The following is a 57,671-nucleotide window of genomic DNA, read 5'->3' as shown; positions in this document are numbered from 1 at the left end:
TCAAGGTTGTCGCTGATCTTGTAATCAATATTAGCCCGAATACTTAGTCTCTCAAATGAATTACCATCGATATAGGATTCATTTTTACCATACGAACCACCTACATAAGCGGTCAAATCTTTAAAACCAAAGTTGGCTGACAAGTTGTATGTCTGCTTAAAACCTCTTCTTGTCAATAAATCCCACCAGTCGGTATCTATTTGCTGATCGCGCAGCATATTTAAAGTAGCCAGGCGCTCTTCTGAAGAACTGCCTGCTGTTGTGTAACCCGGTACCCATACAGCTCCGGTGTTGCCGTCCAGTTCCCAGGCTTCCTGTCTTAGCTCAAGCCACTCTGAAGCACTTAAAAGCTTAGGTTTAGCCACAGCCTCAGACACACCTACTGTAGAAGAAAAATTAAAGGAAGGCTTTCCTGCCTTTCCTCTTTTTGTAGTAATAAGAATTACACCATTCGCCCCTCTGGATCCATAGATACCGGCAGCAGCAGCGTCTTTTAATATTTCAATAGATTCAATGTCGTTAGGGTTGATCGCGGCTAAAGGATTATTATTGAAAGCGCCATTTTGCCAGTTAGCTTCGGCCAGGAAATTGTCAGCAGTAATAGGAATACCATCTACAACATATAGCGGATCACCGTTGGCTGAAACAGAAGATATACCCCTGATCCTGATCACGGACCCCGAGCCTGCCATACCACTACTCTGGATCACCTGAACACCCGCTGCCTGACCTTGCAGGGCTGCCTCGAAACTGGGTACCTGAAGTTGCTGAAGCTTTTGTCCATCCACTTTGGAAATAGAACCGGTGATTTCTCTTTTTAACTGAGTACCGTAACCTACCACAACAACTTCGGCAAGTTGTGTAATATCAGCCTCCATTTGAATGTCTACAACTGAGCGGCCACCTACCGGTACCTCTTCTGTTAAATATCCCACATAGGAATACAAAAGTGTGGCACCCGATCCCACCCTGATCGAATAGTTACCATCCACATCGGTAACCGTACCATTGGTCGTACCCTTTTCGATGATATTAACACCGGGTAGTCCCAATTTATCCGCTGCATCCGTAACCTTACCTGACACAGTAATTTGCTGTGCCCAGGCTGCCGAGGTTAGGCAGAGGATCATAAAAGACAATAGTAGTTTGTGTTTCATAAGCCAATTATTAAAATATGATTATTTAAAGATTTCAGCATTTATTAACAATTATCAGCAAATGGCAATGAATGTAACTGGAAACGTTTGCAGCGTACTTTTCACTACGATTTTTTGACAAATCCTTAATCCTCGCTTAACCAATCTTGGAAAAATATTTATGGGGTCAAATTAAAAAATCGACTTTTTTCGGCTTTTTTTGATGATACCGTCACCGCAAACGTTTGCGTAAATTGACTCAAATTTTTTGATGTAATTTCTTGCTTATTTTAGGTCTTGTAAGGAACCATAAAAACATTTCATTTGTACTTTTTATAGAAATTCGATCTCTAATTGAAAAATAATTTCTAAATTGTAACCGAGTTTTAACATCAAATGGCTAAGGGCTTCACTTATGAAAAACAACCACGTTACCATTAAACATCTTGCCCGGGAACTCGGGATCAGTTCTTCAACAGTATCGCGTGCATTGAAAGATCATCCGAATGTGAGCCCGGAAACCAAGAAAGCCGTTACAGATCTGGCGGAAAAACTAAATTATCTACCCAACTCCATTGCGCTCAGCCTGAGAAGAAGTAAATCCAATACTATAGGTGTTATTATTCCTGAGATCGTGCATTTTTTCTTCTCTACAGTCATTAGTGGTATAGAAGACATTGCATATAATGCAGGGTATAGCGTAATTGTTGCGCAATCCAACGAATCGTATGAACGTGAAGTGATGGACACCCGCGCCCTTGCTAACCATCGGGTAGATGGCATTCTTATATCTATGTCACGTGAAACCACCGACTACGAGCATTTCGAGAGTATCCATAGACGGGGTATGCCAATGGTGTTCTTCGATAGGGTCTGTGATACGATCAACTGCAGCAAGGTAATAGTTGATGATTTTGACGGGGCTTTCCAGGTTACCCGCCACCTTATACAACAGGGCTATAAAAGGATCGCCTACCTGGCTGGCCCGGAAAACCTTATAATCAGCAAACAGCGTATGGATGGTTACTGCATGGCCCTTGAGCAATACAACCGGGCTTTTGACGAATCTCTGATAGTGAGAGGCCGCGCTGCTGATAGCGAAGAAACAGCTAAGGAGCTCACAGCCAAGCTACTGAATTCTCCCAACCCGCCAGATGCTATGTTTGCCATTAACGACAGGGCTGCACTAGGCGCCATGAAAGCTGCCAAAGAAAAAGGGCTAAAAATACCTCAGGACTTTGCTATAGCAGGTTTTAGCAACTGGGAATTTACATCAATGACTGATCCTGCTATCACTACAGTCGATCAACCGGGCTTTAAAATGGGCCAGGAAGCAGCCAAACTACTGATCCGGGAAATAGAGGCTGAAGAAGACGAAACTATCATTCCCGAAACCAGGATCTTGAAGACTGACCTTATTGTCAGGGGTTCTTCTTTAGTGAACGGACATCTTTAAATCGTTAATGGTTAATGGTTAATCGTTAATGGTTAATGGTTAATGGTTAATCGTTAATGGTTAATGGTTAATGGTTAATGGTTAATCGTTAGTTGGTTGAGTTTGATGTTTCCTGTTTCCAGTTTGATGTTTGATGTTTGATGTTTGATGTTTCCTGTTTCCTGTTTGATGTTTGTTCGTTAATAGTTATTGGTTAATGGTTATTGGTTGTGACAGTTAACAAACTTGAAACTATGAACTGTGAACTATGAACTGAAAACTAAGAACTGTGAACTAAGAACTAAGAACTGTGAACTGTGAACTGTGAACTGTGAACGATAAACGGTAAACTAAAAAAAGACCCTGAGGAAGCCCCCAGAGCCTTTTTACCATGAAAAACCCCGATTAATTATCTTTATATTATTCTCCTTCCGCGGGAGAGTATAGTCTGTGGTTACATTTTTCCCTGATAATATCGTATGCCTTTATATCACCCAGCTCTCCGGCTTTGCTCAGATCAAGGCATCCTTCCTGAAGCTGCCCAAATTCCAATCTTAAAATTCCCCTCAGGTAGTAAGCATCAACGTTTTTGGGCTTTAGTTCCAATATTTTCGAGCAGTCATTGATAGCATCCTGATATGCTTCGAGTTGCTGCTTTGCCTGTCCTCTTTTATAGTAGGCATCCAGGTTATTGGCATCCAGAGCAATAGTAGATGTAAAATCTGCAATCGCACCGTAATAATCCTGGAGTCTGTATTTGATATTTCCTCTGGCAAAAAATGCCTCTGCATATTTACCATTCTTCTCAATGGCTGTATTAAAGTCTTTCATTGCTCCATGAATATCTTCAAACGCCTCCTTGATCTTACCCCTCATGTAATACGCCTGATGATGATTAGGATCAACTTCTATAGCCTTGTTATAATTAATAACCGCCTGCATATATTCCCGCTCCTCGTACAGTTTTTTACCCTTTTCGGTAAACTCAGTAGCGGTTTGCGAGAATAAGCTGGTGGACAGACCTATAATACTCGCAAGGATCAAATACTTTTTCATTTCTAACTTTCTGGTGGATTCTCTTAAAGGAGGTCCCAAAAAGAATGCTAAAAAAGTGAATTGGATATAAATCAGTGAAATTGATCAAATATCGCAGGTGCCGCCTCCATTGCCTTCTTAAATTGTGCCGGATCTATTCCCAAACTGGGAGTTTTTTTCTCTAAATAAGACACGATAGTTTCGGTAGCAATGTTGCCTACCAGATCATCTTTAGCCATGGGACAACCACCATAGCCATTGATGGCTCCGTCAAAACGCCTGCAACCGGCCTCGTATGCGGCTTCTACTTTTGACAAAGCAGTCGAAGGATGGGAATGCAGGTGAGCACCAAATTCTACCTGTGGATATTGGCCTATCAGGTTGGTATATAGCATAGTAATATTGTCCTTATCAGAAACTCCTATGGTATCTGCCAATGAGATAATAGTGATACCCATGGTGACCAGGATATCTGTAAACTTAGCTACAACCTCAGCATCATAAGGGTCTCCGTACGGATTTCCGAAGCCCATTGAAATGTACGAAACGAGTGTTTTTTCGTGTTTGACGCACAATGCTTGCAAGTCATTCAGGGTGTTCAGTGCTTCTATGATCGACTTATTGGTATTGCGCTGCTGAAATGTTTCGGAGATAGAGAAAGGAAAGCCAAGATAGGTGATCTCTTCGAACCGCACAGCATCTTCGGCGCCTCTTAAATTGGCAACAATAGCGAGAAGTTTTGAATTACTTTTGTCCAGGTCCAACTGTTTCAGCACTTCAGCAGTATCCTTCATTTGAGGTATAGCCTTTGGAGAAACAAAGCTACCAAAATCAATAGTATCAAAGCCCACCTGGAGAAGTTGATTGATATAGCCGGCCTTTAATGATGTAGGGATAAAATCTTTGATGCCTTGCATGGCATCTCTGGGGCATTCAATTATTTTCATGGTCAGTTTTTAGTTCGCAGTTCACCGTTCACAGTTCACAGTTCTTAGTTCTCAGTTTTCAGTTTTCAGTTTTCAGTTTTCAGTTCTCAGTTCACAGTTTTCAGTTCTCAGTTCTCAGTTCTTAGTTCTTAGTTTTCAGTTCTTAGTTTTCAGTTCTTAGTTCTCAGTTTTTTCATTTTTAGTTACTTCGGCATCCTAACTGTCTGAGATTTAAAGCTATCGCTGCCGAGGCAACTCAAAAATACATGATGCGCTTATAAAAGAAAAAATGTTTATATTAGTCGGCTAAATTGTCAATTTATCTTTAATTGCTGTTGTAGTTGGCCCTGTTTTTTTAGTTTGTAGTTTAAACATGTTAATATCAACCTATGCCACTTACAGCTTTAACGGGTTCTCTCGGGGTAAAGCGTGCAGCGCATTTGCTTAGAAGAGCCACCTTTGGAGCGTCCAAAGAGCAAATAGATGAATTCGCAAGCCTTACAGCATCCCAGGCCGTTGCACAATTATTTGCCACTGACCTGCCCGATCCTCCATTACCTGTTGATACAGCCACCAACCAGGAATGGGTTATTTCCGGTGCAATAGAGGATGTCAACAGCGGAGACGATGAACTCCAGGAATATTTCAAAAGATGGTTTATTGGCCAGATGGTCGCCACTGGTGTGGCGGCAGATTTGAAGCTGTCGTATTCTTTAAGGGAAAAAATCACCTTTTTCTTACATACTCATTTTACCACCATGCAGGAAAAAGTGAACGACAGCCGGGCGCTTTACTTTCAAAATGCACTTTTCCGGATGTTTGCCTTCGATAAAGAAGACACAGAAGCAGATATAGAAAATGAAGATACGGGAATTGTCGAGACAGTGACCGTACCGCTTAATTTCAAAGAGTTGACTAAAAAACTCTGTGTGGACAATGCCATGCTGGTCTTCCTGGATGGAAGGCAAAATGTCAAGGGAAGTCCCAATGAAAACTATGCCAGGGAAATGTTTGAGCTCTATACCATTGGTCGTGGTCTTGAAGGCTCCCTCCCTCCTGCTACTGGTCAGGGCGACTACTTTAACTTTACAGAAAAAGATGTACGCGCTGCCGCTAATGTATTGACTGGCTTCGATTATGACAACACCTATACTAATATCGACCCATATACCGGACTGCCAAGGGGCCGTATCAAAGGGGGAAATATCGCTTCTTCTCATGAAAATAATTCCAATCTGAAAAAATTTAGCCATAGGTTTGACGAGGTCACTATAGATGCCGACCCCGCATTGCTCATGGGTGGTCAGCCAACAGAAGAGAGTGTGCTGGATGAGATCAGTCAATTGGTCGAAATGATCTATTCAAAAGAGGAAACAGCACGTCATATATGCCGTAAGCTATACCGCTTTTTCGTTTACTACGAAATCACAGAGGAGCTGGATAATACTATTATTGACGACATGGCAGCAACTTTTACGGCCAATAATTATAAGATACAGCCGGTGCTGGAAGAGCTGTTCCGGAGTGAGCATTTTTACGAGGCCTTATCGGGAGTTGATGACGACAAATTCGGTGGTATTATCAAATCACCCCTGGATCTTATATTGGGGACATTGCAGTTTTTGGAGATTGATCTGCCTGATTATGAAACTAACCTGGAAGACTTCTATATGATCACCGGCAACCTGCTGACTCAAATGGCACGACAGGGGTTAAACTTCTATGAGCCTTTTGAAGTAGCGGGTTATGTCGCCTATCATCAATACCCTGTTTATAACAGGAACTGGATCTCTACCAACTACCTGACACAGCGCTATAATTTCATGCGCGAGCTTTTCAGTCTCACGGAAGGATATCCTTATATCAACCTGCTGTCGTATGTGCGGGCAAATTTCGATGGCTCCGCTCCCGATGGCAAACAGTTGATCATAGCGTTAGCTCCCTACCTCTATCCTTTTGCTGATAACCTGGACTTTGAAGCAGATGGCGGTGACCTTACCAAAGAAAGGATCCGGTATTTTCTGCAGGCATTTCTTCAGTTTACCAGCTATGATGATAGTGCAGACGTAGATAGTACAAATGCTGCCTGGGCAAGCCTTTACTCTACTCCTGCCTCTTACCTGGAGGCCGGGGAATATTTGCGAAGGTTATTCAATGCCATGATGCAATCACCTGAATATCAATTATTTTAACGAGCATCAACTATGAAGAGAAGAAACTTCCTGAAAAAGATACCGATGCTCGCAGGAGCATCTTTTGCCCTGAACAATATCCCTGTCAGGGTGATGTCGCAGCATAGCCATTTTTTAAGGCTTGCAGAACAAAGTGATAATGACCGGGTTATGGTGATTATTCAGCTCCATGGTGGTAATGATGGGCTCAATGCAGTCATCCCTGTAGAGCAGTATGATCTTTACTACAGCCGAAGGGCCAACATTGCTATCCCCGCTAAAAATAGTGTACGCAGATACATACCTCTGGACTCTACCCTTCCCGGTCCTGATCAGGTGGGCTTACACCCGGATATGATCGGGGCAAAGGATCTTTACGATCGCGGAAGGCTTGCTATTGTGCAGGGGGTATCTTACCCCAACAACAATGGCTCGCACTTCCGTGGTCGTGACATCTGGTATATGGGCGGTGGCTTTGATGATTACTATTCTTCAGGCTGGGTGGGGCGGTATCTGCAAAACCATTATTTGCCACAAGTTTACCCCAATGATTTTCCTAATGATGATATGCTGGATCCGCTAGCCATCGAAATCGGCAGTGATGTATCGCTCTTATTCCACCAACACGGAAACATTCCAACTTCCATATCTCTTCCGGGAAGTCCGGAGGGTTTTGCTAACCTTGTAGAAAGTCTTGAAGGTTTCCATGATAAGCAGGTAGATCCAAGAGGCAAACCGCCGGAATCGCTCAATGACTCACCATATGGCAAGGAACTCAACTGGATATTGGGACTAGAGGAAAAATCTGAAGACTATGCAGCTCGCCTGTGGGATGTTTACAGGAATTCTGCAGCAACCTCGGTAGCTTATCCTGAGATATACCCGTTCAATGCACCTTCCGGCAGTCTTTCGAACAGGCTGACACCACAGTTGCAACTCGTTGCACGGCTGATATCCGGAGGTGCAAAAACAAAAGTATACCTCGTACGCATCGGTGGGTTCGATACCCATGCCGATCAGGTGGAGAGCTACAACTCTACCATGGGTATGCATGCCGCATTGATGTATCATCTCACTTCAGCTATGAATGCTTTCCAGGCTGATCTGAAAGCCCGGGGTATTGAAGATAGAGTTGTTTCGGTGACCACCTCTGAATTTGGCCGAAGAATAGATTCGAACGGCAGCTTTGGCACCGACCATGGCACCGGAGGGCCGTTATTTATATTCGGAAAATATGTGAACCCCGGTGTAATTGGCACTAACCATGATCTTTCTACAGGCAGTGGCAACATCGCCATGCAGTACGATTACCGTCAGATATTCGCCAACCTGCTGAAGGACTGGATGAAAGTAGATGAGCAGGTGGTAAACAATGACATCTTTTTTGGCAATTTTATAAATGGAGCGAAGGAAGATGGAAGTGGAAGCTACGAGCCCTTGCCTTTGATCACGGATTCGGTCACCGGAACGGAAAGCTTCTTCAGAGACAGGTTCAGGTTGGAAAATGCCTACCCCAACCCGGCAAAAGGGCATACAAACATGTCGTTTTATATCAATACTGAGAATCATGTCAGCCTTAAATTGATGGATCAGAAAGGGAGTACTGTAAGGTGGATACTGAGAGAAAAAAGACATCCTGGCGAACACCGTATAAAAGTCGACCTTTCAGGGCTAAAAGCAGGCATCTACTTTTACCAGATAGAAGCCGGATTATTAAAAGACACCAAAAAATTGATTATTACAGACTAAAAACAAGAAAGACTAAGCCAACTCCGATAGTAAATGGCAGTTGGCAAAAGGCAATGAATAAATTAAACGAGTCTGAGTATTTAGTTGCAATTCCTGAAAAGAATAGGAAGAACAACACAGAGCGTACCCGAGTCTCAATACTCATATCTCATATCTCAATACTAAACATATATGCATGAAAAACCTGGTTGCACTAAGCCTGAGTGGCTTACTAGTACTTACCCTGGCTGTAAACAGCTCTTATGGTCAGAGGAAGAAGAATCGCGACAAAATCTACCCGGCCTATAGTTCAAGCAAACCTAAACGGGAAGATCAATTCCTGCAAACCCAGTGGTGGCTGGGTTTCAGGGCCGGGCTCAATCTTACAGAAGTGGAGCCCACTAAAAGATATTCCGGTTTCAGTCCTATCAACTATGAACCGAAACTCAACGAGAAGTCGTATAGCGGGTTTGAACTACCGGGCGGGCATGCTGGTTTGGAGATCACATTTTATCATAAAGGCTTTTCTTTCAGCGTACAGCCCAACTACAGGCGTCAGCGGTTTTCTTATTCTAACACCTTCGAATGGCGTGACAGTGAAAACCAGGACAACAGACTGGAATTGAAGTATGAACAGGATCACCAACTGGATTACATAGAAATACCCCTGTTTATAAAATACGATATTTTGAAGGGAACCGCAAGGCCGTTCGTTCAAGTAGGCGCTTACTATGCTACACTTGTTAGTGCCAACAAAGCCGTAGAGATAACCGGCACCGACTATGCTTCAGGAAATGCCGGTCCCTTTAAAACGGAGAAAGCCATTATTGGTGCCAAAGACCTGTTCATCAAGTCATCCGTAGGCATAGCAGGCGGACTGGGCGTTAGCTATGATTTCTGGAACGTGCGGTTGGTGTTCGATGCTACATACCGGTATGGTCTCAACAACATCTCCAATGCTAAGAACAGGTATTCAGAAAACCAACTGACCGGAATTGGTGATGCGCTGGATGATCTGGAGATGAGGAACATCTCCTTTAACCTGGGTTTTTTATTCCCGCTGAGGTTTATCAGCAAAAATTATAATGCAACAAATTAATAACAACATAAAATATAGTCGGCAGTAGGCAAAAGCAGAAGGCAAAAATGAGAATCGTGAATATAGTCGAGGGTCAGTAATATACTTCCGACTTCGGACTTCCGACTTCCGTCTATCTCAATACCAATATCTCAATACTAAAAATATACAAATGAAATCTACCCTGATCTATATCCTCACCATCGCAGCATTTATCGGCCTGTGGTCGTGCGATATTTCTGATAATGAAATAGCTCCCGGAGAATCTTTTCTGAAGATCTATGATAACAATGGATTCCAGGCTTCCTTCATTCCGTTAGATGTCAAACAGACTACGGATGGCGGGTATATCATTCTCGGAGGCACCCGGCTCAATGATTCGGACTTTATAGGCGTGTACCTGATGAAAGTGGATGAGGAAGGTAATTTCGTCTCAGAGCAAAATCTCTCTTCTCAGTTTGTTCACCCTATTTACAACCTCATGGAAATTGACAACAGTTTTTACTTTATGGCTATGGATGGAGTAACGCTTCAGGCTTATATATTCTCCATCAGCCAGGCAGGTGAGCTGGGTGACCCTGTTCCGGTTTCGGGCTTACAGTATCCACTTTATGCCTCCGTAGACGCGGGTGGCAGTAATATCCTGTTGTTGAGCTATAACAATGGAGACAAAACCAGCGTGTTATCTGTGGTGACACCTACCGGCCAGACAGCGGCCGGCAAAGCCTTTCCCATTGGCGCGGGTAGTGATGTTGAAGCACCTATCATCGAGCATTTTACCCGTACTGGAAAACAATTGCCCTTTATCACCGGCAGAACCGATAACGGGCTTTATTATTTCAATGGCTTCTATAATTATACCCTCTCATTGATTTTCACCAACTTATCTGACGATGAACCAATTGGTGTTACGCAAGGTCAGCAGCACTATGGTGGCATAAGCGCCTTATCACCAATAGGCAATAACAATTTTGCCATTGCGAGATTTAATTTTGGAGATAACTACCTCAACCCCAGAGCACAGCTTTCGGTGACGAGTACCACCTCCACCGTTGATCTGGATGGAAATCCCTTTCCTGAGTTAGTAGAAGATGCCCCGGTTATTGTAAAACAAGTAGATATCAATGGTACACAAGTATCTCTTTACGCCAGTAATACAAAAAATGGTCAGATATCTCTATTTGCCTTTTCCAGTAGTTCAGGTGAGTTGCTGGGAACCAAGTATTTAGGGTTTTCGAACCCTTTTGAGCTAGCCGGATTTACATCCACTGAAGATGAAGGCCTGGCTGTTGCCGGCACCACTTACGTAGCCGGACGTTTTGGGCGCATCTGCTTGATTAAGCTTTCTAAAGAAGAGCTGTCGGAATTGGTGAAATAGTGTTTACAGTTCACAGTTCACAGTTCTTAGTTTACAGTTCACAGTTCACAGTTCTTAGTTCACAGTTCACAGTTCACAGTTTTTAGTTCACAGTTTTTTATTCGTGCCACCACTATCTCCTCAACGGTAAAGTGGTGGCACGAGTAAACTCAGATCCAAAGACCGAAGAATACCTTTTGGTACAAATAACTGAGAACAGTAAACAGTGAACTGATTACTATTTCTGTATGTTTATTCCCCTGTAAAATCCGGATCTTAATTCGTTGAAGGGCATCACAACTCGCAGGGTTTTATCTTCATACGTTGCCGTAATACTTCTAAAATCAATATCAGGAGACAAAGGGTACGTGGCTACAACGTGAGGCACCATCACTACGGCATCCGAACGCTCACCGAACATCAGATTGTGGTATACAAACAAGCTTTTGTCGATAATATCTACCTTCAAAGTATCTGCATCTACACCGGGTATCTGTACATTCAGTACATAGCTGTTATTTGTTTTCCGTAGTTTGGTACGAGGTTGGCTGGTTCCGCCATTCAATGTATTCATAATATCTGCGGTTTTCAGCACCTGTCTCACCCACTTTATATCATGATCATATTTCATAAACTTCCTCCGTTTTTGTAGTAAGTGCAATCATTATACCATACTCCGGGGGCGACCAATTCAAGTCAAAATGGCATTCCTACGAGATGAAATAGACATATTGACAGGTAAAATAATACCCACTTAGCTTCTAAACAGTAACCACATGACAATATCCGGGTCATACTTTTCAAAGTGTTCATACAAGCATTAAATAAGGTTTACTATTAGAATAATTCCTTGGCTATCCTGTAAACAGAATCGGATTTACCCATGGAATAATAATGTAACACAGGCACCCCAAACTCCACCAGTTCCTTCGATTGCTTAATGCTCCAATCAATGCCTACCTGCTTTACCTGCTTGTCATCCTTACACTTTTCGATAGCATCAGACAATTCCTCGGGCAGATCGATGTAGAAGATCCTGGGGAGTACATTCATCTGCCGTTTGCTGGTGATAGGTTTTAACCCTGGAATGATAGGCACGTTGATGTCCATTTCACGGCATTTCTTTACAAAATCAAAGAATTTTTGATTATCGAAGAACATTTGGGTGACGATATATTCCGCGCCCATATCTACCTTCATTTTGAGGTATTTCATATCCAATTTCAGGTTTGGAGCAGCGAAGTGTTTCTCAGGGTATCCTGCCACACCAATACAAAAGTCTGTAGGGTTGGCGTTGAGCAGGTCTTCATCCAGGTACTTACCCTGATTCATCCCAACTACTTGCCCTAGCAATTCAGAGGCGTACCTGTGGCCACCCACTTCGGGCACAAAAACCGATTCTGTTTTTATAGCGTCTCCCTGCAGTAGCAGCACGTTGTCTATTCCAAGAAAGTTAAGGTCTATCAAAGCATTTTCTGTCTCTTCCTTATTAAAACCACCGCAGATAATGTGTGGAACCGTATCTACATTATACTTATTTTTAATGGCAGCACATATACCTACAGTACCCGGGCGTTTGCGTATCGATCGCTTTTCAAGGAGGCCATTTTCCCTTTTTTTATAAACAAACTCCTCTCTGTGATAGGTGACGTCAATGAATGGAGGTTTAAATTCCATGAGAGGGTCTATATGGTTGTAGAGGTTTTCTATATTTTCACCCTTCAGCGGAGGCAATATTTCAAATGAAAAGAGGGTGCTTTTAGCATTATTGATGTGTTCTGTGATCTTCATATTTACACGCGTATCGAAATTTCTTTTTCTTTTATTCTGATTTAATAAGCCAGGTTAGGGCCGAGCCACCGCTCTACATCTTCCACCTTCATATTCTTCCTGACGGCATAATCTTCCACCTGATCCTTTTCTATTTTGCCTAATCCAAAATACTTTGCCTGAGGATGTGAGAAATAAAATCCGCTAACCGCTGCTGCCGGATACATAGCGTAAGAATCCGTCAAAGATATACCGGTGTTTTTTTCTACTTCCAACAGATTGAATAGCAGCGGTTTTTCCGTGTGGTCAGGGCAGGCAGGATACCCTGGCGCCGGTCTGATGCCCTGGTATTTTTCTTTTATCAATTCTTCATTAGTCAGTGTTTCGTCACCCGCATACCCCCACAGTTCCGTCCTTATCTTCTCATGCATCAGTTCGGCAAAGGCTTCAGCCAACCGATCCGCCAGCGCTTTGGCCATAATTTCATTATAATCATCGTGCGCTGCTTTAAACTTTTCCACTATTGCTTCTAATCCAATCCCTGCTGTTACGGCAAATCCACCCATAAAATCAGTTTTTCCGGTGCTTTCGGGTGCTACAAAGTCCGCCAAACTGATATTAGGTATTCCTGTTCCCTTTTTTCCCTGCTGTCTTAAAAAATGAAAGGTTTCAATGGGCGTATCACTGTTATAAATACACACGTCATCACCTATCGATGCCGCCTTGTAAATGCCAATTACCCCGTTGGCCTGAAGCAGCTTTTTACTCACTATTTCATCCAGTAGTTTATTGGCATCATCATACACTCTTCTGGCCTCCTTCCCTATTACCTTATCCTCAAAGATCCTTGGATACTTACCTTTCAGCATCCATGTCTGAAAAAAAGGCGTCCAGTCTATGTAGTTTCTGATCTCTGCCAGCGGATAGTCATTGTACACCTTGTTACCTAGCACTTTAGGCTTAGGTGGTTGGTATCCGGCCCAGTCGATCCCCACTTTATTCTGACGAGCCTGATCAAGGCTGATGTAGTTCTTTTCCGTTTTCCGCGAGGCATGCCCTTCCCTTAGCTCGCTATACTCCTCCTTGATCTTTTTATGAAATGCTTCTTTAGTTTTTTTGCTGATCAATTCTCCTACTACCGGCACACTTCTGGACGCATCTAGCACATGTACCACTGCACCACTATAATTCGGGTCTATTTTCACTGCGGTGTGTATTCTGGAGGTAGTGGCTCCGCCAATCAAAAGCGGTAATGTGAAGTTCTGCTTTTCCATTTCAACTGCAACATGCACCATCTCATCCAGTGACGGTGTGATGAGCCCGCTAAGACCTATGGCTGCCACGTTTTCCTTTCTGGCCGTTTCCAGTATCTTCTCTGCAGGCACCATTACCCCCAGGTCTACAATATCATAATTATTACAGGCCAGCACCACACCCACAATATTCTTTCCTATATCATGCACATCTCCTTTTACAGTCGCCAGTAGTATTTTTGCTGCCGATTCTGTGGATTTGTTTTTTCTCTTCTCCTCCTCCATAAAAGGTTCCAGGTATGCCACAGCTTTCTTCATTACCCTGGCACTTTTCACAACCTGTGGTAAAAACATCTTTCCAGCCCCAAAAAGATCACCCACTATATTCATACCATCCATCAACGGACCCTCTATTACCAGAAGCGGCTGCCCGTATTTCTGACGGGCTTCCTCAGTATCTTCGTCTATAAACTCAATGATACCCTTCACTAATGCATGAGAAAGCCTCTCCTCTACAGATCCCTTTCTCCAGGCATCATCCTTTTCCTTCTTTTTGGCATTCCCTTTTACCGTTTCCGCGAATTCCAGCAGTCTTTCGGTAGCATCTGGCCTGCGGTCGAGCAACACATCTTCCACATATTCCAAAAGGTCTTTAGGTATTTCATCGTATACTTCCAGCATGGTAGGGTTTACTATTCCCATATCCATACCATGTTGAATAGCATGGTATAAAAAGGCAGAATGCATAGCCTCTCTCACAACATTGTTTCCCCTAAATGAAAAAGATACGTTGCTTACACCACCACTCACATGCACTCCTGTTAGATTTTCCCTTATCCACCTGGTGGCCTGAAAGAAGTCCAATGCATTTTTTCTATGTTCCTCCATACCGGTGGCCACCGGAAATATATTCGGATCAAAAATGATATCCTCAGGTGGAAATTTCACCTGGTTGACGAGTATGTCATATGAACGCTTACATATCTCTATTCTTCGCTCATAGTTGTCGGCTTGCCCCTGCTCATCAAAAGCCATTACCACCACAGCAGCACCATACTGTTTGATACGTTTCGCATGCTTAACAAAAGCCTCCTCACCCTCCTTTAGACTTATGGAATTTACAACTCCTTTCCCCTGAATACACCTGAGCCCTGCTTCTATGATATGCCATTTAGATGAGTCGATCATTACCGGCACCCTGGCTATTTCGGGCTCTGAAGCTATCAGGTTCAGGAATTTCACCATGGCCTCTTCACCATCAAGCATACCTTCATCCATATTGATATCAATGATCTGCGCTCCACCTTCTACCTGCTCTCTGGCCACTTCCAGGGCTTCCTCGTATTTATCCTCTTGAATCAACCTTAGAAATTTCTTTGACCCGGTGACATTAGTGCGTTCTCCTATATTTACAAAATTAGATTCGGGAGTAATAACCAATGGCTCAAGGCCACTTAACCTCAGATATGTTGAATTCTTACCTCTGCTACTCATTAATTTTTAACTAGTTATAAAACAAAAAAGCCCCTCCGACAAGTCGGAGGGGCTTATATACATTATATTGTCAAAGCTTGGATCCAACTTATCTGCCTCCGGTCTTCCGGAGATGGAATTAGCACCTTTTCCTCTATGGGATGGTTGCTAAGGCATCAAAGGGCCATTTCCCTCAGCCTTTCTTGATAAGATTTATTAGCTATAAAACGCTAAACTTACACAAATGTATGATATTTTTTTTAACAACAAATTTATTAACCAATTTAGCAATAACATTTTACTGATACACCCATGCTTACCAACACACAACTTATCACAAAGTTTTATACGGCTTTTGAAAATAAAGACGCTGAAGAAATGGTCTCCTGCTACCATGACCAGGTTGTTTTTGAAGATCCTGTTTTCAGGCAGTTGAAGGGTGATGAAGCCAAAGACATGTGGCGGATGCTGCTATCCAGAGCAGCAGACCTTCAGGTCAACTTCAGAAATGTAGATGCTGATGAATTGAAAGGATCAGCAAATTGGGAAGCGGTGTACACCTTTACGAAAACAAATCGACAGGTTCACAACCGGATAACGGCACAATTCGAATTCAAAGAAGGTAAGATCATCCGGCATACCGATCATTTCAATTTCTGGAGGTGGAGCGCTATGGCATTAGGTCCTGTAGGCATGCTTCTGGGCTTCACCCCTATGCTCAGGAACAAGGTGACCAAACAGTCGTTGCATCTGCTCCATAAATTCAGGGCTCAAAAAACATGATTTAAATCACCGTGGGCGCTTTCCTTCTCCTGATCCAATATTTAAAAACTTTCCTATATTCGCACGGTAGCTCACACGTATAGCCGTCAGTGTAATATTTAATGACGTGCAAGGCCTGTGACGCTATCCATTGACAAAAGAAAGATGTATGCGCCTTTGGAAGAAACTCACACATAGCGAAATTAAAGCCAGAGTGTTTGGTGCTCTTGAGCAAAATGTAAATTACTATAATGCCAATATCCTGGGGATACCCGCTTCACACCTTGACAACAAAGTCTTTTATCAGGATGCCCCTTTCTTAAGCAATGCTCCGTTTCTGTCCACTCTGATCCATAATCCCAACCATATCGGCTGTCATACCCTTGGAAAATCGGAGCATTTTTTTAAAGGTACACAGGAAATAGAAAAGGAGCTCATCCGCATCTGCTCTGAGGAAATATTGCGTGGCAGGGAAAATGCCTTTGACGGTTATGTGGCTTCGGGTGGTACTGAAGCAAACATGCAGGCAATATGGATCTACCGAAACTATTTTAAAGAAGAACACCAGGCCGCACAGGAAGAGATGTGTATCATCTGCTCTGAAGACAGCCACTACTCCTCCAGCAAGGCCGCCAATGTGCTTCACCTGGACATTGCTTATATTGATGTTGATACGGATAATCGCCTCATCAAAAAACAGCATCTGGAAGACACTATCCGGCAGCAACAACAAAAAGGAAAGAAGTATTTTATAGTAATAGCCAACATGATGACCACCATGTTTGGCTCTGTTGATCCTGTTGATCTTTATGTCGAGGCGCTGGAGGCGGCAGGTAGTAAATATAAAATACACGTTGACGGAGCTTTTGGCGGATTTTTCTTTCCTTTTTCTACCGAAGAAAATAAGCTGGATTTTTCCAACTCCAAAATAACCTCTGTTACCCTCGATGCTCACAAAATGCTCCAGGCGCCCTATGGAACGGGTATCTTCCTGATCAGAAAAAATTTCATAGGGTATGCCAATACCAAGGAAGCCAGCTATGTAGAAGGGGAAGATTATACACTGATCGGCAGTAGAAGCGGAGCCAATGCGATTGCCGTATGGATGATACTAATGACCAATGGCCCTTATGGCTGGCGCGAAAAGATATTGGTTTTGCTCAACAGAACTGATTGGCTGTGCGCACAGTTACAGCAGAAAAACATTGAATATTACCGGCAGGCAGGATCAAATATAGTAACTATCAAAAGCCATTGCATAAGCCCGGACATAGCTACGAAATATGGGCTGGTTCCCGACAATCATCAAAACCCAAGGTGGCACAAAATAGTTGTGATGGAACATGTTACGATAGAGAAGCTGGAGCCGTTGGTTGAAGAACTCTAAACCTTACTTAATAATCAACAATGCGTATAATTGACCTTTCCAAAACTATTGAATACAACCGTAACGACCCATGGTTTATGCGGATCAAGGTAAAACACAAACCCCACAAGAAGGCTTACTGGTTAATTCGATTGTTTCTTGGACTTCCAAAGAAGTTATTTCCTAACCATTTCTATGGTTGGGCGGACGACACCATTAAACACATGGGCGTACACTCCAGCACGCATATTGACGCACCCTGGCACTACAGTCCCACTTGCAATGGTGAAAAAGCCAAGACTATTGATGAAGTACCTCTGGACTGGTGTTACGGGCCGGGTGTGGTCATCAATATGACCCACAAAGAGGATAATGAGCCTATAACTGTAGGGGACCTACAGACACAGATCAAAAAGGATGGGCTTACCATTACCCAGGGTACCATCGTGTTGATCCGCACAGACAGGGACAAATTTATGGGCACCAAAGATTTTCCGAACAAAGGCACAGGTATGAGTGCAGAAGCTACGGAATGGCTAATAGATCAAGGGGTAAAAGTAATGGGTATCGATCAGTGGGGTTGGGACCTGCCACTGAAACACATGGTGGAAAGAGCAAAGAAGGAAAATAACAAAGGGCTCTTCTGGGAAGGTCACCTGGTTGGCGCCAACAAGGAGTATTGCCACATGGAGCAGCTCACCAACTTGAGCGCCTTGCCTGCTCAGGGTTTCAACGTAGCTGTATTTCCATTAAAGATCAAAGGAGCATCCGCTGCCCCCGCTCGAGTGGTGGCTATGCTGGACAGTTAGGCCAGGTTTGAGCTTAAAGCCATGAGCTGGTACGTTGGCGTGGGTCGTAATTGTTCCTGCTAACTACCACCTCCGCCATTTGGACACACCGTCTTCGCTTAGCGCTCTGCTCTCTGCTGTCCACCTCCGCCCTTCGGACAGCTCCGCCAGCGGAGGACAGTGCTAATCAAATACACGAGCAAATTAAATTAGCAGCGAAGGATCCCGGGTGGAGAGTAGCCTGCGTCTATTAAAACCGTACCACTAATCACCTACATATTCACTTCGGACTTCCGAATTCCATCCCCTTCACCGACTCAGCTTCACTCCAATGACCAGGATATCATCCGTCTGCTCATGACCATTGGACCATTCAGCAAAAGTGCGTTCAAGAGTTTTACGCTGCTCAGAGGTCCTTCTATGATGATTATCGAATAGCACATCCCTAAACCGGTGACTCATAAAACGTTTGAAGTCAGCCCCTCCATACTGATCGCGAAAGCCATCGGTGTAAAGGTAGAAATCTGAGATACTGGCAAGATCGAAACTATGGTTTTGAAATTGGTGGTCATCTTTTCTTAATACACCGCCAATTGAAACCCTGTCAGCCTCTATTTTATGCAGGTTACCGTTTTCCACCAGCAGCAAAGGGTGCTTTGCTCCGGCATATTCCAGGATATTATGCTTACGATCTATAACACATATAGATATATCCATACCATCCCTATTGTCTGTCTGCTGTTGTCGCAGTGCATAGGTGATCCTTTCCTGGAGATAATCCAGGATGAGGGCAGGTCGGGAAATATGGTTCAACTCGATAGCCTCCAGCAAGAGGTTATACCCTATCATACTCATAAAAGCTCCAGGCACACCATGTCCCGTACAGTCTACAGCCGCTATAAAAACCTTGCCTTTTACCTTTGTCACAAAATAAAAATCACCACTTACCAGGTCCCGGGGCTTAAAAAATACAAAATGATCCGGCAGCACTCTTCGCATTTCCTCTTTTAGCGGCAGTATCGACTGTTGAATAGTTTGCGCATATTTGGTTTGCTCATTGATCAACTTCAACGAATCCTGTAGCTCCCTGTTCAGCTTGAGCAGTTGGTTGTGCTGAAGGGTGATCTGCCGGTTTTTCTGCTGAATACTCCACTGATACTTTTCATTTTCATCTTTAAAAATAGAAGATATTACTGCCAACATAGTGATAGTGATCAAGATGTTGATCACGTGTGCCAGTTTAAGGCTTTGAGTTTGATAAAAAGGCTCGTGGTCATAGTTGTATACCTCCACCGCTATGATACACAAACCTCCCAAAGCTATGAGCGTATATATCTTAAATTTATCTTCAAAGAAAAGAACTGTGAGCCCTGCACAAGCAAAAATAATTAGTTGAGACCCCCGCTCACTCCCCCAATATGCCGTGAGTGCGCTTAGATATATATAGGGTATCAGAATACATAAAACCCGGGCTGCTTTATATTTTCTGAACCTGTTAAGAAATATCGGAATTGGGAATAATAAGGCTCCTGCCATTTGCACCGACCATTCTTCAGGCACCCGCATGATCATACTTTTGATGATGAGCAGGACAAATAAGAGTTCTCCGGTAAGTAGAATTCCATTGATCAAGCGCACTTTCCGCACTTCGGCAGGCGCCAGGCGATCGTCAACCCCAACATTGATCAGGTATTCCTTTAAAGCCCCTATTTTGGTCGTTAACTTCATGTTAATTTAAAAAACTCTGAAAGTAGTGTTAGAAAACACTATTTCCAAATAAAATACAATTTCATTAGCCCAAATAAATCAATTTATCCAAAAACATGCACCTACACATAAAAAAATTCAACATTTTGCACGATCTTCAGCAAAAAAAGTATGATAGTAGCATCGTCAGACCAGCTTAAATACCCCATTGGTAAATATCAGCCATCAACAACTATTACAAAGGACATGATCGGGAGGTGGATTGATGAAATTGAAAGATTGCCTGCAAAGTTGCGCTCCCTTGTTTCTAACCTCAGTCAAGACCAACTGGATACTCCATACCGCCCTGACGGCTGGACAATCAGGCAGGTTATCCATCATATCCCTGACAGCCATGTCAACGGTTATATCCGTTTCAAATGGGCGCTTACCGAAGATACCCCCATAATAAAACCATACGAGGAACAACTATGGGCAGAACTGTTCGACTCCACATCTGCTCCCATAGCCATCTCATTATCCATTCTGGAAGCACTGCATGCCAAATGGGTATATCTACTGAAAGGGCTTCCCATTGAAGACCTGGAAAGAACCTTTATACATCCGGCTACTAACACTGAAGCTCCGTTAAAAGCCATTATAGAATTGTATGCCTGGCATGGGCAACATCACTATATGCACATTAAAAACCTGCTGGTTAGCAAAAACTGGTAAGATCGCGCTATTCGAAAACGATTGCGGAGATAATTACTTTGTAACCTTATCAATTTTCACCCCTAATGGACTATCTTAGGTAAGAAAAACAAAGTGAAATGAAGTTCCTGCTCCTGCTTATTCTATTTACAACCTCACTGGCATTTGCACAAAAGCAAAATGACCAATTGCTCAAAGTAAAAAAAGCTGATCAACCCCTGAAGATAGACGGTATTGCCAATGATCCATGCTGGCTAACTGCAGAATGGCACCCTCTTGACCAGTTATGGCTCGGCCGGCCCTATTCGGAAGAAGATTTTTCAGGCAGGTTCAAATTAGCATGGACCCACACACATTTGCTGCTATTGGTAGAGATCCAGGATGATAAACTTTTCGATCAGCATGAAGATCCTCTTAAACTTTGGTGGGATGATGATTGTGTGGAAGTTTTTGTAGATGAGGATAATTCAGGCGGTGAGCATCAGTACAACCACAATGCCTTTGCTTATCACATTGCTCTGGACTACAATGTTGTTGATATGGGGCCTGACAAAAAGGGGCATCTATATAATGATCATATCGATGTGAAAAGGTCCACAGAGGGTAGCACAACAGTTTGGGAAATGGCCATAACGCTTTACGCTGATACCTATAAGGAAGAGAGCAAGACGAATAAGCCTGTAGCGCTTTTCAGTGGCAAAAAGATAGGTTTTGCACTTGCCTATTGCGACAATGATGGGAGCAAAGAAAGAGAAAACTTTATTGGTTCCGTATTTGTGCCGGGGGAGGATAAAAATAAAGGATGGATAGATGCCAATGTGTTTGGCACGATAGAACTCGTAGAGTAAGTATGGAATTAATTGAGGTAATCGGTCTTACAGCCGGATCTTTAACTACCATTTCATTTCTCCCGCAGGTGATAAAGACCTGGAAAACCCGTTCGGCCAAAGATCTTTCCTTAAGCATGTTTATGATCTTCTGGTTTGGTGTTTTACTCTGGCTTATCTATGGTATTTTAATTAAAAATATTCCAATTGTTGTTGCCAATACACTTACGTTAAGCCTGGCGTCAGTAATACTCTATTTCAAATTTAGTTTCAAAGAATAGAATGATCACCGGCTGATGTTTATACTTCTATTCATTTCCACGAATACCGGCTGCCATTCTTTTCTCTTTTATATAGTAGAAAAACAAGCTTGCTAAGGCTATCATCAGACCAAGAAACTCTCTACTCTCTTCAATGTAGGGCTTTTTAGCCTTCATTTCCTGAGTTATTTCACCCACGGTTCCATATCGTAGCCAGTCTATTACTCCTGGAATATAAAAACAGCTAAATATTGCCAGCACTATTATCGAAAACAGAATAGTTTTTACCGGATATATTTTCATCAGGTATAATATCGGTATTAGCGCTACATAGCCATACACGATCATCCACAGCAGCGGGTCAGGGTCGTTGTATTGCAATGCGGCAAAAGCTATAAATAAGACCGCAAGTACTACACTAATAATTTTCATGCGTATATTTTTAGTATGGAGATAATAGTATTGAGTATTGAGATAGACGGAAGCCGGAAGTATATCACTGCCCCTCGACTGCTACTCTTCGACCAGCTCTGATAGTTGGTATCCTTATAGATTGTTTCATAACGGTATATTTAGAACTCTACTCTGTATACTAAAATAGGAATAATTCCCAGTTGCTTTTTCATTACCACCTTCCCTTTCCTGAAATCATAGTATTCATACCCATCATTTTCTATTGAGACCATGTTTTGTATATCTATTGCGAATATCCGGGTATAGGCAGGCTTCTCCTTCCTGAGACTTAAGCGAAAGTCTACCCGGAAGTAATCTCCCAACGCCTTTGAAAATGCTATGCTTTCTTCATAAACGGTACGCCCGGCAGCCTCAGACAATTGTCCGGAGACAGGGGTATATTTTAACCCACCGGCATAAAAAACACGCGTATTAACTCCTGTAATACGAACTGCCTGATCCTTTTCTTTTATGAATTCCTTTCCGGCAGTAATGCTCAGGCTATAGTTATTATTGAAACGCGAATCCCTTTTAATGCCGTCGCTACCGGCATACGTAGATTCAAACAGTGAAGCGCTCGCTATGTAGTATAGCCCATTACTCATCGGCATTTCATAGGATAAGTTGACCCCATAGACCTCTCCGGTACCATCACTCTTTAAGGGCTCTGTCACATATTCATTTAAGCGGTTGATAGCTGAAAAAGAACTGCTGACTACACTCACCGGCACATCGTATAGTTTTTCGTAAAACAACCTGGAGCTAAGCATTGCGTTTGCAAATATGCGGTTATATCCCAGGCTCACATGGCGCAGTTTACTCATTTCCAGTCGTTTATTGTTATCTGATAAATATACCTCTGATGATTGCTTCTGGGCCTGATGCTCGTAACCAAGACTGAGCAGATTTTTTGCATCAACATTATATTTGACGCGGACTGAAGGTAATAATGCAAAGGTATCATTGAAAGAATAGTGCATGTATCTGGCGCCTCCTTCAAAGTTCCATCTGTTACCCAACCAGGCGCTCACCTCCATGTAAGGCTGCCACAACAGGCCACTTCCCGAGCCGCTGAGTAATTCACCACGACCTGTGTGCCATTCTGCCGCTACGAGCTCATCGTTAGTATAGTTGATCATAACACCGGTGATCAATTGTGTAGAAGCAGTTATTCGTCCATGATATACAATTCTTCCTGATATCATTTTCATTTCGGACCTATAATTCTCTGCCGCAGTTAATATTCCCGATCTACTCATTCGGGCCGATTTTCTGGCAGATTCACTTATGGAAACAACCGCACCTATCATCAATGACGACCAGCTATTCAAAGGCAATACCTCATTGACTCCGAAAGCGGCTGATCGCAGTGAAAAATCAACTTGTGTACTGTCCTTATCGTACTCCCAGTCCTTCGGATCGTTCACCCCACCAAAATCATTGTTTGAATCTCCTCCATAGGTGAAAAATGACAGCCTGCCACCACCTTTTTGGTCAAAGGTCAGGTAAAATGAAAGGTCTTGAAAATTAATTTCTTCACCTCCGAAATCGACTCCCAGTTTGCTCAACAGACCCACTGTAGAGTATCTGTAATTCATTAAAAAGGAGGATCTGTCTCGTTTTATTGGACCTTCCGCAGCAAAGTCAAGCCCAATAAGACTCGCCTGAGCTACATAATGCCGCTCTTGTTTATTTCCAGGGCGAAAATTCATGTCCATCACTCCGGACAGAACGTTGCCATACGAAGTGCCAAAAGGCGCTGTAATAAAACTGGTACGACCAAGCATTTGAGTACTGAGTAAATTAACACCACCACCATTTTGAGTTGGGCGGTCGCTTAAAGTACCAGCATTAGACAAGTGATTGGGGCTAAGGACATCCATCCCCTCTACCCGCCATAAAAGCGCATTAGGCGACTTTCCATTTACTATAATGTTATTATTCTGGTCATTTTGGGGTACTACTCCAGGAAAACTGAGCATTACCCTGGCCGGATCGAAATAATTGGCTGCAAACCTGCGGGCTTGCTCTATAGTTATGCTCCGTTTACCTACTTGATCCGCATGAGTGACAAATGGCTTGCTTGTTATTGTTATTTCCTCCAGCTCATTGTAAGAGATGGGTAATGTAATTTCCAACTCAAGAGGCCTGCCTGCTTCTACAATAATGTCCTCATGGTGGGTTCGGTATCCTATATGTCTAAAGCTGATGACATAGCGTCCTACCGGCACCTGCTGCAGGATAAATTCCCCGTTGCCATCTGTGCTGGTGCCCTTTGCAGGGTCCGTATTTTGCAGATATACCTCAACACCTTCAATGGGAGTCTTTGAAACCTGATCGTAAACATAGCCACGGATCACCTGCTCAGGCTTTTGAGCATGACTATAGCCAACCAGCGAAAGGGCCGAAATGACCATCGGCAGGATATATCTCATAAAACCGCTTTTCCCGTTAGGATAAAAGTTTGTTCACATTTTTATAGCTGGTCGAGATGGTTTCATATGCATCTCCTTTGATTTGATCCTGCTCTACGAAAAAGTGTTTTAATCCTGAGTCTTCCTTATGATCAAATATTCGTTGGAAATCTATAGTACCCGTACCCACCGCAGCAAACTCACCAGCCTGGTCCATATCTTTCACATGCCATAGCGGATAACGTCCGGGGCTCTCCTTAAACAGTTCCACAGGGTCTACATTTGCTTTGGCCGTCCAATATAGATCCAGCTCCATTTTAACCAGATCCGGGTCTGTTTCTTGTAGCAGGAGGTCATAGGGCACTGCTCCTTCAATGGTCTCAAACTCAAAGGCATGGTTATGATAGCAAAATTGAACACCCCTGCTTTTGCATGCTTCTGCACTTTTATTAATAAGCGCTATCAGCGTTTTATAGTCGTCCAGAGTTTCTCTTTCGTTATCAAAAAGGTATGCTAAAACCATATATTCCTGGCCTACCTCGGCAGCATCGTCAACTGCCTGCTCCCAGCCGTTGATCAATGTGCCTTGCTGATCCGGAGCGTGGTTGCCGGTGAGGTAATGTCCGCTTGGCGTTTTCAGGCCATTTTCATTCAACATTTTTTTAAACTCCTTTGCTGAAAACCCATAGTATTGTCCATTGTAGCCTGCTGATTCTACCTCTTTATATCCTATGGAAGCTACTTTTTCTATGGTATTTGAAGGATCTTTTGCCATTTGGTCTCTAAGGGTATAAAGTTGAATACCAGTTGCCATTTTTGCTGATGCTGCCATGCATGATGGCATTAGCATGAGCCCTGCCCCTAAAACAGAACTGTATTTGATAAAATCTCTTCGTGTGTGTACCTTTTTCATGCGTGTGTATTTTAGTAGTGCTAGTATTGAGTAATGAGATAGTTCGAAGTCAGTGTATCACTGAGACCCTCGACTATAATTCCCGAATCTTAATATTTCTGAACCATACCTTATCCCCATGATCCTGCAGGGCGATATGTCCTTTTTTGGCCTGACCAAAACCGGGCATATCTTTAAACTTACTGTTCCTGATCATGTCTTGCCACTCCGGGGTATGCATCTGAAATTCTACTACCTTATACCCATTCTGCCAGTGCTCCACGTGTCCGCCTTTTGAAACTATTCTGATGCGATTCCACTCTCCACCGGGCTTAACGGTCACGAACTTTGTTTCGATCATATCGTAAAGATCGCCTGCCCTGTGTTTTTCTATTCTTCCATCAGGATGCTTTACATTATCTAGTATTTGCATTTCCGGGCCAGTTTGCCATACATAGTCATATTCATCGTTTTCAACTACGTTGTAGATGACGCCACTATTACCTCCCTCCTCAACTTTCCACTCCAAGGTAAGTTCATAATCTTCGTACTCCTGATCGGTGATGATATCACCGCCACCAACTACCTGCCATCCATCTTTTCTCGAATTGTCAAGATATAAAGTGCCGTTAGCCACCTTCCAGGCGCTCCCAACCTTATCCTCTTTAAACTTACGCCAACCGGCAGTTGTCTGACCATCAAAAAGCAGCTTCCATCCTTCCTTCTTCTCCTGCACGGTTAGCTGATTATGCACTACCGGCTGCGTGGGATTTACAAACCCCGGATCATTGGCAGGGATAGCATTCATCGTATACCAACCTTCCGTGGTCCATAAAGATTGACCTTCACTGCTCACAAATGGGTTGACAACCCTGAAGTGGACGACATGATCAGGTTTCATACCTTCCAGTTCAAGGAATATTTGCTTTCTGTCATCAGACATATTCAAAGATTTGATCCTAAGCTCCTTAAGGTCCAGCTTAGGACCACCGTAATCCTCCGTTGGCTTGTAATACCACTGCTTCACGAGATAATCATTGATATTTTGTCCCTGATTCAGTGCGATTGGCTGGGTAAACTCCACTTCTATTCCATTAGACTTCGCCCTTATGGCGAGTGGTTCAAACACTGAATTTCCATTGTAATGTAGTCTTTGCAGCCCATACCATAGCTTATCGTTATGCTGCCAGTTGCCCGGATTGCCAATACCTCCAACATAAAGATCTCCATCAGGTCCCCAGGTGATTCTATTTACGCCGGCTTCAAGGCCCTGAATAAATCTGAATACAGCTCCCTGGTATTTGCCATCCACTTTTTCAACGAATACCCTTTTGATGCCTCCATGAGTGACCTCCCCGTGTATCATTTGGTCCTGGTACGGACCTACGTTCAGGTATGATGGGGTACTCGGAGAGTTGCCGATCTCATCCTGGGGAAGCCATACTACCGGCTTTGTCTCCTTCATATCAGCCGTACCTTCAAAGTCTACCGCTCTGGAACCGAACCAGGCGCCCTCCTGCACATGGACGATCTTGCTGGATGGCAACCAATCACCCTGATTATCCGCTACAAATATTTCACTGTCCGCACCTATTCCAATGCCGTTAGGGGTGCGTAAACCATGAGCAACAAACTCAACAGAACCATCTTCTTTTGATATTTTTGCTACCTTTCCCCGATCTGGTATTTGCGGCTGAGCGCTGGCTCCACCAGGCATGATAGCAATGGCCAGTGTAGCATAGAAATGACCATCTTTAAATGCCAGTCCAAAGGCAAATTCATGAAAGTTGGCTGACACCCGCCATGCATCACTCACCGTGCGGTATTCATCTATTATCTCGTCTCCATTGTGGTCAATAAGCCGGGTCAGCTCATGCTTCTGAAGTACATATATATCGTCATCAACTACTTTTAATCCAAGAGGTTCAGCAAGTCCTGAAGCAATTCGTTTGACTTTCATTTTTGAAGGATCTCCTGTGTTTACACCCTCAACAATGTAGACGGGGCCAACGGAATCCCACGTACACACCACCATTCTGCCATCTGACAGAAAATCCATCCCCCCAACTTTAGGTTCGAAGTCATCAGGCCGCGCCTGGAACAGGTCGAAAGCCGGATGTACTGAAGTGAGTGGTCGCTGATCTCCCGGTATGCTTTTCATCAACCTTTCAGGAGCAATATACGGCACCACTTCCTTAAACATCGTTTTTCTGTGTTTTAAAGCCGAAGAAGGCACTACCGAGAACTTGTTGTCTCCATATTTAGCCCACTGGAACGACAATGCTGCGCCTCCCAATCCCTGATAAAATTCTATCTTTATTTTATTCAGTCCTTTTTGCAGATATACTTCGCCATCCCTGGCTTCGGGGCCATGAAAACCGAAATTATCAATCACCAGCTTATCTTCGATATAAAGCCGCGAGCCATCATCCGACACCAGCCTGAATACATAGTTGGATGTTTCCGGTGCGTCAACAAATCCATTGAATTCGATGTAAATATTATCTCTTACCCTTCCGATATGGCTCGCTTCATCAAAGTGCAGCACCGGAACGGCTCCAGACATGATCGGAGCAGTAACAGAGGTCAGGTCCTTGAAAGAAAGGTTATAATCATTCCAAAGGTAAGCATTGGCAGCGAGGCCATCGTATAAAGTTTCATCTCCTTCTTTGAGGTTTTGGTTGTTGTCGGTGAGTTGCAGTTGCACAGGAGCTACTCCAAGCATCAGGTCTTCCCCTTCTCCTTTCGCCTCACCGCTCTCAGGCTCCTCACCGTCAAGTGAGAGAATATACGCAACCATCTGTTTGGCATCATCCTCCTGCAGATCGGGGTGAGCAGTCATGGGTACTTCTCCCCAATTACCTGTACCGCCAGCTATTATCTTCTGAGCCAGGTCATTAGTAACAGCCTCACTGTTAGGATACCTCCTGGCGATTTCGACATATGCCGGACCTACCGTTTTCTTGGTTTCATTGTGGCATGTTTTACAGTCACTGTTTTCTATGAGTTTTTTACCTTCCGGCTGGTCGGCCCCGGCCGCTTTCACATCCTCCACGGTATGCCTGGCGCCTTCCCTGTCAAAACCCGGATGGAAATATACCTTCAGTTCCGTTTGGCCATCAGAATTCAGCACCATCAGCCCCTCCACAGTATGAGTGGTGCCACTGGTATACATTTCTTTGCTCTGGTTGGTAACTTTAAATTCTCCGTCAGTTTCATAATCTCTTTCGCTTTTCATAGAGGTAAGCGCTGTATGAAAACCAACTTTTACACCTTCAGGTACATCTGAAACAATAAATGATCGGGATAAACCATTTTTACCCTTCTGCGAGACGTATTCCGGCTTTTCCTGTACTCTGATCCTGTTCCCCTGATCATCCTTCAGTTCATAATTGAGGTAAACCTGGCCTTCTTTAAATTGATATCCTTTGAAAAGGACCTCGGGTATGATTTCTTCTCCTCCTTTGACGAACACCCAGGCAGGTTGATCCATCTTTTTTGTGTAGTAGGCATAACCCTTGCTGGTAGGCTGAGGTCCGTGCTTTGTGGTGTAGACTGCTCCATCAAAATTTACCCCTCCTTTCCACGCTTTATATAATCCTCCATGCTGAGCATCATAAGCCACATACATTTCGTCATGCAGGGCGACTGTTATTATCCTTGACTGCTCATCGAGAACCGAGCGAAATACCCATGGGTCTCTCGGGCGTTCGCGAATGTTCTCCTCCTTGCTACAAGAAAAAAGAACAAACAGTGCGATAAAAGCTAAAAGTGTGTGTTTCATATTTATTGGTTAAGAAGACCTATCCCAAATGATAAGCGAGAGACAGATCAGGATTTGGTGTCCGGACAAATAGGTCAGCTCAGTCCAAGTATCCTTCTATTCAGTTGGTCGTTAGACTCTCCTCCTGCAAAATCATCAAAGGCTTTTTTGGTGACCTCAATTATATGGCTTTGGATAAACGGGGCCCCTTCTCTTGCTCCCTGCTCCGGTGATTTGATACAGCACTCCCACTCCATCACAGCCCATCCATCATAGCCATACTGCGATAATTTGCTAAAGATGCCTGTAAAATCGACCTGGCCATCACCTAAAGATCGGAACCTGCCCGGCCTGTCTGCCCAAGACTGATATCCTCCGTAAACACCACTGCGTCCTGTGGGATTGTATTCTGCATCTTTAACATGGAACATCCTGATGTATTCATGATAAATATCTATGAATTCCAGGTAATCCATCTGCTGTAGAATAAAATGGCTCGGGTCAAATAAAAGCTTTGCCCTATTATGATTTGCCGTTGCCTCAAGAAACCTTTCAAAGGTGACCCCATCATGAATGTCTTCCCCGGCATGCACTTCATAACACAGATCAACACCACATTCCTCAAATACATCCAGAATAGGCATCCAGCGTCTGGCCAATTCCTTGAAAGCTTCTTCCACCAGTCCGGCCGGTCTCTGCGGCCAGGGATAAACAAATGGCCATGCGAGCGCTCCCGGGAAAGTAGCGTGTACCTTTAAACCAAGATTCTGACTGGCTTTTGCAGCCATTTTTATCTGATCAACGGCCCATTTCTGTCGCTCAGCCGGATGACCATGCAACTCTTTAGGCGCGAAGGTGTCAAACATAGTATCAAAAGAAGGGTGTACAGCCACCAACTGCCCCTGCAGGTGAGTTGAAAGCTCCGTTACTGACATACCATGTTGCTCTACCGTACCCTTGATCTCATCAGTATATGTTTTGCTTTCAGCGGCTTTTTTCAGGTCGAAGCACCGTTTATCCCATGTGGGGATCTGAACACCCTTATAGCCCAATTGCGAGGCCCACTTACAAATATTATCAAGTGTGTTAAAAGGTGGTTGATCATCTAAAAATTGAGCCAGAAATACCGCCGGTCCTTTGATAGTCTTCATGTGTATTTTTTAGTATTGAGATATTAAGTATTGAGTATTGAGTAGAAAAGCCTGAAGATCGAAGTCGGAAGTCCGAAGTTATATTACTTCACAAGCCTTGACCTTAACGCTTTCTTAAAGCCACTTAGAGTTTTCTTAGAGACACTACCTATCAGTCTTTGTAATCTCCATCGATTAGCTGATTAATTGTTTAGCAGCTTAAAGCTTGTGGCTTCCTTGCCTACTGCTTTTGTCAACTGCCGATTATTCATTATTCTTCTACTCAATACACAATTTATTAAAAATTTAAACTTCATTAACTGATCCAACTGTCCAATGAATTATATTTCTACCCATTGGTTGCCTTTTTCTGAAGATTCGACTACTTTATCGATAAACTTCATTCCCATCACACCATCGTCCACCCCCGGGTAATCATAGATATTATAGTCTATCGTTTTGCTATCCATTTTAGCCCTGATGTCGAAAGCAAAGTTTCTGTAGATATTAGCAAAAGCCTCCAGATAGCCCTCCGGATGCCCCGAGGGTAGTCTGGCATTCATCCGGGCGGCTTCCGAGAGATAGGCATTATTGACACCTGCTCGCAAAATATCTTTGGGTTTATCCACCCACTTCACCTGCAGGCTATTGGGGTCTGTATGATTCCATTCCAGTCCGCCTTTTTCTCCATAAATGCGGAGTTTGAGGTTATTTTCCTCACCGGCCGCCACCTGGGTTGCGATAAGCACACCTGAAGCACCGTTACCAAACCTGAGGAATACAGCGCCATCATCATCCAAAGCACGACCATCTACTACTTTATTCAGGTCTGCGCATATTTTATTGATATTCGCTCCGGCAACATACTCAGCCAGGTGAGCCGCATGAGTACCTATGTCACCCATACAACCACTCTTCCCCGAGCGGGAGGGGTCTGTACGCCAGGCGGCCTGCTTTTGTCCCTCTGCTTCAATATTTTCGGAAAGCCAGCCTTGAGGATATTCCACATATATTTTTCTTATAGCTCCGAGTTTTCCTTCTTTCACCCATTGACGCGCTTCCTTGATCATGGGATAGCCGCTGTAGGTATGTGTCAAACCAAACAACAGGCCGGTTTTCCCTACCAACTGCTTTAGCTCAATCGCTTCCGAAAGAGAAAAACACATGGGTTTATCGGCTATTACATGAAATCCATGTTCCAATGCCATCTTTGCCGGACCAAAATGCAGATGATTTGGTGTGACAATTGAAATAAAATCCATCCTCTCGCCTGCTGGCAGTTGGCCTTCTTTGGTGATCATTTCTTCCCAGCTACTATACACTCTGTCAGACTGTAGATATAGCGCTTCACCGGTTTTTTTTGATTTTTCGGGGTCGCTGCTAAAGGCGCCGCATACCAATTCTATTTCCTGATCCAGGGCCGCGGCCTTGCGGTGAACAGCGCCTATAAAGGCATCTATCCCACCACCTACCATTCCCATTTTTAGTCTTCTCTGGCTAGTCATATTATCTTAAAAAACAATAAAAAAATTCCCGTTCTGAAACATATATTTCAGATTCACATGGAGGTGAATATAAAGATAATGATCGACTTAAAAAATGTAATTTCTGATGCAAACGTTTGCGGTCAATGTTGAATTTGCACATTTTAAAATTAAAGGTTAATATACCTCATCAAAACCTGATGACTCACGGAATATCCTGCAAAAACTGCTGACTTTTTTCACTGGTTGAGAGCTGCTTATAGGTTTAAAAATCGACCAGGGGTATTTACGGGAGGTCAATAAAAACAAAATGCTCATGAACAAAATGATACTTCCGCGCCTCAGCGCGATGATGTTTTTACAGTTTTTCGTTTGGGGTGCCTGGTACGTTACGATTGGCAACTACATGGCCGCTCATGGAATGGCTGACCTCACCCACTGGCCATATACTGTTAACCCCATAGCAGCTATTATTGCACCTTTCTTCCTGGGCATGATAGCTGATCGTTATTTCGCCACTGAAAAAGTATTGGGCACGCTCCATATCTTAGGAGGTTTGGTGATGTTCTTTGCTCCGCAGGTAACGGAAAATCCAACGCTTTTCATTAGCATGCTGCTTTTGTATAACCTGTGTTATATGCCTACACTAGGGCTGTCCAATTCGCTGGCGTTCCATAATATTACTGATCAGGAAAGACAATTTCCTGTGGTGCGTGTTTTTGGTACACTGGGTTGGATAATTGCCGGCCTGTTTATAAGTTATGTATTGGTCAATTTCGTATCTGAAGGATTGCCCGATACTACATCATTACCACTTTACACTACCGCCTTTTCCAGTATTTTGCTGGGACTTTACAGTTTCTCTTTACCGCATACACCACCTCCTGCTGCAGGAGAAAAGACTTCAGTAAGGAGTATATTAGGAATTGATGCTTTCAATCAGTTGAAAAGCAAACCCTTCATTATCTTCATTATCAGCTCATTTTTAATCAGCATTCCATTGGCAGCTTACTACAATTTTGCTCCCATATTTGTTAACTATGCTGGTTTTGAGAGACCTGCAGCCACTATGTCTTTGGGGCAGGCATCAGAAGTAATTTTCATGTTGCTGATGCCGCTATTATTTGTACGCCTGGGGGTTAAAAAGATGTTGCTCTTCGGAATGGGCGCCTGGGTGCTGCGCTATGTATTGTTTGCAATGGCCGCTCCCGAAAGTATTTTCTGGATGATCGTTACCGGAGTGGTGCTTCACGGCATCTGCTACGACTTCTTCTTTGTCACAGGACAGGTATATGTCGATAAGAAATCGACTGCCAAGATCCGTGGGCAGGCGCAGGGATTCCTGGTATTTATTACCTATGGCGTGGGTATGCTTATTGGCGCCCAGATAGCCGGGGTAGTATATAATAGCTTTCTGGCCGATGCAGAGGCGCTGACACCTGAAAAATGGCATAACTTCTGGCTGATCCCTGGTGTATTTGCAGGATTGGTCATGTTGTTCTTTGGCTTATTATTTAAAGACAAAGTGCAGACGAAGGATGTGGAACAGGATGATCTTGGATCCAACGTGGAAGTGAAGTAGCCGTACGAAAATATTTGATCTAAAGCCTCAGATTGTGTAAGATTCCGGGGGTTTTTTCTGATGAGAAAAGTAGATGGCAGTCGGCAGAAGCAATTGGCAAACATGGACAGGTGAAAGGCATGAAGGATAAATAGAGATTGCTACATGTGATTTTTTATAGCTCAGGTTCTTACTTTTTGTCTCTTAAGAAACAATTTCTATTTATAAATAGCACCATTAAAAGAACAGAAGTCTCAAGGGACTAAGCGTGTTTCTTGTCAGAAGGGCGTGCAGGCCTGCCAAAATACCGGGTCAGCGTCTGGCCAAATGCGGTTGAAGGATTATTTTGGCGAGCCTTTTGCCTTCTTTTTGACGACTGAAAAAGAGGGAGCCCGCCCGGCTCTAGGGCACGGGAAAGCTATAGAAAAACGCAACACTCAGGGATTATTTGTTGAAAATTAGCTATGAGCTACCGTCTGTTTTCCCCATATAGAGACTTGCATTTTCACAATGCTAATACTTGAAATAAAAAGTAAGCAAGCCCCAAAGGGATTCCCAAGGGAAAATTTAAGGCTGTGATCAAAAGACGCCTTTTGGTCTAAAACAATTATCAAGAATGCCTTATACCCTTGTCTTGATAAAAAACAAAAGAGGCTGCATCAAGTTTTAACTTTGACACAGCCTCTTCTTTAAATTACTACCTTTTTCAGGCATTTACATATTCTGTAACATCATGAGCAAACAACATGATCCTTGATATCGATCCGTCTCTGCTCCTGATTGGCGCATAGTTCTCTTTCATGAATTTAGTCTGTCCGGCTTTAGTAATTCGCTTATATTCATTTTGCTTCATAACACCCGAAGACAGGTCTCTCCAGAATTGCTTATACTCTTCGGAGGCTTTGTCTTCTTTGGTTACGAATATACGATGATGCTCGCCCAGGAGTTCCTCTTTGGTATATCCGAACATATCCAGGAAGTTCCGGTTTACATTCACTATCTTACCATCTGGGTCGAATTCCACTGTTGCCACAGACTGATTAATGGCTTCCATGGCATTTTCTGCTTCAGCCTGCCCGCGCTGCATCTCTTCCTGAGTAGCCTGAAGCTCTTCCATGTTCTGCCTCATCTCTTCTTCCTGAGACCTCATCTGTTCGGTCATCTCCTGCGACTCCTCGAGCAGTTTTTGTGTTTTAGCATTGATCTTCACTGAAGAAACGGTAGAGGCGATGCTTTCCGCCATTTTTTCTACAAACTCTACCTCATGCTCTGCAAATGGCTTGAAAGAAGCGATTTCCACTACTCCGTAGATCTCCTCATTGACCTTCAAAGGCACTATGAGGATACTCTTAGGGTTTGAATCACCAAGTCCTGATGTGATCCTTATGTAGTTATCAGGTACTTCTGTAAGATAAATGGTGTCCATTTCCTGCCATACCTGTCCTGCAAGTCCCTCACCTCTAAACACCTGCTGATTGATATACTTTTTCTTATCCCAGGCGTAGCAGGCGGTAAGGGTCATAAAAGGTTCATCGCCCTCGTTCTCTTCAATGATATACAGCCCTCCCTGGTTGGCTCCCATGTATTTTACCAGGTTGCGAATGATATCATCGCTAAGTTTCTCGATATTGTCGTTGTTCTTACGCAGGATGTCTCCAAATTTTGCCAAGCCTTCTGTTGACCAGTTTCTTTTCTTATCTTCTTCTGCAACACGTGCCAGGTTGCTTCTCATTTCAAGCAATGCATTACCCAGCACATCATGATCACTCAGTGGCTTAAACTCTGAATCATACTTACCTTTACCAATATTCTCCGCAAAGAATGTAGTTGATCTGAGGCCATGAATAAGGCTATCCATGGCTGCTGCCATTTCGCCAATTTCATCGTTGTTAAATTTACGACCGCTATCATCCACCAGCTCTCCTTTACCAAGTTTGACGACAACATCTTTTATGTAATTGATAGGTCGTGTGATAGATCGCGCCATAAAGAAAGCACTCAGCAATCCTAGAATAACGATGATCACACCCAGCACAATGGTAATATTCCTAAGTTGATCCGCTGCTGTTTTCAGGTCTGCATCCGACTCCTCGGTGATCATCTGCTGTACTTCCGCCACCTTGGTAAGGTTTTCTATTACCGATGCTGTCAGCGGGATCACCTGACTTTCAATGGCATCTTCAGCAAGCAGTTTTGTGAGGGGATCCTCATAATTTTCAAAAGTGACCAGTTGGGTCATAACTACTTCCTGCTCCACTTTCATCAGCTTTTCGAATTCGGCAAAGGCAGAATCCATCAGCACCTTTTGGCTGTCTACTTCCCAGGACTTCATTAAATTAGTGACTCGCTCTTTCAATTCCGGGTACTCAAATTCATGAAGATCCTTCAGCGCCTCTTTATCATCAGTATTACTTTGCAGGTATACCCAGTTGGTAACGAGCATTTTTGATCGCGTAACCAGGAGTATAAAATCATTGATAGCCTCTTTTGAAGGCCTGATGATCTCAGATGACCGGTTAACTACCTGATCGATTAGGTTACCGTTATAAAAAATAATAGAGGCATTAACAATAAAGAGAATAATAAGGATGAGAAAACCACCAAAAATCTTATTCCCTATCTTAAACTTCATTTTTCGCATATAGCTGAATCTGTGGGTTAAATACTATTTAATTTTTCAAATAATTATTGCTAATCTCGACAGTTCCGTAGATACTTTCAGATCCGCTCTTTCCATGGCCGATTTGTTGAGCTCAAAGGCTAACTTGCCCCCCCGGATAACAAAATTGATATTGCTACCTTCAAGACCCAGGCCTTCTTCTTCTGTGATTACCAGCGTATTGGCTGCTCCTACTTTATCCAGTAAAGGTTTCAGTTGGCTGCCAGCTTCTTTGGCTACAAACACAATTTCGCTGTTACTAACCTGGTCAATATTGCCAAATTTTCTGATCACAATGGTGCGATTACCCGCTTTCTTGACCTCTGCCATCTTTTCTAGGTGCGGAATAACCGGGGAATCGCCTAAAACGCCAATTACAAAATCATCTGAAGTATCCCCACCGGGCCACTGCACATACCTTATGAAACTATATATGTATACAGAATGTAGCTGATAATTTTGCGCATAAGTAGCTGATCCTAAAATAACTATAGCAAGAACAAAAAATAGCTTTCTCATGAGCCGAAAGGATTAAAGCACAACTTCCTAACTTGTAAAATAAACTTCATTTTATTTTAATTTCAAAAAATAACTCCAAAATAGCAATTTTCTAAAGTAAATACATCAAGACGTAGGGTCAAAGTAAAAATGTTTTTTTGTCATTGATCAGACAATACAGTTGAGATTTTATTAAAAACTGAAACTTTAATATAGCAAATCAGTTTGTAATAATTGTTAGTAATGGTCATTGTTATGAAATTTTTCAACTTTACATCCTTTACACTGGCGCTTGCTTTTATTTTGGGCATGACATCGTGCATCAACGGGCAAGAGATAAGCAAAAAAGAACATAAAAATATGAAAGGTAAAATAGTAAAGTCAGAAAGTGAGTGGAAAGAGGAACTCACTCCTGAAGAGTATCACATACTGAGAGAAAAGGGAACTGAAAGGGCATTTACCGGCAAGTATTGGGATAACCATGATGAGGGCGTTTACTATTGTGCAGCATGCCATCAGAAGCTGTTTCTTTCTAAAACAAAATTCGAATCGGGTAGCGGCTGGCCAAGTTTCTATGAACCGATAGACGATGACAATGTAGAGGTAAAAAAAGACACCAGCTATGGAATGGTCCGCGAGGAAGTAGTCTGCTCCAAATGCGGTGGTCACTTAGGGCATGTTTTTCCTGATGGCCCGGAACCAACAGGATTAAGGTATTGTATTAACTCTGCTTCACTGAACTTTGAAAAAAAATAAGGGCTGATCATTCGCCTCTGTCTGAACCTTTAACATCAGGGATAACCCATAGATGGCTATACCAATGCCACTCACCAGCCAGGGAGGGCGCCGTGAGGGTATAAAGCGTTCTTCTGTGCTTCAGCAGGTCTGTGGCCCTTAGTTTAACTGTTAACGGATCACTACTCAGCACCTCCACAGAGCATTTCCCATACTGCACAAAACACTGAAGCTGTCCGGCTCTTATGCTGTCATTTTTGAAAGTCACTTCAAGAACAGGTGGATTTTGATCACCCAATAAAACAGCCTCCGGTTTCACCGAGAACACCTTCAGTGGCTTCATCTTTACTTTCTCAGCAAATCCTGCGGCATAGGAATCTGACATTGGGAACCGGGGAATAGCAAATTGATCTCCACCGGTGAACATCACCCCACTATTTTGAGCCACGGCAGCATCAAATCCTAATTCGGAAAGTATACCTTTCATTTCAGGATCATATTCACCATATGGGTATGCAAATATCCGGGGTGCCAACCCCAGATGCTCTTTCATCAGGTCTTGGGCTCTAACCACATCCTCTCTAAATATTCGCCCTCTCTCCTGTTCAGGATAATTCAGAAAATAAGCATGAGAATGGCTGTGATTGCCGATCTCGATCCCCTCACCTTGCAGTTCTTTCAATTCCTTCCAGTTAAGGTAGTCATAGGAGCCAACTGTTTCGGTATTGATAAAAAGGGTGGCTGGCATCTTAAACTCCTGTAATAGTGGCATAGCTCCACTTTGAAAGCTTTTGTAGCCATCATCAATAGTGATTACCGCCACTTTCTTTTTATTCTCGCCCCGTTTCAGATAAGCAAGTGCATCTGACAGAGTCATCACCGAATAATTATTAGACTGCAAAAACTCCAGGTGCTTACGGAACTCTGCTATGCCGATATTTGTGGAGGGAAACCGGTCGTCACCAAAGCGGTGGTATACAAAGAGCACTACTGACCTGTCTCCCAAAAGCTCCTCTTCCATCCGGTTAGTTGTACATGATAAAGAGGAGAAACAAAAAAACAGGGCTATTGCCAAGGCTATCCCTAAGTATACTTTAAAAAGTGATTTTATCATTTTCTCTGTAATAAGAGGGGTCTAATTTTAAAGAGTCGTATTGTGTCAGGTTATTTTTCTTCATCACCTGGCTCAGATCAGCCACGTATTTATACTTCCGTTCAGAATATCTATTAAGGAAATAGATCAATTTATAAGGATCTTCCAGTGTCTGGCGCTGGCTTCTGAACTTAGCATAGGCATTTACTCTGGCCAGGGTTTTAAAGTAATCTTCTATGGAGGCATTAATATCAGGATACTTCCTTACATAAATATCGCCACTTTCTCTCCCCTGCCCAGCTTTGATCCGGCTTTCAGCTTCATTATAAGACCAAATGCCGAATAAGTTGTTGGCCTCTTTAAAAAACCTGGAGCTGCCCCACCCGCTCTCAATAGCCGCCTGAGCCAGTACTATACTGGTCGGGTGTGTGGCCATACGTTGATATAGGTCTTTGGCATTACCGGCATTATATTCCTTTATTTTTTCATTCAAAAATATGCTGTCACCTGCATCCAGGTGTTCCTCATTTTCAATCCTCCAGATAAGGTGCCCTACTCTTGACCGATCCACAGCTATATTATGCTTCACCAGCAAAATGGCCGGTACCATCATCTGAATAAACTTTTTCTTTTTCCTGCTGACCGTCAGTGATCCAAAATCAAAAGCATTGGAGTAAACAATAGGCCTTACCCATTTACCCTGAACAGACACAATATCATTGGCTGATCGAATAACGATGAGGGCCGGCTTTAAAACCGGATCATCACAGCTTACGGTAAGCCCCACCAGCGCTACCACAATAATGCTCCTAAGCTTCCTGCCTGCTCTGCCAAGTACTCTGCTACAATCCATTACTTGAAGATAATGTCTATCACGCATTAATTGTTCTATATTTCTAAAAACATGAGATATGCTCTATATTCGCACTCATAACAAAAATATAAACCGTTGAAGTTCGATATTATTGTAATAGGCGCTGGCATAGTAGGACTAGCCACGGCATTGAAAATCAAGGCCAAAAATCCCGCCCTTAAGTTGCTGCTTATTGATAAAGAAAATAAGCTGGCAGCCCACCAAACCGGTCATAACAGTGGCGTGATTCACTCGGGTTTATATTATAAGCCGGGCAGCTTAAAAGCGACCAACTGTATCAATGGTTACCATCAACTGGTATCATTCTGTGACAAGCATGAGATCCCTTATGAACTATGTGGAAAAATTGTGGTAGCCACCTCTAAAGAGGAAATACCCCTCATGCACAACCTTTATAAACGTGGCCAGGAGAACGGGCTGGAAAACCTTATCTTGCTCAACCAGGAGCAACTAAAAGTATATGAGCCGCATGTGAATGGACTGGAGGGCATTTTCGTCCCTCAGACAGGTATTGTAGATTATAAGCAGGTGGCGGCCAGGTATGCCGAACTTATACAGGAAAAAGAGGGCGCCATACATCTTGGCGAAAAGGTAACAGAGATTAACACCGGAAACCATGAATGCAGCGTAGTAACCAACAAAAGTAGTTATAGCTGCAAACTGGTAGTAAACTGCTCCGGACTCTATTCCGATAAGGTTGCTCAGTTTACTCACCAAAAGCTAAATGTGAAGATCATACCATTCAGGGGAGAGTACTATAAGCTGACTCCTGAAAAAGAATACCTCGTTAAAAATCTCATCTACCCGGTTCCTGATCCGAATTTTCCCTTTCTGGGTGTACACTTCACCCGTATGATCGGAGGTGGCATAGAGGCCGGGCCCAATGCAGTGCTGGCCTTCAGAAGAGAAGGCTATACCAAAAGAGATATCCATTTGGCTGAATTGGGCGAATCGCTTGCCTGGCCTGGTTTTCAGAAGGTAGCTATGAAATATTGGAAAACGGGTATGGGTGAAATGTATCGCTCTTTTTCCAAAGCCGCTTTCACTAAAGCGCTGCAAAAACTTATGCCTGAAATACGAGAGCAGGATCTTTCGCCAGGTGGTGCCGGTGTCAGAGCACAGGCTTGTGATCGAAACGGTGGCCTTATCGATGATTTCCTCATTTTGGAAAATGAGTACGCTGTGAATGTTTGTAATGCTCCGTCACCCGCGGCAACATCATCTCTTTCCATTGGCGACACCGTTTCTGATCTGGCGTTGAAAAGGTTTTGACAAAAACCACAAAAATTGCCGTTGTAAGTTGTTTTTAGCTAATTTTATCCACTTGAGATATTTAAGATCAATATATTGAATCGATAAAAACAAAGCATGCTCACTACAAACGAACTTGCAAGGTATCAAAGACATCTGACCCTACCTGGATTTGGAAAAGCAGGACAGGAAAAGCTCAAGTCAGCACAAGTATTGGTGGTGGGTTCGGGTGGACTGGGTAGCCCTGTACTGTTATATTTGGCTGCTGCCGGTGTAGGCACTATCGGCATAGTGGATTTTGACCAGGTAGACGAAACAAACCTTCAGAGACAGGTTTTATTCCGGCAGCAGGATATTGGAATATCAAAAGCTATTCTGGCCCGGCAGCGCATCAAGGAGTTGAATCCTTATATTAATGTTGAAGTATACGAGGAGCGTCTTACCTCGGAAAATGCGCTTGAAATTATTGAACACTATGACCTGGTGATCGATGGTACAGACAATTTTCCCACCCGCTATCTTATTAATGATGCCTGCGTGATATCGGATAAGCCATACATTTATGGCTCCATTTTCAGGTTTGAAGGCCAGGTGGCGGTTTTCAATTATAAAGGTGGCGCCACCTACCGGGATCTTTATCCGGAGCCTCCGGAGCCAGACTCAGTACCAAATTGTGCCGAAGGTGGAGTAATTGGAGTACTCCCCGGAATTATCGGTTGTATGCAAGCTAATGAGGCAATAAAAGTACTGACTGAAACAGGGCAACCGCTGGCCGGTAGGCTGTTGATATTTGATGCACTTGTCATGGAAACCCGGACTATAAGTATACCAAAAAATAAAAATCTACCTAAAATTGATAAACTCATCGACTATGAAGAGTTTTGTTCAGGACCTCAAACAACTATAAAAATGAAAGAAATAACCGTACAAGAGCTAAAGGCAATGCAGGATTCAGGTGAAAACTTCCAACTGCTGGATGTGCGTGAGCCTCATGAATATGATATTGCCAATCTGAATGGAGAATTGATACCGATGCAGCAGGTACCAGAGGCAGGCGACAAGATAGCCAGAGATAAAAAGGTAGTTGTGCACTGCAGAAGTGGAGCGAGAAGCGCACAGGCCATTAAATTTTGGGAAAGTAAGCATGGCCTGGATAACTTGTACAACCTTAAAGGAGGTATACTGGCGTGGGCCAGAGAAATAGATCCTGAAATGGCGCAATACTAAAACATGGGCGGAAAGTCTATAGGCATCATTGGCATGGGCTGGGTAGGCAGTAGTGTTGCTATTTCTGTCCTTTACTCAGGTATTGCTAATGAACTACTGCTTTATGACATCAAAACAGGGATTGCAGAGGGTGAAGCAATGGATCTTAGCCATGGTTCTTCGTTTTATCCTACTGCTCGTGTGGCAGCCACCACTGTAGAGGAAATGATGCGTACTGATGCAATAGTAGTTGCTGCAGGACGTGGGGGAAAGCCAGGGGAAACAAGGCTACAACTCCTCAATGAAAACGTTCTAATTGCAAAAAACATTGCTGAAAAACTTAGGGGCTACGAGGGGATTATTATTGTAGTCTCCAACCCTGTGGATGTACTGACTTACTTTATTCAAAAATTTTCGGGGCTGCCCACCTCCAGAGTAATTGGCACCGGCACTATGCTCGATACAGCCAGGCTAAAAGAGATTTTAGGCCAATCGCTATTGCTGGACCCCCGAAGCATACATGCCCAGGTAATCGGTGAACATGGAGACTCAGAAGTAGTGCTCTGGTCAAGCGCCATGGTGGGTGGTATGAACCTGCGCAACTGGAAAGGATGGGTACGGGAAAAAGAACTTGTCATTTCCGAACGTGTAAGAACGGCCGCGCAGGAGATCATCAAACGTAAGGGCGCCACCAATCATGCTATTGGCCTTGTTACTGCTACACTGATCAAATGGATGCTGCGTGGGGAAAGGAGAATTATCAATGTCTCGCGTGTTCAGGAGGGCGCAATGGGGTACATGGATGTGGCCATCTCGCTTCCCACCATAGTGGGTATTGATGGCGCAACGGAGGTACTGATACCCAATATGTCTGACGAGGAGCATGAGAAATTCCATAAGTCTGTAGAAGTCATCAAAAAGGCCATTGTCTCTGTGAAGTATTAAATTCTTGCCAATTAAACAATAATCCACTCCGCCTTTCCCCAACTTGCTGACAGCTATAATCAAAGCATAAACTTCTCTCAAAACGAGTAAATATCTACACGATTTATGAGGAAGTGCGTTCCTCAACACCCTAATCCTCTGCTTTTAAATGACATACGTGGCATTGGCATGATATTTAACCCCAGAAAATGAGTGTAAAAGAAAAGTGTCATGAAAAAATCTACCTTGTTAAAATCAATAAAAAATTGCGTACAGGCCTGTGAAAACCTGGCAACCATGTGTTCACATTCAGCAGATTTTAAAATGTGCAAAGATTGTTTAAGCCGCGCAATAGACTGTGCTGATTCGGGAATGATCCTGATCATGAAGCTGGCCGAAGATGATGACCAGCTACACCGAAACCTTGTTAAACAATATATATCCTATTGTAAAACCTGTGCTGCTGTATGCAGTAAGTATCACAATGTGATAGCCGAAAAAGCATTCCACGAATGTAACGCCAGCATCAAAGCGTGTGAGCAATATGTATCAGAGCATGTTCATTGTAATCAATATGCTTTTATACCTAACTCACCGGCTTTTTTAGTTGGAGAAAAATTAGTGAGTTTCTAACATTGACCGTTTGCTTTATTACGAAAAGAGGCTGTCAAAAGTCAGTCGTCATTCCAAACGTGATTCGGGATCCCCTGGAAATGAGCAGAAACCTAAACAGGGGATCCTGAATCCAGTTCAGGATGACGTCAGAAGGCGACTTTTGAAACAGCCTCTTTTGAATTACATTCCATATCGAGGGTCGAGGGTCAAGGGTTAAGCCTTATGCTATAAGCAAGCAGAACATTTGTAAAGGTCAATCTACTGCGGGTAAGGAGATCATGGAGACGAAGTAGGCTATCGCCCCGTTTTTCAACCGGAAACCAAAGTCCAGAAGCCTGGAAGCATGAAACAATGAGAACTCAGAGGCACGTTTTTGAGGTATCTTTTCTACAAGTCTCTGATGTTTAATTGCCTTTGGATCAAAGAAATGCATTGGCAAGATATTTATCCTATATAACCTATAAAACAATTGACAACTAAACCTTAAAGACTATGTTACGTTGGATAGTAATTTTCTTAATAATTGCGCTTATTGCCGCGATCTTCGGATTTGGAGGCATAGCTGCAGGAGCCGCTTCAATTGCTAAAATAATTTTCTACATTTTCCTTGTATTGTTAGTAATAGGATTAATAATGCATCTGGCGCGGCGGGCATGACATAAATTGTTAATCTTTTAGCTAAAGGCCAGGTGAGATTTATCGCCTGGCCTTTATATTTTCCAGGCGTTGCACCAAGTCTGTAGAATATCATTCCCGACAGCGCAATTAAATCACATTCGACATACTCATAAACTGTTCCAGGTTCAATATTTCTCTATTTTCCCGATTGGCAGGATTATGGTCGGGGTTGTATTGAAAGGAATTTTATTCTAAACCTAAAGCTAATTTACCATGGAAAACACACAAGATCTTGATCATAATGAAGCAATGATCAAACTTAGAGAGCTCATTGACGATATTGACACCTGTATGCTGGTGACGGATTTGGATACCAAACCATTAAAGGTCAGACCCATGCATACACTTGATACTGACAGTGAGGGAAACATCTGGTTTTTTACAACAAAAAACAGCTCACAGTATACTGATATCCACGAAGACCGGGATGTTCAGTTGATCTATTCTCATCCCGGAAAGACTGAATTTCTATCTGTATACGGAACTGCGGAAATTTCTGAAGACAGAACCAAAATAGAAGAATTATGGACCCCCATGGCCAATACCTGGTTTAAAGGCAAGGATGACCCTAACCTGGCGCTGCTACGGGTATCACCCGAAGATGCCTATTACTGGGACACTAAAACTAACAAGCTGGTATCCCTGGTAAAAATAGCGGCATCATCGGTAACAGGTATGTCGGCTGACGATGGAAGAAAAGGAAAACTCAACCTCTAACCACGAAAACCATGACGAAACCAACAAAATTTCCCGAACAAGACCAGGAACGGCAGCCCGGAAAAGAATATAAAATGGAGCCGCAGCCCGAGATTATCAGAGATAACTATAAGGGTAGCCATAAAATGCAAAATCAAGTTGCATTGATCACCGGTGGTGATAGTGGCATCGGGCGTGCTGTGGCCGTACATTTTGCGCGTGAGGGTGCGATTGTGGCTATTGTATACCTTGAAGAAGACCAGGACGCACAAAAAACCAAAGAAATGGTAGAACAAGAAGGAAGCAGTTGCCTGCTTTTAGAGGGCGACATTAAGGATCCCAAATTTTGCAAATATGCCGTAGAAGAAACACTGGAGCATTTTGGAAAAATAGACGTGCTGGTCAATAATGCCGCAGTACAGTATCCTAAGGACAATATAGAGGAAATATCTGTGGAACAACTGACCAATACCTTCAAAACCAATATTTTCTCTATGTTCTACATTACACAGGAGGTGGTCCCTCATTTGAAAAAGGGAGCTCACATTATTAACACCACCAGTGTTACAGGATATCGCGGCAGCGAGCATCTGCTCGACTATTCGTCTACAAAAGGCGCTATTACTTCTTTTACCCGATCTCTGGCTAAGAATCTGGCGACCAGGGGAATTATTGTAAATGCAGTTGCTCCCGGCCCGATCTGGACACCACTTATCCCTTCCACCTTCGACAGTGTCAGTGAATTCGGGTCTGATGTGCCTCTTGGAAGGGCAGGGCAGCCTTCGGAGGTAGCGCCGGCCTACGTATTCCTGGCATCGGAAGACTCCAGCTATGTAACGGGCCAGGTGATACACGTAAATGGTGGAGAGGTAGTAGGCAGCTAGTGTGGTGATCCCCGGATATTACCCAACTAATGTGGGTAACCAAGGCAATACCAGCTCTGGATTACAAAACCAGCATTTTCAGAGCTGGAACTATGTTGTTGATTATTAAAAACAACGTCAAACCCGATAGGATGAGAACAATAGAGATAGAATCACCTGAAGTAGCAGTTGTAGATAGACCCAGCCTTAGGTGGGTTGAGAAGATATCGAATTTGATGGATTCCAGGTTTGTTATCCCAGGCACACGGATACGTTTCGGTCTGGATCCTTTACTGAGTCTCATTCCTGGATTTGGAGATCTGGCAGGTTATATCATTTCCAGTGTATTGATCTATACCATGTATAACCATGGTGCGAGTCATAAACTGGTGGTAAAAATGGTTCTGAATGCCACTCTTGATGCTCTTTTTGGCGCAATTCCTATTGTTGGAACTATTTTTGACCTTTTTTTTAAGGCCAATGATCGCAACATACAATTGTTGAAAGAGCATTACGAGGAGGGAAAACACCAGGGATCTGGTAAAGGAATATTAATTGTAACAGGTATAATATTGCTGATCATCTTAGCCGGCATTCTCTACGTGTTGTGGAAAATAATTGAAGCAATCACTCATCTGTTATAGTAACCATAATACAAAATCGGACCACAATGAAACTTGTACATAGAGTAGTAGGAATAAGTTTGATAGTGCTATTAAGTAATTGTAGCTCAGGAGCAGGAGAATCTGCTTATGAAAAACTGCTGCATAAATCAGACAGCCTGAAAAAGAGAAATACCAATCTAATGGCTGCATACGACAGTATCTCCAAAGCCCATAAGCGGGTCGCGGACCAGGTGGGCGCCTTAGACAGCCTGGATACTGCGTGGTTGGAAACACTCGCTAAACATGAAGTAATATTAAAAAACCATGTGGTACTATTAGAAAAGAACCAAAAACTTTTTGATGTGCATGAAAACTTCAAAGCAAAGCGGGATCAGGTTACCAAAGAAGAGTTTCAGTCACAAATTTCAGAAATGAAGCAAGACCATTCTGAAATACGGACAGAACTTGATCAGCTTGAGGCAGAGCAGGAAACGCTGAACGATCAGCATAAGTCCATCAGAGAAAAGATCAGTAAAAAGACATTGGAAAAAATCGATAATCAATAGTGCTTGTAAGAAAACATTCTCGCCAAAGAGCGGGATGAAATCCAAAAAGCGTGAGTCCCGTACAACTGTTGTGATGAGCATTATTGGGGTAAGCATAACGCAGACATTGGCGTTTTTTTACAGACACTAAATAAAAGTGAGAGGAAAGGTGTTGCCGAAATTAAAAACTATTCAATTCTGAACAGCTTTTCCCCTCTTCAATATTGACTATGCTTGAAAACCTCTTTCAAACTGACACCGAAGAACTGGTGCGAATAATACTGGCCGGTATATGCGTCTACATAGGACTTATCATTCTGCTAAGGATATCAGGAAAGCGTACACTGTCCAAATGGAATTCTTTTGACTTCGTGGTCACAGTGGCCTTTGGGTCTACCTTTGCCTCGGCACTGCTCACCAAAAATATATCAGTGGTAGAAGCAATCCTGGCATTTGCGGTTTTAATAGGCCTTCAGTTTATGGTCACATGGCTGTCGGTACGATTCAAATTTTTTCATCGCATGATAAAGTCAAAACCATCGATTATATTTCACCATGGCCGATTTCTGGAAAAAGAAATGCGCAGAAAGAGAGTAACCGAGTCAGAAATTAAAGCGGCTATAAGAGCTAATGGCCATGGCAGTATTAAAGATATTGACGCTGTGATACTGGAAAGCGATGGCAGCTTCAGTGTAATTAAAAATTCAGAGACTGATCCATCAAAGTCTTCATTATCCAACGTTGGGGGTTTTGAAGCCTATATCAACAAATAGTTGCCAAAGTATGCATACTATAACAAGCTAGCGTGTAAGTACCTCAGTACGCTTCGCTTTTTGGCACTTCGTCCCGCCCTTTGGCGGGAACGTTTTCTTAAAGCCACTTAGAGTTTTCTTACAAACACTAATTAGTGTCTATCGCGCACGTCCCCGGCCTGCCACGGAAAGGAATCGAAGCGATCCCCTCTTAATGCACGCCAAAGAAGAGGGGATTGTCGTACTTCGTTACCAATGACAAGTTTTCACTACATACTTATAGTCAATGAATTATTCAATTCTTCCATTACCGTCATCCCGGACATAACGCAGTGAACTAAAAAGTTGTTGGCTACCTACCGATGAAGTATTTGTCAACATGATGGTTTGCAACAAGTTGATATCCCATTTCTTTCGCTGCAGCTTTGCAACAGAACAATTCGTCATCTCATTTTGTGCATTTTTGTGAAAAATGTTAAGTCTCGCAATGACGATTAATATGTGAGTTTTGCCATAAACACTAAATGAAAAGCAAGGTTAACGATATGCGGCTATCAATCCGGGGCAATAGGCAAAATTAGAGAAAAAGTAGAGCCTCTGCCCTTCTGGCTATCTACTTCAATGCGTCCGCCATGCATCTTGGCTATCTCCAGTGATATAAACAAGCCGATACCCAAACCGCTTACGCGCTTATCCACCTCTTCTGATCTGTAAAATTGCTCAAAGAGCTGGTCTTTGTCCTTCTCTGAAATTCCCACACCATAATCAGTGACAGCTATTCGTAACTGGCGCCTGGTGTTTGAGATATTCACCTCTACCCTATCCTTTCCCGGTGAATATTTGATGGCATTTGAAAGTAGGTTATTCATGATCTGTTCTAGCCTTTTTCTATCACCCGTCACCTCCATCTCTGCCTCGCCAAGGAGTACAATTTCATGAGTTGTACAAGTATGTTGTGCTGCTTCTACCACATCCTTTACCATATCATCCAACTTGAACGTCCTGATGTCAAGTTCCATTTTCCCCGAGTGAACCCTGGAAAGATCCAGCAATTCGGATATCAGATCTTGCAGCTTCTCAACATTTTTGGATGCTTTCTCAAGATACGTAGCAACAGGTAGCGTCTTTTTTTCAGCAAAAGTTTCCTGCAATAGCTGAATATAGGCTTTTACGCTGGTTAGTGGAGTTTTTAGTTCATGGCTTGCAATACTGATAAATTCATCCTTCTTCCGGTTGGCTTTTACCTGTTCGTCTATATCGGTAGAGGTGCCAATCCAATGCACAATCAGACTTTCATCATCCATAATGGGAACTATCCTGGAATGATGCCACCGGTACACATTGTCCCACCCCTTAATTCTCAGGTAGTCATCAAAAATGATCCCATTTTTAAGTGATGTCTTCCACATATCCCGGTATCGGTTGATATCATGTGGGTGTAGCACCGCTTCAAAGCCATGAGACAGAGATGTCTCCTCATCAAGGCCAGTGACCTGATACCACCGGGAATTGAAATATTCCAGCTTTCCCAGTGCATTGAATGTATATGTAATATTAGGCATGGCTTCCAGCAGGCTTCGGTCTCTTCTGGCGCTTTCTTCCAATGCCCGCTTTGCTTTAACCTGATCCGTTATATCATTGTAATACACAATTATACCCTTTTCACTGGTTTCAAATCCGGATTTGGGCTGCACAACCAAGTCATAAAATCGTTCCTGTACAGGTTCTGTGGATGTAGCAGCGTCAGCCGGGATAGAAAATTCGCTTGCATGGAATTCCTTGCTCTGGTGATAAACCATATCAAAAATACTCACCAACCGGTCATACGTCTGTGGCATGGCAATATCCTTAAAAGGACGCCCAATAGCACTCTGTCCATGGAAAAGGTGCTCAGCCTTTTTATTGAGAAACCGAACAACATGCTGCGCACCTTCATGGATCGATACATAGACCGGAGCATTTATGAAAAAGCTCTTCAATATATTCTTTTCATTATTGATCTGCTCATGTGCCGCACTCAGTTGATCCAGCAGGCGTTGCTTTTCATCAGTGGCATTGTTCAGAGTTATTTCTTTATGTTTTTCTCTGGTAATATCCATTGCCAACCCAATAAACCCTCTCACGATACCTTTGGCGCTGATATCAGGTACATAAGTTGCTTTATAATACTTTATTTCATCGTTTATCAGCTTAAATTTGGCTTCCACCTCCACTTTTTCTCCTCTGAGCGCTCTTTTTGCAAGAGGAAGGAACCTATGATATGCATCATCGGATTCCAATTCCTGCACAGGCCTGCCAATCAAACGATCCAGATCATCACCATAAACAACTTTATAGCCGTTATTCAAAAATTGATACCTTAAGTCGGTATCTACATAGCATATCATTGCCGGTACTGTACTGGTGATCAACTCCAATTGTGCTTTAAGTCTCTCCTGCACTTTATAATCAGAGATGTCATGGATAGCCGCAGTGAGTTTAACGGGATCACCTTTTTTTGTTCGGGTAATTATACCTTTTGATAAGACATCCACATAGTCACCGGACTTAGCTTTTAATCTAAATTCTATCTGAAATCCTGGCTTCCCATTATTCCGAATTAAATCTCTCACCTTTCGCCTGTCCTTGTGATGAATCGACCGTAGCATCTGCACGAGATCCAGAGCTATTTCATTCACATCATATCCCAGTATGCTATAAAGCTGCTCATTCCAGGATACCCTCTGACTATTAAAATCGATTTCATATATTCCGTCAGTAATTATCTGGCTGATCACCTCATCGCGGCTGTCACTTTGTTCATGCTTACCTGCTTCGTTTTCGTTTATTTCATTGATCTGATGGATAACATACTGAAGTTCATGATCCTCATTAAAAACCGGAATATGCTGTGGCTCCCAACACCTCTTTACCTTCTCGCCTCCTGCCTCTGTGTACTGCACTTCCTTAACGCCAAGTTGATGCGATTTTCCAGTATGAGATACATATTCAAGAGATAGCCTCCATTTAAGGTCTTCTTTATCTTCTTTCTCACATAAAAAGGAATATATGTCATTTATTTTACGATTAGTCACATCTGCTGCAGAAAGTGAAAGTAGGCAAAGGAGATCTTCACTGGCAAATAAAATGTCTAATTCGGTATTAATAATCAGGTAAAGGCCCGGCCATGATTTTTGAATAAGTTGCCAATCAGTCTTATATGTCAGTTTCTGTTTCTCTACCATTTGCTATTTATTCTTTAATAAAGTTAGCCATTTTAGCAACCAGTGAGCATTCCATATACAGCTTATCTTACGATGTATGATTTTCTACAAAAAAATCCCCTTTTCCGGGAATTATTCAAATAGCATACCGGTTATTCCTAAACTCCCCATTTGCTACGGGGTATAGTTGGTTGAATTCTTTAAAAAAGGATTATTATTTGGCTTATAATTTTCTTATATTAAATCACGTAACCAAACCAGCTAAAGACATAATGAAATCAGAAAATGAGTACCAGAACATTCTGAGGTATACCAAACGTCTGAAAATTAAATCCTATGACCTTCGTTCAAAGCTAACAGCGTTAGTTTTGTATACTGAAGAATCAGACTTACTTACCCAGGATCAAAAAAATTGTATCCTCCAGATTTGTGAAACAATCGGTAAAAAGAACGATGAGCTTATCTATTCGGAAAAGCAACTTGAGGATGTTTTAGACGAATTATTTCCGGATTCGGGACGCTCCCCATTCAGACATTCTGCACTGGAAATGAACTAGTGTAAGGTTGTAAGCTTTTTGGGTAGCTTTCTCCACAAAGCTGGGGTTCCTAGTGCGGTAATCACTAAGGAACAAGCAAGGTCAATGAGATTGATCTTTGGAAAAATCAAGGTTATTAAATCACTCAAACAAAAAAGTAAAAAAGAGGCTGTTCTACGGAATGGCCTTTTTTATTTGTAGGTTGGCTGTTTACAGTTCTCAGTTTACAGTTCTCAGTTCTCAGTTCTCAGTTCTCAGTTCACGGTTCACCGTTTCACAACACCAGCAACCACTAACCAAGTAATCGGTAATGACCAGTAACCAGGGACCAGGGACCAGCGACCAGCGACCAGCAACCAGCAACCAGCAACCAGTCATGCAACCGTTTGAAATATAAAAAAACATGTATTTTATGCTACACTAATACCCCCATATTGGGTAGGTAATCCCACATAATAAAAAGTGTTTCTCTAATTCCTCATTTCAGGCGCTGTTGGTATCATTTTTTTATTATAAAGGCTACCCGGAACAATACTTATAACATGGTATTGCCTTGGATAATAATTTTTGCACCAAAAAGATCACGTTATGGAACCAGAGAAACAGCCCACAGAAATGATAATAGACCAAATAGATTTACTGAAGTCCGAAGAAAGAAAACTTAGGAAGTTCAAAAATTATAATGAAGAAGCGAGTGAAACTGTGAATATTCACCTCGAAGAAATTCGAAGAAAGAAAGACAAGCTTTACAAATTATGCGACCTCATGGGGATTGACCGCCCGGAGGAAACAGAACCGGCAAGCAACGATTCCTTATACAGTCGAAGAGTCCCGCAGCCAACAGGACGTTTTGGAAGCGCCCTGATCCATTGGCAGCGATAGTCAAGGAAGTCTTGCTTTTTAAAGCTACTAAACATCAGTTACAATATAAATATATATGTTATGGTACCACGCTTATTATCAGCCAGAACTATAGAAGGCACCACTGTAGAAAATGCAGAGGGTAAAGACATCGGTGAGATCAAGGATATTATGATCGACCTGGAAACGGGATATGTTGCATATGCCGTGCTTTCTTTTGGAGGCTTTTTAGGGTTTGGCGAGAAATTATTTGCCATTCCACTGGAGGCTTTCCAGTTTAACACTATTGAGGATGAAGAAAAACTCATACTCGATATAGATAAAGAACGACTGGAAAATGCACCTGGATTTGACAAAGATCACTGGCCTCAAAATCCTGATAGAACATTTATCAGCTCTGTTTATACCCACTATGGTTATGAACCGTACTGGTCTAAGCATGAGCAGGTTTAGAAAAAAGGCCGTTTCTCCAGAAACGGCCTTTTTATTTTTTAAACATTTCTTATTTGGTCTGCGGATTTTTCAAGCATGTGCTTCATGGGGCTCTACCTCAAATGATACTTTTGCATTCACCCCATAAGAAACTATTTTGCCATTTTCCACATTGGCATTCATGTTTTTAATGTTGATGGATTTTATATTTTTCACGCTCTTTGAAGCCTCTTCCAGGGCCTTTTGAGTAGCATCTGAAAAACTCTTTTCTGATCCTGCTATTACCTCAATTACTTTTACAATACTCATAACCGTATAATTTTTTTGTTGAACATTTATTTCTTAGATAGCATGTGGAAATTTCATGCCAGAGACTACCGACACCATTGGCCTTTCTATTGCCATCGGAAAACAAAATGCCTGAAAATACGTTATGCAATCGTTTGCAATTTTCCACAGTATATAGGGCACATTGTTCACAACTTCCCCAATACATTATGACTTCGGTTGTTTATTAACAACCTGATAATCAACACACATTAGTTTTATGGGCTTGTTTGGCATCATTTTGACCATTGGCTAATAGCCAGATGTTGAATGTTTTGACAGCATCTGGCGCTAAAACCAAAAAATAAGATGGATATAAACTACGACAAGTTAGCTACGAACGACAACAGTTGCATTGACAACATCAAACAAGAGCTCAATATCGACTGTAATTATAAGGCCGGAAAGCTGGTAGGCAGGGTATTACATACGATCAGAGACAGTCTTACCTACTCGCAATCCGCAGAGTTGATACAGAAACTGCCTGATGACCTGAAAATTATATACGTATCTGACTGGAAGCTCAACCATCGGCAACTAAGGCTTAAGCACCTCGATAACCTGGTGGAAGAGGTGATAAAGAATGATCAGAGACATGCTCAACAAGTGCTGCACGGAGAGGTTTCAGCGCTTTATGCAATTCTCATTACGCTCAAGATTTTAAACCGTTACGTAGATATACTGGCTTTTGATTTTTTCAATTATTCATTAAAACGAGAACTGGCCGAGGCTATGACCGAGGCCGCATAAACCCCAACTATATGGATGCACTTGAGAATTCGTATTATGTGAGAAAGCAAGGAGAGCAATGGAGGGTGACTGTCAACAACCCTCTTTACGGTGGTAATGTAAGAGGTGCTACGAAGGAGGAAGCAGTGAAAAAAGCGGTAGCCCTTGCAAAAACCCACCTACCCGCCCAGATATTAATTTACTCTGATGATGGGGAACTGATGGAAAAAAGGATCTTTCCGCGGTTTTCTGACCCAATCAGATTTGAATCCTGGTCGGCTGCTACCTAACCAGTAGCAAAGTGACAAACAGCAAACCTTTTATACTGATGTGAAATTTTACCACTGACGTATAAAAGGTTTTGTTATTTCAGCCAATATATTACTGCCCCACCACATCGAAGCCAGTACAGGCATATAAATAGTGTCTCTAAGAAAACGCCAATGTCCGCATTACCTCGTTCCAAAAATGCTCATCCCGACAACGGTAACTGTACGCGACTACTGATTTTTGCAATTTCGTCCGCCCTTTGGCGGGAACGTTTTCTTAAAGCCACTTAGAGTTTTCATATAGATACTTAATAACACGTTTACTGAATATGGTTGTCAATTCGCTAACTTGAGCTTGATTTAGCACAATAATTGATTTTGACAAGGGAAAGATGAAAAGATAAAGGAATGAAAAAGAAGGTTTTACTGTGCGATAATGATCCTGACATAATTGAAATTGTATCGCTGATTCTTTCAGGAAAAGGATTTCAGGTTTTTATATCAACAAATTGTGAGGAAGTGCCTCAAAAAATAGATAAATATGACCCTGATTTGATTATAATGGACTTATGGATACCCGAAATGGGGGGAGAGAAAGCCACGGTGCTGTTGAAAAACACTCCCAAATATCAAGATATACCTGTGATCATACTTTCTGCAAACAATGAAATAGAGAATATTTCAAAACGGAGCGGAGCCGATGGGTTTATAGCCAAGCCTTTTGAGATAAAAGAACTGGTTGATAAGATAAACAGTTACATCAACGGGGGAGCTAAGTGACATTTTTCAACGCTCTTTCTCACAAATTCCCCAAGGTAACGGACAGGGATATCTGATAATCAATTACTTATTTCATGGCACAATTTTGTTGCTGTTACAGTTGAATTTAACAACTTAAAATCAACTAGCTATGGCAAATAAAATGAAAAATCTAGAAGATCTGTTTAAGCATGAATTACAGGACCTGTACAGTGCAGAAACTCAAATAATCGAGGCTCTGCCAAAAATGGCTGAAAAAGCTTCTAATTCAGAACTAAAGAATGGGTTTAAAACTCATTTGGAGGAAACTAAGAAACAGAAGCAACGCCTTGAAGAGGTGAGCACGGAGCTCGGCTTTGATCTGAAAGGCACCACATGTAAAGCCATGCAGGGCCTGATCCGTGAAGGCGAAGACATAATGAAGGAAGACGCTGACAAAGAGGTAATGGATGCTGCTTTGATAGCTGCGGCTCAGCGTATAGAGCATTATGAAATTGCCGGATATGGTACGGTATGTACATATGCCGAAAAACTTGGGTTCACCGATATTAAAAACAAGCTTGGAGAAACCCTGGAAGAAGAAAAGAAAACTGATGAAAAACTGAATAAGGTAGCTAAAACCGTTAACGAAAAAGCAGAAGCTTAATAGATCTTAAAAAGGGTTGTTCTGACGCTCTGATAAACATCTTTTTTTCTGACAATCATGTTGTTTTTCTAAGTGGAAGTATGAATGCGAAGATGTATGTATGATGGCAAAAGAACAGCCCTTTTTTATTGATTGATAATATTTCCTTTCCTGAAATAACATCCAAAGGTATATATGATGTTGGCAGTATGTTTAAATTAGCAGTTGGTAAAAAAATTAACGCCAATTATTTTACCCACCCCCTTCAACCCAAGAATTTGAGAAAAGTAAACTGCGAACTGTGAAAGTTCTATTCTGCTCCTATTTCGTTTAAACTCAATTTCAATCGGTTGCGTGTAAAAACGCCATTTTTTTTATGTTGAAAGGCTTTTAAAAAGCCAATTTATCCTGTTAATTCGTCCTGAAATTCAAAGGATATGCAAAACGGGACTAAGTATTTCGTTATTGATTTTGACAGCACCTTCACTCAGGTAGAGGCGCTGGACGTATTGGCGGAGATCTCTCTGGAGGGGCACCCTGAAAAGGTGGAACGCATTCAGAGGATCAAAGACATTACTGATGTAGGCATGAGCGGGGAACTGACCTTCCGGGAGTCACTTGAGCAGAGACTTGAATTGCTCAATGCGCATAAAAATGATCTCACACCTTTGGTGGATGAGCTGAAGAAGCAGGTTTCCAAGAGCTTTAAAAGAAATAAGGAATTTTTTGATAAGTATGCCGACCGAATATATATTATTTCAAATGGCTTTCGGGATTTTATCGTTCCTATTGTATCGGAATATCATGTAAAGCCCGAAAATGTATTTGCCAATTCTTTTGAATTTGATGAAAGTGGTAAGATCATTGGCTACGACCGTGAGAATGCCCTTTCCTCTAATAACGGCAAAGTAGAGCAACTTAAAAGGCTCAACCTCCAGGGTGATGTGTATGTAATTGGTGACGGCTATACCGATTATGAGATCAAAGCTGCGGGGCTGGCTAATAAATTCTATGCTTTTACTGAAAATGTAGAGCGTGAAAATATTCTTAAAAAAGCAGACCATATCACACCCAGTCTTGATGAATTTTTATATTTGAATAAAATGAACACCGCTATCTCCTACCCTAAGAACAGGATCACTGTGCTACTGTTGGAAAACATCCACCCCCGTGCCATCGAACTGATGAAGCACGAAGGCTATAATGTGGAAGTATATCCGGCCGGACTTGATGAAGACGAACTTTGCGAAAAGATCAAGAACGTATCCATATTAGGTATCAGGTCTAAAACACAGGTAACGGCTAAGGTACTGGAGTCGGCCAACCGGCTGATCGCAGTGGGGGCTTTCTGCATTGGCACCAACCAGATCGACCTGGATGCCTGCCTGAGAAAGGGAGTAGCAGTATTCAACGCACCATTTAGCAACACCCGCTCTGTGGTAGAGATGGCCATTGCCGAGATCATTGTATTGATGCGAAGACTATTCGACCGCTCTTCTGCCATGCATGAAGGCAGGTGGGATAAATCTGCCAAAGGAAGCTTTGAGATTAGAGGCAAAAACCTGGGTATTATTGGCTATGGTAACATTGGCGCGCAACTCTCTGTGCTGGCAGAGTCACTTGGTCTGGTGGTTTATTATTATGATGTGGAGGAGAAACTGGCGCTTGGTAATGCCAGGAAATGCAGCTCTTTACAGGAGCTACTGGAGACCTCTGATATCGTTTCCCTGCATGTGGATGGCCGCCCCGAAAATAAGAATATGATTGGCAAACGTGAATTCGGTTGGATGAAGGACAATGTGATCTTCCTTAACCTGAGCCGTGGCCATGTAGTAGATATTGCCGCACTCAAAGAGCATATTGAAAACGGCAAAGTGGCCGGGACCGCAGTTGACGTATTTCCTGAAGAGCCTAAGAGCAACGATGAAGAATTTATATCAAAGCTGAGAAACCTACCCAACACCATCCTATCTCCGCATGTTGGCGGAAGTACGATCGAGGCACAGGAAAACATTGCCGGCTTTGTACCCGGCAAGATCATGGACTATATTAACACGGGTAGTACCTCCAACAGTGTGAACTTCCCAAATCTGCAGTTGCCTACACTAAAGAATGCACACAGGCTGATCCATGTCCATGAAAATATGCCGGGTATCCTTGCCAGGATCAACCAGGTGCTGGCCGACCACGATGTGAACATTGTTGGGCAATACCTCAAGACCAATGAGATCATCGGCTATGTGATCACCGATATCGACAAGGAGTATGACCAGGAGTTGATCAAAGCCCTGCGAAAGATCGAGCATACGATCAAATTTAGGGTGCTTTATTAATCGGTTCGTATTTCGGTTTATCAAACTCCTTTTTGAATGACCTACTTGTCCCCGGACCTGTTTCCCATAGCCGTTAACTTAAGAGAAAAACGAGCCTCCAGAGGCCCCCAGAGGGGGTAAATCTTTGTAGCCGGGGTGAAG

At 42.8% G+C, this 57,671-nt stretch carries 51 protein-coding genes and 1 riboswitch (1 of these 52 running past the window's edge); of the genes, 31 read left to right on the top strand and 20 right to left on the bottom strand.

Annotation, left to right across the window (positions count from 1 at the left end):
- Window positions 1-1,157, bottom strand: the beginning of a protein-coding gene (locus tag C900_RS00675) for a SusC/RagA family TonB-linked outer membrane protein (RefSeq protein WP_009577582.1). It extends 1,972 nt beyond the left edge of the window; 1,157 of the gene's 3,129 nt are visible here — the first part of the coding sequence; its start codon is at window positions 1,155-1,157; the stop codon falls past the left edge of the window.
- Between the two features lie 394 nt (window positions 1,158-1,551).
- Between C900_RS00675 and C900_RS00670 the strand changes: the two genes are divergently transcribed.
- On the top strand, window positions 1,552-2,592 hold the full coding sequence (locus tag C900_RS00670) for a LacI family DNA-binding transcriptional regulator (protein ID WP_009577581.1): 1,041 nt from the start codon (window positions 1,552-1,554) through the stop codon (window positions 2,590-2,592).
- A 399-nt stretch (window positions 2,593-2,991) separates the two neighbouring features.
- On the opposite strand, the gene C900_RS00665 is transcribed toward C900_RS00670, so the two are convergent.
- Complete coding sequence (locus C900_RS00665; protein ID WP_009577580.1) at window positions 2,992-3,627, bottom strand: tetratricopeptide repeat protein; 636 nt, start codon at window positions 3,625-3,627, stop codon at window positions 2,992-2,994.
- A gap of 71 nt (window positions 3,628-3,698) precedes the next feature.
- Complete coding sequence (locus C900_RS00660) at window positions 3,699-4,553, bottom strand: hydroxymethylglutaryl-CoA lyase (protein ID WP_009577578.1); 855 nt, start codon at window positions 4,551-4,553, stop codon at window positions 3,699-3,701.
- A gap of 368 nt (window positions 4,554-4,921) precedes the next feature.
- Here C900_RS00660 and C900_RS00655 point away from each other — a divergent pair, with 368 nt between their 5' ends.
- From C900_RS00655 to C900_RS00640, 4 genes are all read left to right on the top strand, one after another.
- Window positions 4,922-6,724 (top strand): DUF1800 domain-containing protein, encoded by a 1,803-nt coding sequence (locus tag C900_RS00655; RefSeq protein WP_009577577.1) that lies wholly within the window; start codon window positions 4,922-4,924, stop codon window positions 6,722-6,724.
- Window positions 6,725-6,736: 12 nt separating this feature from the next.
- Window positions 6,737-8,452, top strand: a complete 1,716-nt coding sequence (locus C900_RS00650; RefSeq protein ID WP_009577576.1) for a DUF1501 domain-containing protein — start codon at window positions 6,737-6,739, stop codon at window positions 8,450-8,452.
- Between the two features lie 175 nt (window positions 8,453-8,627).
- Window positions 8,628-9,530, top strand: a complete 903-nt coding sequence (locus tag C900_RS00645) for a porin family protein (RefSeq protein WP_009577575.1) — start codon at window positions 8,628-8,630, stop codon at window positions 9,528-9,530.
- Between the two features lie 151 nt (window positions 9,531-9,681).
- Complete coding sequence (locus C900_RS00640; protein ID WP_009577574.1) at window positions 9,682-10,887, top strand: hypothetical protein; 1,206 nt, start codon at window positions 9,682-9,684, stop codon at window positions 10,885-10,887.
- A 217-nt stretch (window positions 10,888-11,104) separates the two neighbouring features.
- Here the strand turns inward: C900_RS00640 and C900_RS00635 are convergent, their stop codons facing one another.
- The 3 genes from C900_RS00635 to metH all read right to left on the bottom strand — a co-directional run bounded on the left by C900_RS00635 (window position 11,105) and on the right by metH (window position 15,383).
- Entirely contained in the window at window positions 11,105-11,497 is a 393-nt protein-coding gene (locus C900_RS00635) for an Hsp20/alpha crystallin family protein (protein ID WP_009577573.1), read from the bottom strand.
- Between the two features lie 206 nt (window positions 11,498-11,703).
- A complete protein-coding gene (gene metF, locus C900_RS00630; RefSeq protein ID WP_009577572.1) occupies window positions 11,704-12,657 on the bottom strand; it encodes a methylenetetrahydrofolate reductase [NAD(P)H] in 954 nt (317 codons plus the stop codon).
- 41 nt (window positions 12,658-12,698) lie between these two features.
- A complete protein-coding gene (metH, locus tag C900_RS00625) occupies window positions 12,699-15,383 on the bottom strand; it encodes a methionine synthase (RefSeq protein ID WP_009577571.1) in 2,685 nt (894 codons plus the stop codon).
- 85 nt (window positions 15,384-15,468) lie between these two features.
- Window positions 15,469-15,575: riboswitch (SAM riboswitch) on the bottom strand.
- A gap of 99 nt (window positions 15,576-15,674) precedes the next feature.
- Here metH and C900_RS00620 point away from each other — a divergent pair.
- From C900_RS00620 to C900_RS00610, 3 genes are all read left to right on the top strand, one after another.
- Window positions 15,675-16,145: a nuclear transport factor 2 family protein gene (locus C900_RS00620; RefSeq protein WP_009577570.1), complete on the top strand. Its 471-nt coding sequence runs from the start codon at window positions 15,675-15,677 to the stop codon at window positions 16,143-16,145.
- Between the two features lie 148 nt (window positions 16,146-16,293).
- Window positions 16,294-17,511, top strand: coding sequence for a pyridoxal-dependent decarboxylase (locus C900_RS00615; RefSeq protein WP_009577569.1), 1,218 nt, complete (start codon window positions 16,294-16,296; stop codon window positions 17,509-17,511).
- Window positions 17,512-17,531: 20 nt separating this feature from the next.
- Window positions 17,532-18,299 (top strand): cyclase family protein, encoded by a 768-nt coding sequence (locus tag C900_RS00610; protein ID WP_040495062.1) that lies wholly within the window; start codon window positions 17,532-17,534, stop codon window positions 18,297-18,299.
- A gap of 288 nt (window positions 18,300-18,587) precedes the next feature.
- Here the strand turns inward: C900_RS00610 and C900_RS00605 are convergent, their stop codons facing one another.
- Window positions 18,588-20,006 carry a PP2C family protein-serine/threonine phosphatase gene (locus tag C900_RS00605; protein ID WP_009577567.1) on the bottom strand — a complete coding sequence of 473 codons (1,419 nt, stop codon included), beginning with the start codon at window positions 20,004-20,006 and terminating at the stop codon, window positions 18,588-18,590.
- Between the two features lie 150 nt (window positions 20,007-20,156).
- On the opposite strand from C900_RS00605, the gene C900_RS00600 reads away from it, so the two are divergent.
- The 3 genes from C900_RS00600 (at window position 20,157) to C900_RS00590 (ending at window position 21,786) form a co-directional block, all read left to right on the top strand.
- Complete coding sequence (locus C900_RS00600) at window positions 20,157-20,699, top strand: YfiT family bacillithiol transferase (protein WP_009577566.1); 543 nt, start codon at window positions 20,157-20,159, stop codon at window positions 20,697-20,699.
- A 98-nt stretch (window positions 20,700-20,797) separates the two neighbouring features.
- A complete protein-coding gene (locus tag C900_RS00595; RefSeq protein ID WP_009577565.1) occupies window positions 20,798-21,526 on the top strand; it encodes a sugar-binding protein in 729 nt (242 codons plus the stop codon).
- A 2-nt stretch (window positions 21,527-21,528) separates the two neighbouring features.
- Window positions 21,529-21,786, top strand: a complete 258-nt coding sequence (locus C900_RS00590) for a SemiSWEET family sugar transporter (protein ID WP_009577564.1) — start codon at window positions 21,529-21,531, stop codon at window positions 21,784-21,786.
- Window positions 21,787-21,813: 27 nt separating this feature from the next.
- Here C900_RS00590 and C900_RS00585 read toward each other — a convergent pair whose 3' ends face one another.
- The 6 genes from C900_RS00585 to C900_RS00560 form a co-directional block, all read right to left on the bottom strand.
- A complete protein-coding gene (locus C900_RS00585; RefSeq protein ID WP_009577563.1) occupies window positions 21,814-22,197 on the bottom strand; it encodes a transmembrane 220 family protein in 384 nt (127 codons plus the stop codon).
- A gap of 140 nt (window positions 22,198-22,337) precedes the next feature.
- On the bottom strand, window positions 22,338-24,653 hold the full coding sequence (locus tag C900_RS00580) for a TonB-dependent receptor (RefSeq protein WP_009577562.1): 2,316 nt from the start codon (window positions 24,651-24,653) through the stop codon (window positions 22,338-22,340).
- A gap of 16 nt (window positions 24,654-24,669) precedes the next feature.
- Window positions 24,670-25,545 carry a sugar phosphate isomerase/epimerase family protein gene (locus tag C900_RS00575; protein ID WP_040495060.1) on the bottom strand — a complete coding sequence of 292 codons (876 nt, stop codon included), beginning with the start codon at window positions 25,543-25,545 and terminating at the stop codon, window positions 24,670-24,672.
- 73 nt (window positions 25,546-25,618) lie between these two features.
- Entirely contained in the window at window positions 25,619-29,308 is a 3,690-nt protein-coding gene (locus tag C900_RS00570) for a 3-keto-alpha-glucoside-1,2-lyase-like domain-containing protein (RefSeq protein ID WP_009577560.1), read from the bottom strand.
- A 74-nt stretch (window positions 29,309-29,382) separates the two neighbouring features.
- A complete protein-coding gene (locus tag C900_RS00565; RefSeq protein ID WP_009577559.1) occupies window positions 29,383-30,438 on the bottom strand; it encodes a sugar phosphate isomerase/epimerase family protein in 1,056 nt (351 codons plus the stop codon).
- Between the two features lie 320 nt (window positions 30,439-30,758).
- Entirely contained in the window at window positions 30,759-31,898 is a 1,140-nt protein-coding gene (locus tag C900_RS00560; protein ID WP_009577557.1) for a Gfo/Idh/MocA family protein, read from the bottom strand.
- A gap of 319 nt (window positions 31,899-32,217) precedes the next feature.
- On the opposite strand from C900_RS00560, the gene C900_RS00555 reads away from it, so the two are divergent.
- Window positions 32,218-33,483: an MFS transporter gene (locus C900_RS00555; RefSeq protein ID WP_040495058.1), complete on the top strand. Its 1,266-nt coding sequence runs from the start codon at window positions 32,218-32,220 to the stop codon at window positions 33,481-33,483.
- Window positions 33,484-34,168: 685 nt separating this feature from the next.
- Here the strand turns inward: C900_RS00555 and C900_RS00550 are convergent.
- Window positions 34,169-36,094, bottom strand: a complete 1,926-nt coding sequence (locus C900_RS00550; RefSeq protein WP_245558383.1) for a PAS domain S-box protein — start codon at window positions 36,092-36,094, stop codon at window positions 34,169-34,171.
- Window positions 36,095-36,139: 45 nt separating this feature from the next.
- Window positions 36,140-36,640, bottom strand: coding sequence for a YfiR family protein (locus C900_RS00545; protein ID WP_040495056.1), 501 nt, complete (start codon window positions 36,638-36,640; stop codon window positions 36,140-36,142).
- A gap of 234 nt (window positions 36,641-36,874) precedes the next feature.
- Here C900_RS00545 and msrB point away from each other — a divergent pair, with 234 nt between their 5' ends.
- Window positions 36,875-37,375 carry a peptide-methionine (R)-S-oxide reductase MsrB gene (gene msrB / locus C900_RS00540; RefSeq protein ID WP_221408098.1) on the top strand — a complete coding sequence of 167 codons (501 nt, stop codon included), beginning with the start codon at window positions 36,875-36,877 and terminating at the stop codon, window positions 37,373-37,375.
- A 7-nt stretch (window positions 37,376-37,382) separates the two neighbouring features.
- On the opposite strand, the gene C900_RS00535 is transcribed toward msrB, so the two are convergent.
- Window positions 37,383-38,375: a polysaccharide deacetylase family protein gene (locus C900_RS00535; protein WP_009577551.1), complete on the bottom strand. Its 993-nt coding sequence runs from the start codon at window positions 38,373-38,375 to the stop codon at window positions 37,383-37,385.
- A 73-nt stretch (window positions 38,376-38,448) separates the two neighbouring features.
- Window positions 38,449-39,327: a glucosaminidase domain-containing protein gene (locus tag C900_RS00530; RefSeq protein ID WP_051052740.1), complete on the bottom strand. Its 879-nt coding sequence runs from the start codon at window positions 39,325-39,327 to the stop codon at window positions 38,449-38,451.
- 69 nt (window positions 39,328-39,396) lie between these two features.
- On the opposite strand from C900_RS00530, the gene lhgO reads away from it, so the two are divergent.
- The 4 genes from lhgO (at window position 39,397) to C900_RS00510 (ending at window position 43,335) form a co-directional block, all read left to right on the top strand.
- Window positions 39,397-40,593 (top strand): L-2-hydroxyglutarate oxidase, encoded by a 1,197-nt coding sequence (lhgO, locus tag C900_RS00525; protein ID WP_009577549.1) that lies wholly within the window; start codon window positions 39,397-39,399, stop codon window positions 40,591-40,593.
- Window positions 40,594-40,689: 96 nt separating this feature from the next.
- Window positions 40,690-41,799, top strand: coding sequence for a molybdopterin-synthase adenylyltransferase MoeB (gene moeB, locus C900_RS00520; RefSeq protein ID WP_009577548.1), 1,110 nt, complete (start codon window positions 40,690-40,692; stop codon window positions 41,797-41,799).
- Window positions 41,800-41,802: 3 nt separating this feature from the next.
- Window positions 41,803-42,723 carry an L-lactate dehydrogenase gene (locus C900_RS00515; protein WP_009577547.1) on the top strand — a complete coding sequence of 307 codons (921 nt, stop codon included), beginning with the start codon at window positions 41,803-41,805 and terminating at the stop codon, window positions 42,721-42,723.
- Window positions 42,724-42,933: 210 nt separating this feature from the next.
- Window positions 42,934-43,335, top strand: a complete 402-nt coding sequence (locus tag C900_RS00510) for a four-helix bundle copper-binding protein (protein ID WP_040495054.1) — start codon at window positions 42,934-42,936, stop codon at window positions 43,333-43,335.
- Between the two features lie 235 nt (window positions 43,336-43,570).
- On the opposite strand, the gene C900_RS00505 is transcribed toward C900_RS00510, so the two are convergent.
- Window positions 43,571-43,750, bottom strand: a complete 180-nt coding sequence (locus tag C900_RS00505) for a hypothetical protein (RefSeq protein WP_009577544.1) — start codon at window positions 43,748-43,750, stop codon at window positions 43,571-43,573.
- Between the two features lie 59 nt (window positions 43,751-43,809).
- Here C900_RS00505 and C900_RS29090 point away from each other — a divergent pair, with 59 nt between their 5' ends.
- From C900_RS29090 to C900_RS00475, 6 genes are all read left to right on the top strand, one after another.
- Entirely contained in the window at window positions 43,810-43,974 is a 165-nt protein-coding gene (locus C900_RS29090; protein ID WP_040495052.1) for a DUF1328 family protein, read from the top strand.
- A 234-nt stretch (window positions 43,975-44,208) separates the two neighbouring features.
- The gene (locus tag C900_RS00495; protein ID WP_009577543.1) at window positions 44,209-44,712 is read left to right on the top strand and encodes a pyridoxamine 5'-phosphate oxidase family protein; all 504 of its coding nucleotides are present in this window, start codon (window positions 44,209-44,211) and stop codon (window positions 44,710-44,712) included.
- A gap of 11 nt (window positions 44,713-44,723) precedes the next feature.
- The gene (locus C900_RS00490) at window positions 44,724-45,575 is read left to right on the top strand and encodes an SDR family oxidoreductase (protein ID WP_009577542.1); all 852 of its coding nucleotides are present in this window, start codon (window positions 44,724-44,726) and stop codon (window positions 45,573-45,575) included.
- A 131-nt stretch (window positions 45,576-45,706) separates the two neighbouring features.
- Window positions 45,707-46,198, top strand: coding sequence for a DUF4112 domain-containing protein (locus C900_RS00485; protein WP_157493833.1), 492 nt, complete (start codon window positions 45,707-45,709; stop codon window positions 46,196-46,198).
- Between the two features lie 26 nt (window positions 46,199-46,224).
- On the top strand, window positions 46,225-46,725 hold the full coding sequence (locus C900_RS00480; protein WP_009577540.1) for a hypothetical protein: 501 nt from the start codon (window positions 46,225-46,227) through the stop codon (window positions 46,723-46,725).
- Between the two features lie 209 nt (window positions 46,726-46,934).
- The gene (locus C900_RS00475) at window positions 46,935-47,477 is read left to right on the top strand and encodes a DUF421 domain-containing protein (RefSeq protein ID WP_009577539.1); all 543 of its coding nucleotides are present in this window, start codon (window positions 46,935-46,937) and stop codon (window positions 47,475-47,477) included.
- Between the two features lie 533 nt (window positions 47,478-48,010).
- On the opposite strand, the gene C900_RS00470 is transcribed toward C900_RS00475, so the two are convergent.
- Entirely contained in the window at window positions 48,011-50,680 is a 2,670-nt protein-coding gene (locus C900_RS00470; protein WP_009577537.1) for a PAS domain-containing sensor histidine kinase, read from the bottom strand.
- 251 nt (window positions 50,681-50,931) lie between these two features.
- Here C900_RS00470 and C900_RS00465 point away from each other — a divergent pair, with 251 nt between their 5' ends.
- The 3 genes from C900_RS00465 to C900_RS00455 all read left to right on the top strand — a co-directional run bounded on the left by C900_RS00465 (window position 50,932) and on the right by C900_RS00455 (window position 52,509).
- On the top strand, window positions 50,932-51,216 hold the full coding sequence (locus tag C900_RS00465; RefSeq protein ID WP_009577536.1) for a hypothetical protein: 285 nt from the start codon (window positions 50,932-50,934) through the stop codon (window positions 51,214-51,216).
- A gap of 567 nt (window positions 51,217-51,783) precedes the next feature.
- The gene (locus tag C900_RS00460; RefSeq protein ID WP_040495050.1) at window positions 51,784-52,077 is read left to right on the top strand and encodes a hypothetical protein; all 294 of its coding nucleotides are present in this window, start codon (window positions 51,784-51,786) and stop codon (window positions 52,075-52,077) included.
- 60 nt (window positions 52,078-52,137) lie between these two features.
- Window positions 52,138-52,509 carry a PRC-barrel domain-containing protein gene (locus C900_RS00455; protein ID WP_009577534.1) on the top strand — a complete coding sequence of 124 codons (372 nt, stop codon included), beginning with the start codon at window positions 52,138-52,140 and terminating at the stop codon, window positions 52,507-52,509.
- 69 nt (window positions 52,510-52,578) lie between these two features.
- Here the strand turns inward: C900_RS00455 and C900_RS00450 are convergent, their stop codons facing one another.
- Window positions 52,579-52,797 carry a dodecin family protein gene (locus tag C900_RS00450; RefSeq protein WP_009577533.1) on the bottom strand — a complete coding sequence of 73 codons (219 nt, stop codon included), beginning with the start codon at window positions 52,795-52,797 and terminating at the stop codon, window positions 52,579-52,581.
- 327 nt (window positions 52,798-53,124) lie between these two features.
- Between C900_RS00450 and C900_RS00445 the strand changes: the two genes are divergently transcribed.
- The 5 genes from C900_RS00445 to serA all read left to right on the top strand — a co-directional run bounded on the left by C900_RS00445 (window position 53,125) and on the right by serA (window position 57,530).
- Complete coding sequence (locus C900_RS00445) at window positions 53,125-53,565, top strand: DUF2267 domain-containing protein (RefSeq protein WP_009577532.1); 441 nt, start codon at window positions 53,125-53,127, stop codon at window positions 53,563-53,565.
- Window positions 53,566-53,576: 11 nt separating this feature from the next.
- Window positions 53,577-53,834: a DUF2188 domain-containing protein gene (locus C900_RS00440; RefSeq protein WP_009577530.1), complete on the top strand. Its 258-nt coding sequence runs from the start codon at window positions 53,577-53,579 to the stop codon at window positions 53,832-53,834.
- 387 nt (window positions 53,835-54,221) lie between these two features.
- Window positions 54,222-54,593 (top strand): response regulator, encoded by a 372-nt coding sequence (locus tag C900_RS00435; RefSeq protein ID WP_009577528.1) that lies wholly within the window; start codon window positions 54,222-54,224, stop codon window positions 54,591-54,593.
- 142 nt (window positions 54,594-54,735) lie between these two features.
- Complete coding sequence (locus C900_RS00430) at window positions 54,736-55,218, top strand: YciE/YciF ferroxidase family protein (RefSeq protein ID WP_040495094.1); 483 nt, start codon at window positions 54,736-54,738, stop codon at window positions 55,216-55,218.
- 416 nt (window positions 55,219-55,634) lie between these two features.
- Window positions 55,635-57,530, top strand: a complete 1,896-nt coding sequence (gene serA / locus C900_RS00425; protein ID WP_009577523.1) for a phosphoglycerate dehydrogenase — start codon at window positions 55,635-55,637, stop codon at window positions 57,528-57,530.
- The last annotated feature ends 141 nt before the right edge of the window (window positions 57,531-57,671 follow it).

The sequence above is a fragment of the Fulvivirga imtechensis AK7 genome, from assembly GCF_000331535.1.
Lineage (GTDB): Bacteria > Bacteroidota > Bacteroidia > Cytophagales > Cyclobacteriaceae > Fulvivirga > Fulvivirga imtechensis.
Note: the sequence above shows the minus strand (reverse complement) of the source record. Positions and strands in the feature narration are given on the sequence as shown.

Coding starts and splice junctions, on each gene's coding strand:
- C900_RS00670 (WP_009577581.1), top strand. CDS start 1,552: ATGAAAAACAACCACGTTACCATTAAACATCTTGCCCGGGAACTCGGG.
- C900_RS00665 (WP_009577580.1), bottom strand. CDS start 3,627: ATGAAAAAGTATTTGATCCTTGCGAGTATTATAGGTCTGTCCACCAGC.
- C900_RS00660 (WP_009577578.1), bottom strand. CDS start 4,553: ATGAAAATAATTGAATGCCCCAGAGATGCCATGCAAGGCATCAAAGAT.
- C900_RS00655 (WP_009577577.1), top strand. CDS start 4,922: ATGCCACTTACAGCTTTAACGGGTTCTCTCGGGGTAAAGCGTGCAGCG.
- C900_RS00650 (WP_009577576.1), top strand. CDS start 6,737: ATGAAGAGAAGAAACTTCCTGAAAAAGATACCGATGCTCGCAGGAGCA.
- C900_RS00645 (WP_009577575.1), top strand. CDS start 8,628: ATGAAAAACCTGGTTGCACTAAGCCTGAGTGGCTTACTAGTACTTACC.
- C900_RS00640 (WP_009577574.1), top strand. CDS start 9,682: ATGAAATCTACCCTGATCTATATCCTCACCATCGCAGCATTTATCGGC.
- C900_RS00635 (WP_009577573.1), bottom strand. CDS start 11,497: ATGAAATATGATCATGATATAAAGTGGGTGAGACAGGTGCTGAAAACC.
- metF (WP_009577572.1), bottom strand. CDS start 12,657: ATGAAGATCACAGAACACATCAATAATGCTAAAAGCACCCTCTTTTCA.
- metH (WP_009577571.1), bottom strand. CDS start 15,383: ATGAGTAGCAGAGGTAAGAATTCAACATATCTGAGGTTAAGTGGCCTT.
- C900_RS00620 (WP_009577570.1), top strand. CDS start 15,675: ATGCTTACCAACACACAACTTATCACAAAGTTTTATACGGCTTTTGAA.
- C900_RS00615 (WP_009577569.1), top strand. CDS start 16,294: ATGCGCCTTTGGAAGAAACTCACACATAGCGAAATTAAAGCCAGAGTG.
- C900_RS00610 (WP_040495062.1), top strand. CDS start 17,532: ATGCGTATAATTGACCTTTCCAAAACTATTGAATACAACCGTAACGAC.
- C900_RS00605 (WP_009577567.1), bottom strand. CDS start 20,006: ATGAAGTTAACGACCAAAATAGGGGCTTTAAAGGAATACCTGATCAAT.
- C900_RS00600 (WP_009577566.1), top strand. CDS start 20,157: ATGATAGTAGCATCGTCAGACCAGCTTAAATACCCCATTGGTAAATAT.
- C900_RS00595 (WP_009577565.1), top strand. CDS start 20,798: ATGAAGTTCCTGCTCCTGCTTATTCTATTTACAACCTCACTGGCATTT.
- C900_RS00590 (WP_009577564.1), top strand. CDS start 21,529: ATGGAATTAATTGAGGTAATCGGTCTTACAGCCGGATCTTTAACTACC.
- C900_RS00585 (WP_009577563.1), bottom strand. CDS start 22,197: ATGAAAATTATTAGTGTAGTACTTGCGGTCTTATTTATAGCTTTTGCC.
- C900_RS00580 (WP_009577562.1), bottom strand. CDS start 24,653: ATGAGATATATCCTGCCGATGGTCATTTCGGCCCTTTCGCTGGTTGGC.
- C900_RS00575 (WP_040495060.1), bottom strand. CDS start 25,545: ATGAAAAAGGTACACACACGAAGAGATTTTATCAAATACAGTTCTGTT.
- C900_RS00570 (WP_009577560.1), bottom strand. CDS start 29,308: ATGAAACACACACTTTTAGCTTTTATCGCACTGTTTGTTCTTTTTTCT.
- C900_RS00565 (WP_009577559.1), bottom strand. CDS start 30,438: ATGAAGACTATCAAAGGACCGGCGGTATTTCTGGCTCAATTTTTAGAT.
- C900_RS00560 (WP_009577557.1), bottom strand. CDS start 31,898: ATGGGAATGGTAGGTGGTGGGATAGATGCCTTTATAGGCGCTGTTCAC.
- C900_RS00555 (WP_040495058.1), top strand. CDS start 32,218: ATGAACAAAATGATACTTCCGCGCCTCAGCGCGATGATGTTTTTACAG.
- C900_RS00550 (WP_245558383.1), bottom strand. CDS start 36,094: ATGAAGTTTAAGATAGGGAATAAGATTTTTGGTGGTTTTCTCATCCTT.
- C900_RS00545 (WP_040495056.1), bottom strand. CDS start 36,640: ATGAGAAAGCTATTTTTTGTTCTTGCTATAGTTATTTTAGGATCAGCT.
- msrB (WP_221408098.1), top strand. CDS start 36,875: ATGAAATTTTTCAACTTTACATCCTTTACACTGGCGCTTGCTTTTATT.
- C900_RS00535 (WP_009577551.1), bottom strand. CDS start 38,375: ATGGAAGAGGAGCTTTTGGGAGACAGGTCAGTAGTGCTCTTTGTATAC.
- C900_RS00530 (WP_051052740.1), bottom strand. CDS start 39,327: ATGCGTGATAGACATTATCTTCAAGTAATGGATTGTAGCAGAGTACTT.
- moeB (WP_009577548.1), top strand. CDS start 40,690: ATGCTCACTACAAACGAACTTGCAAGGTATCAAAGACATCTGACCCTA.
- C900_RS00515 (WP_009577547.1), top strand. CDS start 41,803: ATGGGCGGAAAGTCTATAGGCATCATTGGCATGGGCTGGGTAGGCAGT.
- C900_RS00510 (WP_040495054.1), top strand. CDS start 42,934: ATGAAAAAATCTACCTTGTTAAAATCAATAAAAAATTGCGTACAGGCC.
- C900_RS00505 (WP_009577544.1), bottom strand. CDS start 43,750: ATGCATTTCTTTGATCCAAAGGCAATTAAACATCAGAGACTTGTAGAA.
- C900_RS29090 (WP_040495052.1), top strand. CDS start 43,810: ATGTTACGTTGGATAGTAATTTTCTTAATAATTGCGCTTATTGCCGCG.
- C900_RS00495 (WP_009577543.1), top strand. CDS start 44,209: ATGGAAAACACACAAGATCTTGATCATAATGAAGCAATGATCAAACTT.
- C900_RS00490 (WP_009577542.1), top strand. CDS start 44,724: ATGACGAAACCAACAAAATTTCCCGAACAAGACCAGGAACGGCAGCCC.
- C900_RS00485 (WP_157493833.1), top strand. CDS start 45,707: ATGAGAACAATAGAGATAGAATCACCTGAAGTAGCAGTTGTAGATAGA.
- C900_RS00480 (WP_009577540.1), top strand. CDS start 46,225: ATGAAACTTGTACATAGAGTAGTAGGAATAAGTTTGATAGTGCTATTA.
- C900_RS00475 (WP_009577539.1), top strand. CDS start 46,935: ATGCTTGAAAACCTCTTTCAAACTGACACCGAAGAACTGGTGCGAATA.
- C900_RS00470 (WP_009577537.1), bottom strand. CDS start 50,680: ATGGTAGAGAAACAGAAACTGACATATAAGACTGATTGGCAACTTATT.
- C900_RS00465 (WP_009577536.1), top strand. CDS start 50,932: ATGAAATCAGAAAATGAGTACCAGAACATTCTGAGGTATACCAAACGT.
- C900_RS00460 (WP_040495050.1), top strand. CDS start 51,784: ATGGAACCAGAGAAACAGCCCACAGAAATGATAATAGACCAAATAGAT.
- C900_RS00455 (WP_009577534.1), top strand. CDS start 52,138: ATGGTACCACGCTTATTATCAGCCAGAACTATAGAAGGCACCACTGTA.
- C900_RS00450 (WP_009577533.1), bottom strand. CDS start 52,797: ATGAGTATTGTAAAAGTAATTGAGGTAATAGCAGGATCAGAAAAGAGT.
- C900_RS00445 (WP_009577532.1), top strand. CDS start 53,125: ATGGATATAAACTACGACAAGTTAGCTACGAACGACAACAGTTGCATT.
- C900_RS00440 (WP_009577530.1), top strand. CDS start 53,577: ATGGATGCACTTGAGAATTCGTATTATGTGAGAAAGCAAGGAGAGCAA.
- C900_RS00435 (WP_009577528.1), top strand. CDS start 54,222: ATGAAAAAGAAGGTTTTACTGTGCGATAATGATCCTGACATAATTGAA.
- C900_RS00430 (WP_040495094.1), top strand. CDS start 54,736: ATGAAAAATCTAGAAGATCTGTTTAAGCATGAATTACAGGACCTGTAC.
- serA (WP_009577523.1), top strand. CDS start 55,635: ATGCAAAACGGGACTAAGTATTTCGTTATTGATTTTGACAGCACCTTC.